The sequence below is a fragment of the Calothrix rhizosoleniae SC01 genome (assembly GCF_900185595.1).
In the GTDB taxonomy this organism is placed as follows: Bacteria; Cyanobacteriota; Cyanobacteriia; order Cyanobacteriales; family Nostocaceae; genus Calothrix_A; species Calothrix_A rhizosoleniae.
This window is the reverse complement of record NZ_FYBH01000240.1, coordinates 1-55025: the sequence shown is the minus strand read 5'-3', so window position 1 is coordinate 55025 and position 55025 is coordinate 1. Positions and strand designations below refer to the sequence as shown.

At 41.0% G+C, this 55025-nt stretch carries 32 protein-coding genes; 11 read left to right on the top strand and 21 right to left on the bottom strand.

The annotated features are described in order from the left end of the window. The 4 genes from CALSC_RS14395 to CALSC_RS14380 form a co-directional block, all read right to left on the bottom strand. Positions 1-7071: neuraminidase-like domain-containing protein (locus CALSC_RS14395; RefSeq protein ID WP_200817636.1), on the bottom strand; the 7071-nt coding region annotated here is incomplete at its 3' end. A gap of 170 nt (positions 7072-7241) precedes the next feature. Next, positions 7242-8327: a hypothetical protein gene (locus CALSC_RS14390; RefSeq protein WP_088242014.1), complete on the bottom strand. Its 1086-nt coding sequence runs from the start codon at positions 8325-8327 to the stop codon at positions 7242-7244. Positions 8328-8382: 55 nt separating this feature from the next. Beyond that, positions 8383-8589 carry a hypothetical protein gene (locus CALSC_RS14385; protein WP_088242013.1) on the bottom strand — a complete coding sequence of 69 codons (207 nt, stop codon included), beginning with the start codon at positions 8587-8589 and terminating at the stop codon, positions 8383-8385. Positions 8590-8870: 281 nt separating this feature from the next. Further along, a complete protein-coding gene (locus CALSC_RS14380; RefSeq protein WP_088242015.1) occupies positions 8871-16478 on the bottom strand; it encodes a SpvB/TcaC N-terminal domain-containing protein in 7608 nt (2535 codons plus the stop codon). 300 nt (positions 16479-16778) lie between these two features. Here CALSC_RS14380 and gatB point away from each other — a divergent pair, with 300 nt between their 5' ends. The 4 genes from gatB to CALSC_RS26505 all read left to right on the top strand — a co-directional run bounded on the left by gatB (position 16779) and on the right by CALSC_RS26505 (position 21913). Then, positions 16779-18254, top strand: coding sequence for an Asp-tRNA(Asn)/Glu-tRNA(Gln) amidotransferase subunit GatB (gene gatB, locus CALSC_RS14375; RefSeq protein ID WP_088242012.1), 1476 nt, complete (start codon positions 16779-16781; stop codon positions 18252-18254). A gap of 367 nt (positions 18255-18621) precedes the next feature. Next, entirely contained in the window at positions 18622-20844 is a 2223-nt protein-coding gene (locus tag CALSC_RS14370; RefSeq protein ID WP_088242011.1) for a serine/threonine-protein kinase, read from the top strand. A gap of 326 nt (positions 20845-21170) precedes the next feature. Next, complete coding sequence (speD, locus tag CALSC_RS14365; protein ID WP_407641941.1) at positions 21171-21602, top strand: adenosylmethionine decarboxylase; 432 nt, start codon at positions 21171-21173, stop codon at positions 21600-21602. A gap of 149 nt (positions 21603-21751) precedes the next feature. Beyond that, positions 21752-21913, top strand: a complete 162-nt coding sequence (locus tag CALSC_RS26505) for a hypothetical protein (protein WP_159460624.1) — start codon at positions 21752-21754, stop codon at positions 21911-21913. 372 nt (positions 21914-22285) lie between these two features. Here CALSC_RS26505 and CALSC_RS14360 read toward each other — a convergent pair whose 3' ends face one another. The 5 genes from CALSC_RS14360 to CALSC_RS14335 all read right to left on the bottom strand — a co-directional run bounded on the left by CALSC_RS14360 (position 22286) and on the right by CALSC_RS14335 (position 29596). Next, complete coding sequence (locus CALSC_RS14360; RefSeq protein ID WP_088242009.1) at positions 22286-22837, bottom strand: peroxiredoxin; 552 nt, start codon at positions 22835-22837, stop codon at positions 22286-22288. 262 nt (positions 22838-23099) lie between these two features. Next, positions 23100-24068: a glycosyltransferase gene (locus tag CALSC_RS14350; protein WP_088242007.1), complete on the bottom strand. Its 969-nt coding sequence runs from the start codon at positions 24066-24068 to the stop codon at positions 23100-23102. 265 nt (positions 24069-24333) lie between these two features. After that, positions 24334-25674, bottom strand: a complete 1341-nt coding sequence (ctpB, locus tag CALSC_RS14345; protein WP_088242006.1) for a carboxyl-terminal processing protease CtpB — start codon at positions 25672-25674, stop codon at positions 24334-24336. Positions 25675-26393: 719 nt separating this feature from the next. Beyond that, the gene (gene recJ, locus CALSC_RS14340; protein WP_088242005.1) at positions 26394-28727 is read right to left on the bottom strand and encodes a single-stranded-DNA-specific exonuclease RecJ; all 2334 of its coding nucleotides are present in this window, start codon (positions 28725-28727) and stop codon (positions 26394-26396) included. 17 nt (positions 28728-28744) lie between these two features. Then, a complete protein-coding gene (locus tag CALSC_RS14335; protein ID WP_088242004.1) occupies positions 28745-29596 on the bottom strand; it encodes a PD-(D/E)XK nuclease family protein in 852 nt (283 codons plus the stop codon). 350 nt (positions 29597-29946) lie between these two features. On the opposite strand from CALSC_RS14335, the gene CALSC_RS14330 reads away from it, so the two are divergent. Further along, a complete protein-coding gene (locus CALSC_RS14330; protein WP_088242003.1) occupies positions 29947-30615 on the top strand; it encodes a class I SAM-dependent methyltransferase in 669 nt (222 codons plus the stop codon). Between the two features lie 103 nt (positions 30616-30718). Here CALSC_RS14330 and CALSC_RS14325 read toward each other — a convergent pair whose 3' ends face one another. The 3 genes from CALSC_RS14325 to rpsU all read right to left on the bottom strand — a co-directional run bounded on the left by CALSC_RS14325 (position 30719) and on the right by rpsU (position 33281). Next, positions 30719-31438: a hypothetical protein gene (locus CALSC_RS14325; RefSeq protein WP_088242002.1), complete on the bottom strand. Its 720-nt coding sequence runs from the start codon at positions 31436-31438 to the stop codon at positions 30719-30721. 116 nt (positions 31439-31554) lie between these two features. Then, positions 31555-32634 (bottom strand): magnesium-protoporphyrin IX monomethyl ester (oxidative) cyclase, encoded by a 1080-nt coding sequence (gene acsF / locus CALSC_RS14320; protein WP_088242001.1) that lies wholly within the window; start codon positions 32632-32634, stop codon positions 31555-31557. Between the two features lie 458 nt (positions 32635-33092). Then, a complete protein-coding gene (rpsU, locus tag CALSC_RS14315; RefSeq protein WP_088242000.1) occupies positions 33093-33281 on the bottom strand; it encodes a 30S ribosomal protein S21 in 189 nt (62 codons plus the stop codon). 319 nt (positions 33282-33600) lie between these two features. On the opposite strand from rpsU, the gene CALSC_RS14310 reads away from it, so the two are divergent. From CALSC_RS14310 to CALSC_RS14300, 3 genes are all read left to right on the top strand, one after another. Continuing rightward, the gene (locus tag CALSC_RS14310) at positions 33601-35694 is read left to right on the top strand and encodes a M3 family metallopeptidase (protein WP_088241999.1); all 2094 of its coding nucleotides are present in this window, start codon (positions 33601-33603) and stop codon (positions 35692-35694) included. 106 nt (positions 35695-35800) lie between these two features. Then, entirely contained in the window at positions 35801-36697 is an 897-nt protein-coding gene (locus CALSC_RS14305; RefSeq protein ID WP_088241998.1) for a DUF928 domain-containing protein, read from the top strand. A gap of 566 nt (positions 36698-37263) precedes the next feature. Continuing rightward, a complete protein-coding gene (locus CALSC_RS14300) occupies positions 37264-38115 on the top strand; it encodes a universal stress protein (RefSeq protein ID WP_088241997.1) in 852 nt (283 codons plus the stop codon). 103 nt (positions 38116-38218) lie between these two features. Here the strand turns inward: CALSC_RS14300 and psbM are convergent, their stop codons facing one another. The 5 genes from psbM to CALSC_RS14275 form a co-directional block, all read right to left on the bottom strand. Further along, on the bottom strand, positions 38219-38332 hold the full coding sequence (psbM, locus tag CALSC_RS14295; RefSeq protein WP_088241996.1) for a photosystem II reaction center protein PsbM: 114 nt from the start codon (positions 38330-38332) through the stop codon (positions 38219-38221). A gap of 116 nt (positions 38333-38448) precedes the next feature. After that, positions 38449-38745 carry a 2Fe-2S iron-sulfur cluster-binding protein gene (locus CALSC_RS14290; protein WP_088241995.1) on the bottom strand — a complete coding sequence of 99 codons (297 nt, stop codon included), beginning with the start codon at positions 38743-38745 and terminating at the stop codon, positions 38449-38451. A 337-nt stretch (positions 38746-39082) separates the two neighbouring features. Then, positions 39083-39220, bottom strand: coding sequence for a photosystem II reaction center protein K (locus CALSC_RS14285; RefSeq protein WP_037221968.1), 138 nt, complete (start codon positions 39218-39220; stop codon positions 39083-39085). 80 nt (positions 39221-39300) lie between these two features. Then, the gene (gene tgt, locus CALSC_RS14280; RefSeq protein WP_088241994.1) at positions 39301-40404 is read right to left on the bottom strand and encodes a tRNA guanosine(34) transglycosylase Tgt; all 1104 of its coding nucleotides are present in this window, start codon (positions 40402-40404) and stop codon (positions 39301-39303) included. A gap of 146 nt (positions 40405-40550) precedes the next feature. Continuing rightward, on the bottom strand, positions 40551-40901 hold the full coding sequence (locus tag CALSC_RS14275) for an SH3 domain-containing protein (protein ID WP_088241993.1): 351 nt from the start codon (positions 40899-40901) through the stop codon (positions 40551-40553). 410 nt (positions 40902-41311) lie between these two features. Here CALSC_RS14275 and CALSC_RS14270 point away from each other — a divergent pair, with 410 nt between their 5' ends. Further along, the gene (locus tag CALSC_RS14270; protein WP_143288263.1) at positions 41312-41995 is read left to right on the top strand and encodes a L,D-transpeptidase; all 684 of its coding nucleotides are present in this window, start codon (positions 41312-41314) and stop codon (positions 41993-41995) included. A 135-nt stretch (positions 41996-42130) separates the two neighbouring features. Here the strand turns inward: CALSC_RS14270 and CALSC_RS14265 are convergent, their stop codons facing one another. The 4 genes from CALSC_RS14265 to CALSC_RS14250 all read right to left on the bottom strand — a co-directional run bounded on the left by CALSC_RS14265 (position 42131) and on the right by CALSC_RS14250 (position 52612). Next, positions 42131-42334, bottom strand: a complete 204-nt coding sequence (locus tag CALSC_RS14265; RefSeq protein WP_088241991.1) for a hypothetical protein — start codon at positions 42332-42334, stop codon at positions 42131-42133. Between the two features lie 218 nt (positions 42335-42552). Beyond that, positions 42553-43935 (bottom strand): condensation domain-containing protein, encoded by a 1383-nt coding sequence (locus CALSC_RS14260; RefSeq protein ID WP_088241990.1) that lies wholly within the window; start codon positions 43933-43935, stop codon positions 42553-42555. An 11-nt stretch (positions 43936-43946) separates the two neighbouring features. Continuing rightward, positions 43947-52046: a hybrid non-ribosomal peptide synthetase/type I polyketide synthase gene (locus CALSC_RS14255; protein ID WP_088241989.1), complete on the bottom strand. Its 8100-nt coding sequence runs from the start codon at positions 52044-52046 to the stop codon at positions 43947-43949. A 164-nt stretch (positions 52047-52210) separates the two neighbouring features. Next, complete coding sequence (locus CALSC_RS14250; protein WP_088241988.1) at positions 52211-52612, bottom strand: ectoine synthase; 402 nt, start codon at positions 52610-52612, stop codon at positions 52211-52213. A gap of 632 nt (positions 52613-53244) precedes the next feature. Here CALSC_RS14250 and CALSC_RS14245 point away from each other — a divergent pair. Both CALSC_RS14245 and CALSC_RS14240 read left to right on the top strand, forming a co-directional pair. Next, a complete protein-coding gene (locus CALSC_RS14245; protein WP_088241987.1) occupies positions 53245-54549 on the top strand; it encodes an alkaline phosphatase family protein in 1305 nt (434 codons plus the stop codon). Beyond that, positions 54539-55025 (top strand): pyridoxal-phosphate dependent enzyme (locus CALSC_RS14240; RefSeq protein ID WP_159460622.1); only part of this gene is annotated, 487 nt, incomplete at its 3' end. The genes CALSC_RS14245 and CALSC_RS14240, both read left to right, overlap by 11 nt.

The following is a 55025-nucleotide window of genomic DNA, read 5'->3' as shown; positions in this document are numbered from 1 at the left end:
ACCCTCTATAAATCTAATTGATAAATCATCTCCAGGGTCATTATCTGAATGAATTGCTTGTATTGGAAAAAACAAAGACTCTGTTCCGCCACCCGATAGATCCCAGCGATGGAAACCCAATAACCTTGGACTAGTCCACAATGAAGGCATTACGCTGGAAATACTTTCATCTTTTAGGGCTATTTGATTGCCATCAAAACTAAATGATTGAGGAAGTATGTTCTGTACTGGATTAAGATCTATTTCTCTAGTGAATGAAGTATATTGATTAACTAGCTCTTCACATACTTGAGAAACTTGACCTAAATAATAGAGTTGAATAAAGATCGCATTGCTTTTGATGAATGGAGCAAAAATAAATTTTTCCCTTTCTTTTAAAAGATCAAACTCATACCTCTTGACTCTAGGAGGAATGACCGGATTACCCGGATCAATAGTAGGTCTAAAATTGATCAGAGTATAAATAGCTCGATTTGATACTTGTTTTGGAGTCCATTTCCCTTCCTTATACTCACTCCATCCTAGTTTGATTTCCCAGAAAGATAAACTTTGACTTTGTTCAATCGTATTTTCGGCATTATTGCTTAGCTGAACTTTTTGTTGCAAAGGACTATCCCAATTTTTTCGCATGAATTGAGGAAAGAAAATAAATAACCTATTATTCCATATAACTGGTGTAATAAAGACTCCATTTTCTATAAGCCTTCCTTGTCTGTCTTCAATATCAATGCTAGGAATATCAACTTCAATTTTTTCCCAAGGATACCAATACTCATTATCAAATTCATAATAGCGGTAATAAAAGAAGTAAGGGGCATTACGTGTTCTACCTATAACATGGAGTTTTTGTGCATTACCTTTGCCTTCTATGAATTGCCCTACTACTTGAAGGTCTGCAACTTCATCAACTTGAACGATATATTTAGTCAAAGCACTTTTGACGGTATCCTGACTCACATCATTTTGGAGTAATTCAGATTCTAGTTCCTCAAAAAATGGACTTTTAACATCCCTTAGTTCTGGTCGTATCCAGTTTTCGGGATAAAGAAATACCTTGCGGTTGGCTTCCCAAACGCGATAACGGGACATCCATTCCCAACGCTGACGATCAAGAATTTCTGAACCAACCCCATGTTTTGCTTCTAATCCCAAGAAGCATCGCTGTACATAAAGCTGTACCGATGAGATCGCCTGTTTTATTCGTGAGGTTTCCATACAGGCATCCATTTGGACATCAATCAAAAAGAATTCAAATAAACTGTCTGCATCCCTTACACCCCAATCCAAAAGCACTGGCTGGGCTAATAGGTAGGCGATAAGAGCTTGTTTTTGATTTTCGCGCAATTGATCGTGTATGGGCTTAATGACTTCTTCATATTCTGTTTGGGTGCATCGTGCGCGAGTCGCTTCTCGAATGCTGCCTGCAATTTTACGGTTTGAGCCAAATTTAGAAGTAGGTTTACCCCATTGAAATAAAAGATCGAGATCGACACCAATCTTATGATAAATTTCTAAAGTAGCTTGCAGTTTTAGTAGATTTGTCTCGTCTCGAAAATGCTGAGGATGGCACAAGTTGAAATGCTTAGGTTTAATTAACTTTTCTACATGGCTGAATTCCCAGCCTGTTAAAGTACTGATTTGGACAGCTATTGATGCTTCTGTAACTGAATCCTCTTTTTGATGTGTCCAGCGAATAAATTCGAGCAAACTTAATTCTTTTGTGTTTAAGCTTTTGTGCAGCCGATAAAAAGCTTCTAGTCGCAACCACTGCGGGAAGCTTAATGTATTAAAATCTAATCCTGCAAAATTGTTACTAAATTCCAGCAAAAATTCTAGTTCTTCCAAAGTCATGTCAAAACCGCTTAAGAGCATGGCTGCTTTGTGCAGTTTTATATATGCTTTGTTGAAGGCTTCTGTTCTTAATGCTGGAAAAAGAACCTTATCTGAGATGTTGGTCTGTGGTTGGTCATTGAATTTCATCAATAAACCAATAATCTTTTCGGTTTCATCTTCGTCATAGCCTTGCAAAACAAAAGGATAGGCAATACCTGCTTTGAGAAATATTTCTCGGCTGCGGTAATAATTTATTTGTTCGTCATCAGTTCGTTCAGGTTCAGACCAAAGGGGTTGATTTCTGAAGGTTAGTGTTGCTTGTCCTTCTGCTTCTAATAAAAACCTATATTTTCCTTCTTTTTCTGGGACAAAATATCCTTGCCAAACTAATGTTTCTTCTTCTTCTAAAGAATCCTTTTGCTCTTTGAGACGAATGATTTCTTGGTATAAGACCTCATCATTTTCCGTTTTGATGACTTTCATCACCAACTTTTCTGTTAAGTCTTGATCTAGCCCTAAAGCGGAAGTCAATATTTGAGTTACCTGACGCTGGCGCAGTTGTTCTCTTAAATAAGGTAAGAAAGCACGCATCAGAAAAGCACGCTTTTCTATTGAGCTATCTTCTTGATTTTCGCTAGCAATAGTATCTTCTGCTAACAGAACTGCTTGGGCATTTTCTGCATCTTCAAGAAAAATAGATGAAAAAGTATCTTCAAAAAAGAGTATTGGCTGTGCCAGAATTTTATTTATTACGATGAGGAATTTTTCTCGGTCATCATCGTTTTCAATATTATCTGCTAAGGAAATAAGTCGTTCGCGATCACTTTCACTGAGGATTCCCGTAACTTGCAGTCCTTTAGTATCCCTAAATTGTACCCTTGCTAAAAAGGTTTGGAATTCTCCACCGGGTTCTTCTTCTTCTTTTTTCCTTTCTGCTTGTAAAAAAGCAATAATGTTATCGCCATCGCTGGCATTTAGCTTGGTACTATATTTCCTGCGGGTATTGTCTTCATATACAGTTGTTCCTTGAAGAAGACCAATAATTCGCTCTACAACACTTCCTTCATCAAAGAGCAAACTCAACTTGTTTCTTAACAATTCTTCAGTTACTTCCTCATCATCATTAATATCGGGATGATCTATTTCAATTTGCAAGAGCGTATGACGCAAATTTATTGCCAATTGGAATAGCTCACCAATGTCAGGACGAAGGGGTCTATTTAAATCGTCTTCATTTCTAATAATGTAATTTAGTTCCCTAACATCAAAACCAGAATTTTCTATACGGAAAAATAACTGGTAAAAATTAAGGGTTTTAGCTGGTTGACTAAAGGGATGAGCCTGATTCTTAATTAGCTCTAATAATGATGGTAATTGCTCTACTCGTATACCTAATGATTTGGCAAGCAGTATATGCCTATACAGGTGAGAAACATTTTCTAGAGTCAATTCATCTGCGATTCCAGCATAAGCCATGATTTTTTCTAGCATGGCACTACTTGCTTTCAATGCTGACATCAGTATAGGTAGATGATTGCTGAAAGTTTCTTCTTGAGTTAGATAAGTACCGAATTTTTCTTCCTGAAAGACCGGATCTACTGCTATTAAGTTGTATTTGAGGAATAATTGTTCGTAAAGAGAATTTTCTCCTTCTGTTCCAATAGATATCCAATAGGTCAGGAGTTTAGCAAGTTCGATCCCTGTGATTTCTTGTAATTTTTTGACTGCAACTAATTGCTCAATCAAATAAGGTGTGATGTCTTGTAATACTTTAGAAATAGGTTCTGGTTTGCAATTAACGTCTGGTATCTTAGCTGTAAAGTCATCTGCAATAGTACCAGGGAATAAGCCATTATCATCATCGATTCCTGGGGGATTAGGTGGGAAATCCTTTATAAGAGTATTTTGGGAACGAGTAATATCTTCATCAATTCTGAGGGGATTTAATTTTAATTGTTTTTTATTAGATGTAATAAATTTTAGGTTTTCTTCTCCTTCATCTTCTTCATCTTCTGGAAGCAATTTCGGAGAGAAACTAACAAAATCATCACTAGCTGTAAAATTAGATATTCCTTTAGGTGGATTCTTAACTGTTTCACCAACCCCAGTTATAGCTTGATCTACTTCTGCTATTGTCCAATCTAGTTTGCACCATAGCCGAATAAAACGGTGCATTCTATCGTATTCAGATGTTACTAAATCTGTCCCATCTAGATGCTTTAGTTGAGTTTTTGAAATATCACAATTTTCTTGATCACCCGTACAGACAATAAGTGGTTCATCAATAAGTATCAAGAAATTTCGTACTTTCCCTTTTTCCCCATTTTCTCCCTCGAAAGTACCTTGTACAGTTACTGTTTCCCAATCTGTACCGACAAAATCTCCTGATAAAATTCTTCCTAAAAGCTCCTCACCAAATTTTGAAAAATCTGGATCGGCTTCAATTAATTTTAATGCATCTAATATTATTTTACCTGAACTGGTTTCTAAGTATCCAACCCATACTTCTGGATAAATATTATATATTTGACAATCAGACTTGATAATTAGTACTATAGACTCTTCTATATGTAGATTTGACAATTGATTTGGATTGGAATTGTGATAGCGTATTGTTAGATTAATTTTCCCTTCAATACACTGACAAGAGACATCACTACTATTTTCTTCTAGGACAATCAGCTTCCCAATTTTGGCAAAGTATTTATAAACCCAACATTCTACATAAGCTTTATCAAATCGATTAGTGGAATCAGATACTAAATCTGCTTGCAAAAGTTTAACTAATTGTTGGTATTTTGCCTTTAAATCAGTTTGTTCGTTGTCAACCAAAGTTTGCAGATAACGATAGCTATATCTAATGCTATTCATATATGCCAGTGCTTTACCTGACAAATAATTAAGATTAATGTAACGGGTTTTTAATAGTTCAATCAGATCAATATACCGCATATTAACCCGACGCAGAAAACCAAGAATACCGGTATCTTGAGCAGGCTTAACCCACTTTAGTTCTTCTAGCATCTGATTCTCACTATTGATGCCATAGTAGTCCCAGGTGTCTTTTAAGCCAATTTTTTGCTCGTATTGCGATCGCGTTAAACTTGTTTCTTCCTTAAGTTCATACCATTCCTTGGTGTGAAAACCTTCTTTGGTAAGGATGACATATTCTTCCTCTACAAGATGGAGAAATTCGGCGGCGATCGCTCGATCTACGGACTGAATTTTTAACTCTTTCATCCGAGTTAAACGTTCGATTTCCGTATCACTGGCATTTTCTTCTGGCTTGTAATCAATATCCGCTCTAAATGTTTCAAAAAGCTCAACACGGCTTGTTCCCAAGAAGTTTAGGTATTGGCGGGTAGCGTCAATGGGTTGATGATAGGGAAGTTTACAAACTGGATAAACAGTATTCTTGAGAATTTTATACGCTTTATAATTCGTGTGTTGGGGTTCGGCTAATAACTCCCCACTGCTTTCATCAACAACATTATGAACTGCAATTTTTGCTTGTTTGGGTTTGTGGTTATCATCTTCATAATCTTCTAAGTTCACCACAAAACTTTCCATGACTTCATTCACTAAATCAATATAGGGAATGAGTGTATTAGTATTCTCACAAGTAAGTTGTAGTTTGCATAAATCGGGACGACGGCGGAAGAATTTTTGTAGTGGCGTTTTCTTAATTCCTTCTTCTCCAGCTTTATTATTTTCAGAATCTAGGTTATTGTTGCGTAGATATTGAAACAATTCAACTAAATAAGCGGCTGGACTATAAACTGAATTACAATGTTTACATTCGCATAAATCAACGCTACCAAAAAGTGTTTCAAAATTGATGGGAATATTTTTCTCACCAGCTATTTGATCGATAAGAGATTGACGGAAATTTACAGATTGTCCCCCATCTATCATATTGACTGATACACCTGTCACTGCTTGACGCAAAGCAACATAAGCATGTTCGTTTCTTACTGATATATCTTGAGCTTTGGCGTGAATGCTTTTGGCGACATCTACTCCACCTAAGCGATCGCTATATAAAGCTACAAAACGTTCTAAGGGAACTTCGTTAATCGCATAAGCTGAATCTAAGCCCACTTTCATTAATTTGGGTAAAGCTTCAGCTTTAGGACTTATGGCTGAAAGTCGCTGCATACTTTTGAGGCGATTAACGACTTTTACCCTATCTTCTGGTGCTATTTCGTTGAGTACTTCTGGTTGTTTGAGGACATTCAATACAGAGGTCTTTTGGAAATCCAGATCGGGGTTGGCTTCAAAGAATTTCAATAAGCCTTGACAAACATTTTCTTCTTCTTCCAATTCGCGATCGCGAACCATGCGGTGAATAACCGCAGTTGGTGCTTTGCGGAACAACCTATCCTGTAACCTGGTTGCGATTGTTTCCTTTTCCTCCTCGTTGCTGGTACTTTTGATTAATTCTTTGAGGTCTTCTTTTTTAGTATTCAGAGCAATTTCACGCAAGCTATGAGTGCGATTATTATCAACGAATGCTGTGACTAAATCTTCTCGATCTTCCATGACTTCGGCTAAGTCATCATTAAATGTCAGCCGTTGGATGCTTTCCTGGTCGAATTCTTCACTTTCTTCCAGACGAGCTTTAAGTTGCTTAAATTCTCCTTCCGTCTCGGTGAACATTTGTTCTATTTTTGCCTTGTGCTTTCCCTCAGCCATGCCTAAAGTCAAGTTTTTGAGGCGCATTTTCTTGCGAGATGAAAGCCGAGAGGGACTGCTTTGTTTGGGGGAAACAGTTTCTTGGAGGTCTTTGTTCTGAGGATTGGTAGGGCTATCAGTAGTTTGGTCTTGGGATTGTGTAGTTTTATTCTGATTTAATTTGAGTTCATCCCTTTCTCTTTCAATTCCCACTTCCATAACAAATGAAGAGGTAAAACCCTCAAGTCCATCTTCAGGAGGAACCTGCCGACCAGCACAGCGACAAACTGGTGTATACTCCACTACATCACCAGGATTGAAAGCAGGAAGAGAAGCTCGAAAGTATTGAACCCGGCGATCGCCTTTGTTGGGGACATATCGAGCCGTAATAACCTGAGTTTCGCCTTGATTGACTCGGTAACGAATTTCTATCCTGTTACTGGCATCTGCGGGGGAAACACCCACAGTCACAGAAATTTGCTTACCTGCTGAAACATTCTCCTGGGGTGCAGGGGCATCAGGAGTTCCGTACCACAAGGAAATGCCTTCATGCTCGCTCCGCATAGTTTGTCTGCTCCATAAAAATTACTCACAGTGCCCTAATATCAGGATCAATCTTTGTCCTTGGTTCTATTTAGCTACGAAGAGTAACACTGGATATTAACCCAATTGAATAGCCACAACCAAAGTCGAGATAGATCCATTTGATGTTCTTGGTTATCTTTTTTGTTTAGTTAGCCGGGAGACGGAGTTGAAGGAGTGCATTGTTCAGATTCTGTGAGAAATTCTAAACGGATCACTGAGGTTACATCATTGAGCAGCAAGCAAAAGCGTTTACAAAGACGGAAGCAATAATTTCCATCTTTGTCCTGATGGGTACATTCGGTAAATGTATCTTTGCTAACAACAAGATGCATTGTGTTGCCACCCCAAGATGCAAAAATGCCTGTTAACGGAGTCACCGTTCCAGTCCCAAAGTAAAGTGGATGTTTATCATAAGAGTACATTTCGTGCATATCAGGCATTTTGTCTGAAGAAGATTGGCTTGAACTATGCCCGTAAGGCATTTCTGTCAGTAAGTTGACAAAAGTGTCATAAGGACGAATCAGTGTATTGGCTAGAGGGCGAAAAAAATTAGTAAAGGGTACATAATGTAGGATTAGAAAAAAAGGCCCATAATGAGAGTGATCGAGTCCTTCACCACTCTGTAGTGCGCCATAGGCCTCGTGAATTTTAGCAGTGCCATTTTCTGCCCAATTTGGTTGATTTGGGTTAGAGTTAACACTGGGCACTTGAATAATTTGAATGTCAGGATTGGCACCTTCAGCTTCAGGAGCTTGTAATAGTCCTAAGCGAGCGCGTTGATTGTTTTTGCTATAAGATTTGGCAACAACTTTCCTATCCCGGAATAAGGGATCTTGCTCTCCACCTACTCCGTCAATTGCTGATTGCCCTTTAAAAATTACAGCATCACATCCACGCTCAAGAAGGTTAGCTGCACGGACTGCTAATGCTCTACCTTTACCAATTTTTCCTTCCAATGAAACCTGCTGAGGAGTTAAGGTAAATGAAACACATAGCTCAACCAAAGGGGTAGTTTCAAATTCTTCAATTGCTAACAATCGTTCTCGATCGACGGTTTTAACAAATATATTTTCGGAAGGTACGGTTAATGCATCTTCAGAATCTGGCATCATCAGGGGAAGAATTTTTGTGGCAATGCTAATACGTTTACATTCTTCATGAACTGAGTGATCTATGTCATCCCAAATTGTCTTATCCCAAGGAAGTTGATTACAGTTTCTTTGGTTAATATCCATTTATAATTCTCCTTTTTTTAGTTTTTTAGTTTTGAGGATGTTGGGTTTCGTTGCCTTAACCCAACCTACAAGATCGAGCGAGCGCACTGCCCAAGAGTACGGTATCAGAAGGAACAGTCTTCGCTCCAGGGGCAGGGTAAAGGGGTAAGTATTTGGCTGCGACTTTTGTGCGCTTACATTCATCGTGAACAGCCATATCGATTTGTTTCCAATGTTCTTCAGTCCAAGGGAGTTGGTTTTTGTTTCTAGTTTCCATATCCATTGTTGGTTGAGTCTCCTTTTTGAGTGGGTTTTATGTTAAGAAAAATTTGGTTTATTCGACTTCATTTTTTGTATCTTGTGCCATATTTGAATCGCGATTATTATAGATAGCTATCCTGATTGATCAGCAATGTTGCTTTTCCAGTGGCGTAGATTTTTGTTTTTAGTTTCTGTATTTATCATTGGGTGAGTTTCCTTTTTTTGAGTTTTTTGAATATAATTTTGAGAAAAGATGTTGGGTTTTGTTGCCTCAACCAAACCAACGAGAGTGGGCGATCACACTCAAACAATAAGCTCATTCCTAACATCGAAATATCCCTTAGGTAAACGAGGACCAGCAAACTCATCAGGAACAAACTCATCAGGCAAAGGTGGTCCGACAAATTCATCTACTGGATTAGTTTCTATTTCTGGTTTAGCTTCAGCTTTCTCTTTTGCTTTCTTGAAAAGATCTGGGTCAAACATTGGTTTTGCCTCAAGTGGCTGTTCTTGATTCTCTTCAACTATTACTTTTCCAACGGAATAACCAATTCCAACGATATCAATTATGCCTCCGATAGGATCGGGAGCAGCACCTCCAATATCTAAAATTCCTTCTATATAGTTACCTTTCTCAAGATTTTCTAAGCCTTGTGCTATTCCAACAGCATTTCCAACGCCTGGAGCCAATTTTGCAACTCCTTTGCCAATAACTTTTCCCAATTTGGAAGCTCCCTCAGCACCAACAGTCAATGCTTTTTTACCGGAATCTGGCTTTGCAGGTACTGTCGCAATCCTCTTAGGCTTACTTTCGTTATCTGCAACTTCAACTAAATGTGTTCCTTGTTTACCTTCCAATTCGCCCTCAAAAATATCAAGAGGTGCTCTAGATTTCCCTTTGTAATCAGTTTGACCTTCAACTTTCCCTCGTACATCAGGATCAGTAGTCAATCCATTTTGTTGAGAAGATGAGGTATTAGGACTTCCTTTTTTTTGAGAAGATGAGGTATTGGGACTTCCTTCTTTCTTTTCCTTTAACTCGGATTGCACTCGTTTGGTATCTTTATCCCCTTCAGGTTCTGTAAAAACATCGTAATATCCATGTTGAGGAGTCTGGGATCCATGTCCTGGGTCGTTATAGTCAATGAGGCTCTCACCTACTTTTTCAACTACTTTCTTTACAATTCGTTTAAATTTTCCATCCCTTTTTGATTCTGGTGCCTTGCCAGACAGATCAACTAAAATCACTGGATTATTTCGCACATATTGATAAAGGTTTTTATCATCATTAATTCCTATTGGATCCGTTGCTGTCCATCTCCCTAACCACGGCGCATAATACCTCGCCCCGTGATACGCCAATCCCGTTTCCTCATCCCGCTCTTTCCCCGTATAGCGATATTGCCTCAAATTCACCTCAGCCAAACTGCGCCCTGCCTGATAAGCCGTTGTGCCATAAGGATGATATTCTTCATAGGAAATTACCCCACCACCGCTATCCAGTTCCACACTAGCTGATCCCAAATGATTACTAAGTTGATAGCGAATTATAGGCACGTCTAAATTAGTCGGAGATGCAACCCCATTGCTCACCTCAGCCGTTTTCGTTTCCACCAAGGCAATGCGTTGCTGGTCATCCATAATATGTAGAGTTCCCCTCTCCAGCGTTACCGTTTCCCCATCACCGCCATACTCCCGATAAATCTCAAACCCACCCAGATAAATTCGCTCATTCTTCCGAGTAGAAGTTCCTCCAGTTGCTTGCCGTTCCGTTACCTTCCGCACCCGTTGACCACTGCCGTCATAAACGTAATAGGTAGTTTCCGGTGTTCCATTGTTAACCACTTGGCGACTGGTTGCTTTTAACCTATCTTGATAATCCCACTGCATCAACGGCAAATGGGGCATTGTTGTCATATTGCCGTGAGTATCGTAGGTATAGTTTGCAAACTGGTCGCCATCATCCGGTCTGCTAGTCGCCAACAAGCGATTACTGTCTTCAGCATATTGGTAGCGACGATTCCAACGTTCAAAAGCTCCACCCGTATGTCTCATGGACAAGATATTACCTACACTATCGTAGGTATATTCCTCTACATATTGCTGTAGAGCCTCCGGACTATTGGGAAAGGGAATACTGAGAATGGGGTTAAACTCCCTTGCATCTCGCTGCAAGTTATTTTGAACGGCGTGTTCCCGTCCTTGCGCCCGAATTAGGCGATAGAGTGCATCATAGGTGTAGTTGTTGTGAGGCAATATCTGAGTATTATCAAAGTAAACTTCCTGTTGAGCATTATCCCGAATCTCGGTAATGTTTCCCACTGGATCGTATGTGTACTGCAAATCTTGTAAACGAGCGTTATCTGAGGTACGAGTCGTCAGCATCCGCACCAGTCGAAAAGTTTCTGGGTCATAGGTATAAGCTGTCTGTACCCCGTTACCGTATTCAATTAACGTTCGCTGACCCTTTGCGTCATAGCCGATATTCTGCACGAAGACTGTTTCTGTGGCTGTTCTCCGTAATACCACATACATTTGCTCCAGTAGATTGGCTTCATTGTATACTGGACGAGTTACACTCTGGTCTGGGCTGATTAACAAAGTTGGACGGTTCAGGGCATCGTATTCGGTAAAAACAGTAAACTCCTGAGATTGCAGATTATTCGTCGGGGAGTTCCCTGACCAATCGATCGCCTGTGCTTTGTAGTCACTGACCAGTTGGCGGGTAACTTCCAGCAAATTACCTTTAAAGTCGAATCGCTGATTTGTCACCAACCCACCAGAATCGTAGTGCTGATAAACCTGTCCCCGCAAGTTACGATTGAGATCCTCCGGTTGTCCTTCCCCATAAATCAACCGTTCAATTACTAAGAGAGAACCTTCATCAATTTGTAACTGTTGTTCTAGGGGACGACGCAAGGCATCATAAATTGTATGAAAACGGCGACTTTCCAGCACCGAAGAATCTGTTTCTGTTACCCGTTCGTTCTCATCCCAGGCATAAAATGGTTGTCCCGTTGCATCCATCAGCATCCAGCGATCGCCCCCATCCATGCTGTGCTCAAAGAGTAGATTCCCGGCAATGTCATAACAGGTTACAAAACCCGTTTCTGCCCCCGGAGAATTAATATACTCCATCACTCGATTTCCCCGCGCATCTCTTATCCACAGGGGCTTTCCTTCAATATCCAGCTTGGTAAAGGTGACATATTTTTCCTCAAAATCAACATCTTCGCGCCGCCATTTGTTGTGAGCGATCGCCACCACTTCCCGCCCCAAACTGTCCAAATGCGTCACTGCTGGAGTATTGGCATGAACTTCAGCCAGACGAGCTGCCCTTCGTTGTTCTGGCTCACCACTGATATAGCGTTCGTACCAGGCATTGTTTGGTTCTAGTGCAGTATCATTTCCATCGTAGGCTGCCATAAACCAAGGAGAAAACTCAACCCGACTGTAAGTTCCATTCGGCATTTCTGTTCGTATCTGCCGCCCCACCGCATCGTAATAAAGGATCGGGGTAACTCCGACTTCCTGGGGTTCTTCAAATCGATGATCCGGTTCTCCCAATTCGTTTTGGCTAAAGTAGGGTTCGTACTGTTTGACGAGGTTGCCCTTGTTGTTAAGAATGGTTTTTCCCGTCGCTATCCAGCGTAAGGAACCATCGGGTGTTTCGGGTTCGGCTTGAACTTTTTTGACCAATACAGTCCCCATCCCGTCTGAATATTCAAACGCCACCTGAAGCGGACTGTCCTCGTCTCCATGTCGTTCGCGCAGGATACTACAGGCACAAGCGGGATATTCACCCCAGGTTGTTGTGCCATCATCATTTTGTTGTTCGCCAAAGTAATAAACATATCGAGCCGTGGCATTTTCCAACCAAATCCGGGCTTGGTTTTCGTCGTAAGCATTCTCCACAAAAAAGGCATTGAGTTGTGCCGAGGTAGGATTAGCCAGTTCATCATCAAAGGAATTTAGACTGTCCCCTTGATTTCCCTTACCCATGACTGCCATTGCCGTTGGCAAACCGAGAACATCAAAGTAAACCCGTGAAAAATTCCCATTAATATCCCGCATTTCAGATGGGGTCAGCACTCGAAAGTCAAACTGAGTCACCTGGGTAGTATTGCCAATGGGGTCAGTGCTGGATTCGATGTAGAGATCCCGTGAGTCGTAGACCAATGTTGTCGTTTGCCCAAAAGGATTGGTGTAGCGTTCCGGCAAGTAGAAATGTTCTGCTGCATCAGGTGCGAAACCAGCAATACCAGAACGAATCCAATACTGACCAGTAGTATCCATATCTGCAAAGCGTTCTGCTAGGGTAATACCACTGAGATAGCCACTTAAGTCAGGGTTATCCAAATTACCACGTACCTCTGCTGTCAGGTGTTCTGACTTAAAAACTGCATTGAGTAAATCATTGGTAAGTGCCAGCTTGTAAGTTTCGTAGGGTAAACCTAGATAGTTCAGTTCTCCCCAAGGCAGGGGTGTTTCTAGATCCTCACTAAAGTATAATATTCGCACCCACTCTACTCGTCGTTTCTGACAAATCATGCGATCGGGAAATTCATGATAAGCAATTTCTTCAACAATGTCATCGTTCGCTATGTCAGCTTGTTGAAGTTCTGACAAAGTATAGTAAAAGCCTTCTTCGGGAAAAATTCCGGTAAGTTCGTAGGTTTTAACCTCACAAGGCAAAGGCAAACGGTACTGGTCATCGGCGATTATCGCATCTTCGGTAAAGCGATTTTCGGTGTAGACTAAATGGCGTTCTTGCTGTACCTGATTAATGAGTGCTTCTGCTGACTCTAGAAGCATTTCGCCCTCCTGCTGTCCGATGCGAGGATAGGTGATTGCGACCGATTCCAGCACATTACCGTATTCATCGATTTGTAAGTTCAGGGTGTGAGAAATGCGGGGGTCGGGTTCGAGTATATCTGTTGTCAAATCCAGTTCATAGTGATAGGTAATCGCCTCACTTTCAGTTACTAGAAAAACGGGATGACGATTCTCCCCATGAGCTTGAAGTCGCTGAATATGACAGTTATGAAATGCCGTTGAAAATAGCTTTACTTTTCGTTCTTCACCTTGTTCGATAGCATCCACATCTAATTCATACACTTCCTGACGCAACATCATTCCCTTGCAAGCTCTTAATGCTTCTCGCCATTCTTCGGCACTGAGGTTTTCGCCAATTAGATCGGGCTCAGGCAGAATATTCTCTTGAAAATCTCCCAAGATATTCGTTTCATTGGGATTGAGTTCCTCAAACCAGTGGGGGAAATATTCATCAGCAAACTGGGAAAGGATATGCTCCCGATCTAAAAATGCTCCTGTATGAAACCAGGTAATTGTTTGAACTGGAGGTTGGTAAAGTGTCTGGTTATCGCTGATATAGGGACTGGTAATATTTCCGGCTGTAAATGTTCCAAAATCTTCTACATCGATTTGTTCGACTCGTCCAAATCCTCGGAATTCTCGTTCTATGCCGTCAAAGTAGCCGTGATGATAGCTATAGGTAGACATAAAACGAGTCTGTCGCCACTTATCAAAAACAGTGACTTTTTCTACGACATGAACAGGAAACGGTAACTTGGTAATCCAGGGCTTTCCGGCTAATCTGTCTTGCAAATAAAACTTTGTAGAAGGCGCATAATGAACAATAGTCTCTGCACCTAGATTGTTTACTGTTTTGGTTAATAAATGAGGCTTTTGCCCACCCATCAAATCGATATATCGTATTGTCTGGGAAGTATTACCTGGTAAAGGTGAAGACCATAACAAACAAGCAGTCCCATTACCCAACAAATCAACGGCAGTTACCGATGCCACACTATCGATCGCCGGAAAATTCCGCAATACCTGCTTTGCTGACCAACTGTTCCCCGACTGATTGAAGTAAACCTGAACTCCTTCACTACTTAAGTAGAGAATGTCCGTAGTACCAGAACCATCAATATCTGCCAAAACAATCCGGCGTTGATTAAAGATATCCGGCGCATCAAACAAGGGTGAATTATCCATCGTTACCTTCGCCCCAAATCTTCCATAACCAAGGTTAGACCAGTAACAAACCTCACCATTGCGAATTCTGACTATATCTGTCAATCCATCCCCGGATATATCTGCTAAATAAATTGACTGGGTACTGTCAGCAAATACAATACGCGGTCCCTTTTCCTCATCCCATGGTTGATGTATACGTTGTGCTGCCCCAAACCCATCTTCTGCTAGAGACGGATGCCAAACAAAGCAATCATCTTCCGTAATCAAAATATCGTTGTGTCCATCCCCATCTAAGTCAATAAACTTCAAATTTGGGTTATCCCAATCCAGTTTGGGCAAAGACTTAAAGGGAACAAATGATTCCCAACCTTGATTGTGATTACGTTCATAGAAACCAGGAGATGGGCTGCGTAAACTGACTAAATCAATTTGACCATCCCCTGCAAGGTCGAGAAACTGTGTGCCATTAGAAAGATTACTTGCAGGTTTACTACCTACTAACTCAACTGGTGCAAAACATGCCTCAATATGCTCTGAATCATCAATTTGAGTTATGTTAACCGGGCTGAGATTGCGTTTGTAAAACCACCCATTACCTTGCTCACTCAAAATTCCTGACAATCCTTCCCCATCCAAATCAACCCACTGATATTGTGTACCATCCATCCCTTGGGGCAAATTTTCCAAACTCCTGGGGTCAACTTCACGAACCATCTCATCAATCTGGGGTTCACTGTAAATAAATTCCAATGGTGGTAGAGATTTTTGGATGTATCCCTCCTGGGAATTCCGTTTATAACCCGTCTGAGTGACTGAAATTAGTTTGGAATAAATTGGATTTCGCGCATCTGTGGGATTTTCTTCATAGGAGTAGTGAAAATCCGTTGAACGTACCAAACAATTTTGCTCAATTTCTGCTTCATCCGGAAAGTGGTGAAACATCAACACCCTCTGACACAGTCGATAGGTGCGGACTTCAAAACCTGCTCTGTAAGAAGAAAATGGGTCATTGCGAACCGACCACTCCCCCGAATCATCTGGTTTGGGGTTAGTTAAATCATGTTCCCCGTAGTCAAATACCACTTCAAACATCCAATCTGCTGCCGTGAGGTCAGGCTGTACCAACCGAGAAACCCGATTTCCGTATTTGATTCGTTTTAAATAACGATTACTAGAACGAATTTCTGGGGTACGATTACGCTCATGTATCTGCGTTGTATCAACACCTTGCGAATTTTCTGCTTTATACTCATAGAGGATAGCATTACCTTTATCATCGTAGCTTTCACAAATCAACCAGCTAAAAATATGTGTTGGTTCATTAGGTTCGGTAATGCGGCTTTCGGCAGTTTTACCATATAGCGTCGTAATATTGTCCTTAGAAATAGAACGCCAGTGTGTTTCCCCCGAATTCAAATTTGTCCAACATTCAATCCGAGCAAATAATCCCTCAATTCTGGGACGATACTTGCGAATCCGATAACCATCCGGCAGGGTTTCATCCACAGTCCCATCAGTTTTCAGTACAGGCACCAAATCTTCTGCACCAGAAAGAATAAAGATATCCGATTCTTCTGAATCCCAGTAGCGAGGTAAACCTTTATCCGTCTTGCGCGTAATAGAAGGGAATGACAAGTTCCAACCCAAACCAAATATGCCATTTCCAGCACCCGAGTCATAGGCAACGGAAAGCTGTGGAGCAAATCCAGAACGACCAGGAGTTACAGCAATTGGTACTGACATCGAACCAGTTCCCGTCACAGGATTGGCAGTAAATTTCTCGCCCATGCCTTTAATAGCCCCACCTCCTTTGGGAAGCGATACGGTTGGAGGTGGAGAAGTATAGCCTTTATCGGCGGCGGAGCCGTCTTGGCTGTCAACCTGGTTATTTGGAGGATTGAATATCATACCCATTCTCTTCAGGTTCAGAGTGGACGTTCACTTCAGCTATGCGATGTGACTTTGTGAACATTGATATTTGACAAGCACTTTCTCATGCTATAAGTGCAAGGATTGCACGTTCACTAAATGTGTAGCCGATGTTACAAATATTTGGTTTTCTTAAAATTAGTGAAAGCAAGAAGTAAACACCGAAATGACATATGTCTATATTTGTCTAGTTATAGGTATTTTTGGGTAAGTTTTATGTAACGGGATATAAGCCAGCTACAATAGTACTTTGAAGACAGTATTTCCATTTTTGATTTTATGACTTCTGCTGCTCCAGTGAAAACAGAGTATGAAGCTATTATTGGCTTAGAAACCCATTGTCAGCTCAGTACTAATACAAAAATATTCTCCGATAGTTCTACCGCCTTTGGTTCTGCACCCAATACTAATATTGATCCGGTGTGTATGGGTTTACCTGGAGTCTTACCCGTACTGAATGAAAAAGTCCTCGAATATGCAGTTAAAGCAGGTTTAGCCCTCAATTGTCAAATTGCTAGCTATAGCAAATTTGACCGCAAACAATATTTTTATCCAGACTTACCCAAAAATTATCAAATCTCTCAATACGATTTACCCATTGCTCAACATGGCTGGTTGGAAATCGAATTAGTAGATAAAGCCGGTAATCCGACTCGCAAAAAGATAGGCATTACCCGCTTACATATGGAAGAAGATGCCGGTAAATTAGTTCATGCTGGTAGTGAGCGCCTTTCTGGTTCAGCTTACTCCTTAGTTGATTATAATCGTGCGGGTGTACCTTTAGTCGAAATTGTCTCTGAACCTGATTTACGCTCTGGACAGGAAGCTGCTGAATATGCCCAAGAATTACGTCGCATTGTTCGTTACCTTGGTGTCAGTGATGGCAATATGCAAGAAGGTTCCCTACGTTGTGATGTAAATATTTCTGTGCGTCCTGTGGGACAAAAGAAATTTGGTGTCAAGGTAGAAATCAAAAACATGAACTCCTTTAGCGCCATCCAAAAAGCGATTGATTATGAAATTGAACGCCAAATTGCAGCCATAGAAGCTGGTGAAAAGATTTTCCAAGAAACTCGTTTATGGGAAGAAGGTTCCCAACGCACAATTAGTATGCGTAGTAAGGAAGGTTCTAGCGATTATCGCTACTTCCCAGAACCTGATTTAGCACCCATTGAAGTGTCTTCACAACAGCTAAATACATGGGGTGAACAATTACCAGAATTACCAGCACAGAAACGTCATCGTTATGAAAGTGAGTTGGGACTTTCTGCATATGATACTCGGGTGTTAACAGAAGATATTCCCACTGCTGAATACTTTGAAGCTACCATTGCAGCTGGTGCTAATGCCAAACAAGCCGCTAATTGGATTACCCAAGATATCGCTGCATACTTGAATAAACAAAAGCTGACTATTGCTGAATTGGCTTTGACACCAAAAAATCTCGCTAAAACTATCTCTTTGATTGAAAAGGGAACCATTAGTAATAAAAAAGCTAAAGATAAACTCCCAGAACTATTTGCTGGTAAATCTGCAGAAGAGGCTTTTAAAGGTGCAGAGCAAATTTCTGATCCTAGTGTCCTAGAGCCAATTATCGAAAAGGTAATTGCAGAAAATCCTCAAGAATTAGAAAAATATCGTGCAGGAAAAACTAAACTTCTGGGATTCTTTGTTGGTAAGGTACTGAAGGAAACTGGTGGACGTGCCGATCCTAAGCTAACTAACCAATTAGTAACCCAAAAGTTGAATGGCTAATCATACATCAGGAATGGGAATAAAATAAAGTACAAATCTGATTTTAGGTTAATAAATCCAAGTTCCTGACTATTAGCTATATTGGCATTGCTGAATCAAGATATGAATTTGTCTCACTTCGAGGCGCACAGAAGAATTTAAGATACCTGATTTTTCGAGTTCATATTTCCAATTCAGCAATACCGCCATATCCATGTATAGCATTAATCAATTCTGCGGGTTGAAGTTAGGTGGTTTTAAAAGTGGCAATTTCTGTGTTGGGTTATCCCGTACCCGTGATCAAACTTAATTTCGTATTATTTTAATAATATATAAGACTTTTTTAACAAGCCTTAAATAATTAAATAAATACATAATAAAATAAATTATGAATCCTGTATATTGTTCTAAGGGACACGAAAATCCTCAAGGTAGCCGCTTTTGCCTACACTGTGGAGAAAATTTAGATGTAGAAAATAATCCCCATATATCTATGGTTAAGGGCATCCAACCAGGACAAATATTAAGTAATCGTTATGCAATTGTACGTCAACTCGGTCAAGGAGGGTTTGGACGGACTTATTTAGCTGAAGATATCAATCGTTTCCGGGAACTTTGTGTTTTAAAAGAGTTTTCTCCCCAGGTACAAACCCCCTATGTATTACAAAAAGCAGAGGAATTGTTTCAACGGGAAGCTACGGTTCTTTACAAATTGCAACATCCACAAATTCCCCGCTTCCGAGAACTATTTCGTACGAATTTGGCGGGTAAGGAATATTTATTTCTCGTCCAAGACTATGTCGAAGGAAAAAACTATAGCACTTTGCTAGATAACCGCCTAGCACAAGGATTAAAATTTACCGAATCAGAAGTGCGGCAGCTATTACAACAAATTCTCCCAGTGTTAGAATATATCCATTCTTTGGGAGTAATTCATCGGGATATTTCCCCAGATAACTTAATTCTTCGCCACATCGACCAACTACCAATTTTGATTGACTTTGGTGGTGTAAAACAAGTAGCAGCAGCTGTTGCTTCTCAATATTACCAACCAGAGGCTGCTTTCCCTACCCCACAAGCAACTTTGTTAGGAAAAATTGGATATGCTCCCCCCGAACAAATGCAGACTGGTTTGGTTGAGCCTTACAGTGATTTATATTCCCTAGCAGCTACTGTGTTGGTGTTACTTACCGGGAAACAGCCGTCAGAACTAATTGATAAACACACTCTGACTTGGAAATGGCGGGAAGAAGTTAGTTTGAGTAACAATTTGAGCATTATCTTAGATAAAATGCTTTCCCCCACTCCCAACATTCGCTATCATTCCGCCAGGGAAATTTTAAATGCACTTGCTCCTGTAACAGTCAACAATCCGCCTCAATCTCAACCTATACCCCCAGAAAAGCCAAAAACCGAGGCTACTTTTGCAATTTCTCCTGATTCTGCCAATCCTGCTGCTCCCTTTGCCAATTCCCATCAAAATTGGTGGACACCAGGAAAAATTGCCTTGTTAGCGTTTTCCGTAGTTAGTGCTTCAGGTATTGGGGTGTGGGGTGTAAATAATTTAATTAATCCTTCTACACCTGATCCTACACCAACGCTTACATCTAGTCCTGAAAATAATCAACCTAACGATCCTCTGGCAAAATATTCACCAGAGGAACGAGCACGGAAACAGAAATTACGCGATCGCCAACAACAATTAGGTATTAATAATAACTTCTACATTAACTTAGTTAATCAAAGATTTTGGGACAAAAATCCTAGCTTACGGGGAAAAACTCTCAGTGATGAACCCGACGATAAGTCCTTAAGAACACAATGGGATGCAACGGCCGCAGAATTACTAGATAAAATGGCTAGACTCAGTTCTGATGCCAGAAGACGACTGGGAACCTATAGTAAATCAGACCGCGATCGCTGGAAGGTAAGGGTCAATAATCTCAATGTATCTAGCCGTGCTTTGTATGACTTGGGAGATGCCCCATTCTTTCAGCAATTTCCGCAACAAAGAGGTAAAAATTTTACGAATGAGCCCATTGGACAAATATGGCATGGTTTTGTTGCAGATAAACTGAATGCGATCATTGCCAGAACAGCCTTAAAAAAAATAGTTTTTGCTCCCGGTGCTACAGGAAAAAAAATTAGCGGTTCCCTCAAACCTGCTGAAGGGAAAGTTTTCATTGCCGAACTGGCTCGGAATCAATTAATGGAAGTAAATCTGGATGCCAATCCCAATATTTTATTATCCATATATTCACCTACCGGTAAATTCACATTTTTAACAGATTCTAAAAAGCGTTCTTGGTCAGGGAAATTACCAGAAAGTGGATATTATGAATTTGCGATCGTCTCTAGAGATTCTAGATCCCGCTCCTATGAATTTACTCTCCAAGCAGAAAGTCTTACCCCAAAAGTAACACCAACCCCTACTCCTACAGATACTGTTTCCCCTACCCCTACTCCTACATCTACTTCTACTCCTACATCTACCAGCAGTCCCACGCCAAGTGTGACAAAAACTGCAATACCAACCTCAACCCCTAATTCTGATTCTACCCCCATACCTACTAACACTCCTAAGGATATAGGAAATTCTGGTAGTGAATAGTTGTTAGTAAAAATACATAAAATAGATTAACAATAAGTACAATAAACTATTAAGTATTTTTACGGTTAGCAACTAATGCTATTCAAAACTACGATTAAAATTTCCCAAGCAAAACCCATTTGCTAGTAGACAGAAAATAGCCCTAGGGGATTTTAGATTTTGGATTGTAAAAGAATTACTACATAAGCTTTTCTTTCTTTCCATCTGTCACAGTTATTTTTCAAATTGGTATTATTACTTACTACTTATTACTTATTACTTATTACTTATTACTTATTACTTATTACTTATTACTTGCGCGTATGTTTTGTAAGGGTGAACAAGAATTGGAAAATCAATCTTACCCAGTAGGTGAAACTTGTTTGGTTCCGGTCGGCAGCCACTGTATTCTCGAATTATACAACTGCCCAACTGATTTACTCAACAATCTGGTGTTTATTAGACATTCCTTACAGGAGGCGGCTAAGAGAGCAAAGTCTACCCTGTTAAAGGAAATAACCCACCAGTTTCATCCCTATGGAGTCACGGCTCTAGCACTGTTAGCAGAGTCTCATATTTCGATCCATACATGGCCCGAAACGGGGTACGTCGCAGTGGATATTTTTACCTGTGGTCAACATACAGAACCAGAGGCGGCTTGTAAGTTTCTTTTACAAGTTTTTCAGGCTGGTGATCATGTACTTTTGCATTTTCCTAGAGGTAGACTGACACCGCAACTCCAAGAATTAGGAAACAGTTTGCTGTTACAACCATCCTGACTTTTCATGGGAAGTCCTAAAACACCTGTCAAGGTTGGGGTAAGGGATCCCCTAGTTATCAACCAGAACCCTTAAAATATGGCCCAACAACATGGCTTTCGCCAGAAGCAAAGGGTGAAACACCTGCTTTTCCATTACTTGCCATCCTTATGGATGGTTCATCAATACTCGATACTTTCCAGGCACAGATGTTCTTGGGAGATAAACAATATCAACGCATCAATGTCAGTATTCCACAAGGTACAAATATACCTCTTGATGATTGTTCTCAAATTCAGACTATGGAAAACCTAAGTAAGTCGGCACAATAAAACCAAACTATGTGAAGAATAGTAAATAAGCCTAAAACCCTTGTTCCCCCTGCTCCCTGCTCCCTGCCCCCTGCCTTATCCAAACGATAATTTTTTACGCCAACCTACTTAGTAAATCAATACACTCAATAACCAGAATGGAATAAGCAAATCACTTGGATTCAAAACAATTTCTTATAAAGTAAACCTCTATATGTAGACAAAATAGGTACATTTGTCAATTTATGTATGGGTAGAAATGAGATAACAGTTACTAGCCCTTCGACATAGCTCAGGGCTTGCGTTCCTGTGTGCCCCACGGTACGGAGTCTAATCTCAAGTATGTTTCGAGCACTCCGCATATTTGGGGCTTACTGAAAAAACGAGAAAAAATTAGGCTGCTTGCAATTTTTCCAGTCGTGCTAACACGTCTTGACTATGAATGGATGGATTGACTTTGACAAAAGTCTCCCGTAACACTCCCTGGGGATCAATAATAAATGAGTGACGTACGGAAATAAAACTCATCCAAGAACCATAAGTTTTACTAACTTCACCCTTGGTATCAGCTAAAAGTGGAAATTTTAAACCTTCTGAATCACAAAATTCGGCGTGGGAATCAACATCGTCAGCACTCACGCCAATTATCTGAGTATTTTTCTCTATATATTTGGGCAAGTCTTGCTGGAAACGACGGGCTTCGATGGTACAACCAGATGTAAAGTCTTTAGGATAAAAGTACAGAACTACCCATTTACCACGAAAATCTGTAAGGGAGATACTACCATCACCGGTGTTGGTTGGCAATGTAAACTCAGGAGCTAATTGATTGACTGTAGGCAGTTTACCACCCATAGCATTAGCAGTAGGGACAAAGTTCAACCAACTAATAATGGTAAAACAACTAGCACATAAGACACTAATAAAATGGCGACGGGAAATCATCTTCGGAAACCAAAATTGTTACTTAACATAAGTTTACAATTATTGGTCACAAAGAGGCAGGGGAGTAGGGAGTAGGGAGTAGGGAGTAGGGAGCAGGGAGCAGGGAGTAGGGAGTAGGGAGTAGGGAGTAGGGAGTAGGGAGCAGGGAGCAGGGAGCAGGGAGCAGGGAGCAGGGAGTAGGGAGCAGGGAGCAGGGAGCAGGGAGTAGGGAGCAGGGGAAAAATGGCATTTCCCCTGGCTCTTCTGGTTAAGTTTATGGATATCAGAGCCACTCAATCATCTTAGCTTTCTCTGACAATTGAGCCTGTTTTTGTCCCCTATTACGTGCTCTACCAGTAAATAAGCCAATGGGAGTATTTAGTAAGCTTACCCAGGAAGCTTTTCTCTGAGTCAACTTCAAAGCTTCTTTAGGAACCTCTTTTAATAACCACCGTCCCAACCTATACCCATATTCTTTAAGTGTAATATCCCGCATCAAATCTACACCATACAATTGGTGAAGATACTTATTTGAACGTCCATAACGTTGCCATTGGCTGTTCAATTCTGGAAATTTAGTGCGATGGCGGTGTTGGACTATGGCTTCTGGGACAAATTCCAACCTACCCATATTTTGCTGAAGAATTCGCCAACAAATATCTGCATCGCCGCCAGTATCTAAATAGGGGCGAAATAAGCCCACTTTTGCTAATATTTGTCGTCTAATAGCTAAATTAGCTGTTTGCCCATAGGGATAAAATTTATGGGCAAGGGTATGTTTTTGAGATAGGGTATGCTGAAGTTCGGCGTATTTTTCTAGTATGGTATTTCCAGGTAAAGCGGTAATTTCTCCTGCCACAATTGCGATATCAGGATAAGTAAAAGGTACTATTAGAGAACTTAACCACTGGGGTTGGGGACGACAGTCAGCGTCCGTAAAAGCAACAATTTCCCCTATAGCAGAGCGAATACCCTTATTCCTGGCAGCATAGGAACTTTGAATTGTATTTTCCTTAATGGGACGAATGTTAATCTGGCTATGTTCAGCTGTTGTTTGTAAAATAGCAAAGGTGCGATCGCTGCTATTATTATCTACTAGTAAATACTCTACCTGATGCTTAGGATAAGTCTGTGCCAGCAAACAATTAATTAAATCAGGTAAATCAGTCTCACCATTATAAATAGGTATAATTACTGATACTTTTGGGGCAAAAGTATCATGATTGCTTGTATGGGGAATCACAGATTTCATGTATTCTGGATGGGAAATCAGAAAAATTATGACAGAATCAAGCTGCAAATTTTTTCCAGATGATAATTAAATCAGCCAGGAATTTAGATGCATAACCACAGGTTAAAGTTAACTGTCTTGAAGGTGTATGGAAGCGGAGTTATAGCCCTCACAAACACCTTCCAGCATTCATTCCGATTGACTGAAAAAAGTATAGGGTAAACATGATATTTCACAACTGATAAGTGTTAGCTGTTAATATTGTTCCCAATCCAGAATCATTAATCTAAAATCGTTTGATTTGTGTTTGAGGAAATACGGCTGAATTTGAGGGTAGATTTTGTAAGGGTTTGGCTAAATAATTATTTGAAAGTACTGACAAAGCCCTAGCATATTGAGGGTCGTTTTGAGTACCTATTAATTTGGGATTAGCTGCCAATCTACGTTCTTGTGCCTCTGTCAAATCAATTTTGATATCAGGTGTAATACCCTTGTGATTGATATCTGTACCTTTAGGTGTATAGTAATGGGCAATTGTAATTGCTAAACCAGATCCGTCTACCAATTCATGTACCGACTGTACTAAAGCTTTGCCAAATGTTTGACTACCAACAACTACAGCCCGCTTATTATCTTTAAGGGCACCAGTCAGAATTTCACTAGCACTAGCTGAGTTATTATCGACTAACACTACCAATGGGCGTTTAGTCAGAGCAGTATTCTTCGCTTTAGTGATCTCACTACTTCCCTTACGATCCACCGTACGAACAATTGCTCCCTCGTCTAACCACATCCGGGAAATTTCAATACTGGCTTGTAATAAACCACCGGGATTTCCCCGCAAGTCTAAGACAAAGCCATCTACTTGCTGATTATTCAACCTGCGAATGGCTCTTGCCATTTGTTCTGATGCATGAGCACTAAACTCTCGCAAGCGAATATAGCCAATGCGGCGATTCCCTTCTCTTCTAAGAGCAGAGCGGACTGTGGGAACTTCAATCCTTGCCCTTGTCAGCTTGAGGTTGAAAGCTCTGTTACCATTTCTGCCCATACGTAGGGTAATTACCGAGCCTACTTTACCACGAATGAGTTTAGAGGCATCTTGAATTCTCATGCCGTAAGTAAGTTTGCCATCAATTGCCAATATTTGATCCCCAGATTTAATCCCAGCTTTAAATGCGGGTGAATTTTCTAAGGATTCGACGACTGTCAAAATCTGGGTTTTCTCATTCATTTCCATGCGAATACCAATCCCAGAAACTTCCCCGGAAGTCTGTCTGGTAAGAGCTTGGTATTGCCTAGGCTCCATAAAACGGGTGTAGGGATCTTCTAGTTGCTCTAGGGCTTTGCGGATAGCAGCATAGGCTTCTTGGCGAGATGTGTAGTTTTTGCTTAACAAGCTTTGCCTAACTGCTTGCCAATCTTTGCGATTAAAAGTGCCATCTACATACTCACGATTCACCAATTGCCAGACTTGGTCTACAATTGCTTTTGGACTATCTTGTAAAGCAGCACGGACGGAGCGACACCAAGCTGGGCCAAACATAGTGAATATGGCGGTGGTGGCTATAGCTCCACCAATCATGGCTACTTGGCGAGGGGAGTAACTTTTCTCAGATTGGTTCATGTATATGAGCTTAAATAAATTGTATTGTTGATAGTCTAGCAATCAAACTTTAGGTATTTTTATAAGTTTTTCTATTGCCTTCTCATTTTTTGATAAATTTTTGGTAAATATCTAGGTAGAATATTTATTGATAACATTTTTTTTACCAAGAATAATTGTTTTGGGTAATTAATAAACAGCTTTTCGTGGAATCGCTGTTAGTTTCCGGAAATTTACAGATTTTCAATTCAAAAATCTTTATAGATGTTTAGGGTGTGATACTTACAATTATTACTGACTGCAGAATCATTTTATACATTAAATTAAAGTTTCAGGTAAAAGTTGCTCATATTTAATTTTTTGGTATTGACTAATTATCCCCAATTATAATAATTTTGGCAATTCGATTTATTTTTATGCATTTTATATTCTTCTGGTTATTATAACTACATTTTTGTCTTTAATTACAAGTATTTTTACTAGTAATTAATTGTGATTGAAAAAAATTATAGCCCAAGCAATTATAAATTTGTCCTCGACTTCTAAATTTTTGACCGAAAAAGAAAAGGATACAAGCCCCCAAATTTATTTGTGGAAGCTCCCCCTAATAGCTTGAGAATGGGGAGTGAAAGAGTGAAAGAGTAAAGGAGTGAAGGAAGTATTTTCATGGTTGGTTGTGGGGTTTTTTCGTGGGGGACTGACTGCACTCTAAACCCCATACCCTACAATCTGTTTCAAGATTACAGGTGATTTGCCATTGTTTGAATGGTTGACAAGGGTACTTGTGCAAAATATTGTCGTTGAAATTGTTCTTCGCGGATAGCTGCTAGAAATTTACCGATCGCCACCTCTGAATTATCGGATACAGTATTGCTATGTTGCATAATCTGTAAATCACTGTCTTTCCTCTGAACTGTGAAACCACAAGAATATAATGCTTGTATCCCAAAAAATAAACAGCGATCGCCTATTTGTAATTTATCTAAAAGTTGCACCCTAGTTGCTAATTGCTGGGTACGACTGAAATATTTAGCGATTCCTACCAGAGTTAGCCAAATTTCCTCTGGTGTTTGATAATTTGGCTGACACCAAGCAATGGCTAATGACTGCTGATTGTACAAACATCGCCTAACCCAAACTCGTAAATCACCCCAACTGGAGGGACAGTTTTTCAGCAACATAGGAGTGGAGCCAGAATCTTGACGGTTTTCCTGGGTTGGAATAGAAAGATTGCGCCAATCTACTATTTCTACTAGTTGTTGAGTTAAGGAAGATTGTTCCTGAGGACGAACAGCAATAATACGGATCTCATAACGTTTCTTATGGGTGTTATAGTCCAACTCCACAATGCAGTCACACCTACCTGGAGGTAGTTCATCTTTATAATGTCCCCACCAGACTCCAGAAAATTTAGTCTTACTGGAGTCATCTCGAATATCAAATTCTGTTTTGATGTACTGTACCTTCTTACCCCGTCTATCTTTTTGATTGTGATGCCAACTATTCTCAAACCAGCAGTTCTCAATCAGTAATTTAGGTACGGGATTACCCATACCACAAGGTTCTAGTAATTTCAATTCTGCAAATAATTCTTTACCCAAATCGGCTACTGTCACAGTTAAGTCTGCTGTCACTGTTGCGCTTAAGGTTGCACCTGCTAAATTTTGTCGTAATTGCTGATTAATCGCCTGGGTAAATAAAGGAATATTCTCCACTGCTAAGCTTAACCCAGCGGCAAAGGGATGTCCGCCAAACCGATGTAATAAATGAGCTTGGTCTTTCACTAATTGGTATAAGTCTACTGAATTTATAGAACGGGCTGAGCCCCTAGCAATGTGAGGATTAGGGGTCAAATCTCCACTACTATCCACCCCTTCCGTACTTAATAAAATTGTGGGACGACCTGTTTCTTGTGCAACTTGCCCTGCAACTAATCCCAACACTCCCGGTGCCCATTGGGGATCGGTCAATACAATCACACTGGTGGTCGAAAGATCCATTTGACTGAGTTTGCCCTGTACCTGCTTTGCCACATCCTTTTGCAAAGACTTACGGCGAGTATTTGCCAGCTCTGTGACTTCTGCTAATTTTTGAACGCATTCATGGTTGCGACTAGTTAGTAATTCCACGCAAAATCCAGCGTCGCCTTGAATACGACTAACAGCATTAATCCGGGGACCAATACCAAAGGATATATCTGTGGGGCGATCGCCATTTCTCTGGCATAATTCTAATAATCTTCCTACACCTGGTCGTCGTCTTGCTGCTGATGTCTGCTTAAAATCTGCTTGCAATTTCTGGATTCCCATCTGTGCTAAATAACGGCAGTCTCCACTCAATTGCACTAAGTCAGCTATCAATCCCACAGCAACTAAATCTAATAAATCCTCTAAGGGCTGTTGGGGTATGTCGGGCAATTTTTCATACATAGCCTCCACCAATTTATAGGCTACCGCTACCCCAGACAGATGAAATAGTGGATGCTCTTGAGGTAAATACCGAGGGTTAATAATAGCTATTACTGGTGGTCTTGATGATGGTAAGGTGTGATGGTCAGTAATAATTACATCTATCTCTAGGGACTTTGCATAAGTAATTTCACTAATATTAGTGCTGCCCGTGTCGCAGGTAACAATTAATTTATAGTTTTGTTGAGCTAATCGCTCAATACCAGAATAGTTGAGTCCGTGGGATTCCGTTAAGCGATTGGGAATATAGTAGGTTAGATTCTGGTTAGGGGTAAAAAATTGTCCTAAACCATCCCAAAGTACTGCTGTGGAAGTAATCCCATCTGCATCAAAATCTCCCCAAATAGCAACCTTTTCACCACTCTCCCGTGCTTGTTGTAACCTTTCCACCGCAAATTGCATTTCTTGCCCAAATTCAAAGGGAGTAGCAGGTTGGTAACTACGGAAATTCACAAAAGCACCTAATTGAGAATTTTCTCTAATTCCCCTTTGCCATAATAACTGTGCTGCATAATATCCACTGGAAGCAGGGGTGTAAGGTTTTACTGCTGCTACAAACCAGTCTGGTGGTTGTTCGGTTGGGGTAATAATCCACTGCTGTTGCATTTGGAGTTAGGAGTATATCAAAGAGCAACTTCTTCAATATTAATGATATTTAGTAAATTTGTATTATCTTTTTCAGAAGTCATAGATTCAGTGGCAGGATTATTATCTGAAACTGGACGATGTTCCTTCAAAACTACTACGCGATCGCACCTTGTGGCATACTGGCAATAATTGCAAACTTTTCTACCCTCTGGAACCTGTGGTAAAGGTTTCCCTTGAGAATAATCTGCTAACCATTTATTTAACTTATTTAATAATTGTTGTAGTTTTTTTGCCGTTTTCTCATGTTGGGTAGAATTGTAATTAAACTGAATAGATTGTGGCTTGCCTTGGGACTGGACAAACCAGTAAGTCATAGAAATATTCTCTGGTGCATAGTCACTAGTTTCTGCTAACACATACATATATAGACGTGTTTGCCAATTTTGTTCTAGCTGACGCTTATTTGATGGTTGGGGATAGGTTTTCCAATCGAAAATTTGTGCTTGTGTTGTGTCTGCGATTAACAAATCATAGATGACAGTGAGTAAATAGTCATTAACTTGGAGAGTGCGATAATGTTCACTATCGCGGAAAGCTTGACTATTAATAATAGGGTTAGTAATTTCTGGTGCAGCTTCAGCAAAACCAGCCATCAAACTTTGCAATTGGGTATCAGTTTGGAGAAAAACATCAATCGGTAAACCCATTTCTCGCTGTTGCATCAACAGGTGAAAGCGACTACCTAAATTCTGTAACTCTTCATGTTCTGGATTGGTAGGTGAATGCAGTTTTTCTAGGTAGGTATGTTGAAATTGACGGGGACATCGTTCTAGCAAGTTAAGTTGTCCTTGAGATAGTCGTAATAATTGTGTTGGAGTGAATAGCATTTTTATTTATAGTGCTACGTGCAAGTAATTAAGTTTACTGTTCATAGGTTTGAGCCTGCAACAATGTTTTAATGTATATACGTAGTGCTATAGTTACAAACAAACGGAGAACAAAAAAATATTTGATACTAATTGCCTCCGTGTTTTTTGGGTCTTATTTTTAAAGGTAAATCTCGATATTTGATCAGAATTTCACTATAACAGCTACGGAATAACCTGTTCCCATTGGATTTACTCTATGCAAAAAAGCTGCAAAGATAATACAATCTTCAACCAGGTAAACTACCACTTTTGTAGAGAATAATATTATGAATGAATACACGGGGATTGCAGATTACTAAGATTTGTTGATGGCTAGTGGTTACTATAAATACGACAAAATTGCTCAAGTAATCGCCGCTCTCGTACCTACGAATCAAAAAATCATTGAAATTGGGGTGGGAACGGGTTTAGTTTTGGAAAAACTATTAGAGATCAATCCTCAGTATGATTTAACGGGTATGGATCACACTAAAGCAATGTTAGATATTGCCGAAAAGCGGTTGGGTGATCGCGTTAAACTGTTTGAAGCTGATATTATTTCTATGTCGATTCCTGAGCGGTTTGATGTTGCCATTTCTAATGGTGGACTGTGTGCTTTTGTGGATGTAGGCGGCGAATACGACTTTTATACCCACTTGATTGACTATGAGAGCAACCTGCAAGCACTTAAAAATATCGCTAATTGTCTCAATCAGGGCGGCTTGTTTCTGATTAACATTCAAAGCGTACACAACAATTATGAAACATCTTTACCGGGAGAAATTGTTTACTCACAAGAAATTTTTGAATCCACAAAGAACCAAGATTGTATTGAGAAAGCTTTTTACTTTAAAAAAGACGAACGCATCTATGCTCAACAACGCCTTACCTATAGAATTGTCAGGCAGGAAGCAATTGATGAGCTTTTCAAGCTAGCAGGTTTTAAATTGCAAGGAAAAGATGAAACCAAGCAGTTTTTCATCTACTCCAAAAAGTAAACAATTAGCAATATCTCTTAGGGGATAGCTGCACTAACGGAGGAGCTGGTTTTATCTATAAACCTTTCCTCTTTCCTCCTTCATATTTCTTTGTCCCATTTTTTCACAGCATCCACTCTAAAATTACACCCACACTACTATCCTTGTTTTGGCGAGAATTTTGTTGCTGTATATCTGTAGATAAGCGTAGGTATTGAGAAACTGCATAGCCAAAAGATAGTTTAGTTAAACCCACTTCATTCTCACTACCAGGAGATATCCAGCTTTGGGTAATGGAAATATCGGCTGCGCCACCCCGCGATAAAACCAATATGAGCTTGGCTCCCAAATTGACTCCATTTGTAGAGTAGTTACCTGTTTGAAGATACCGATATCCCACTAACGGTGCTAAATTAACATACTTACCCAAGGGACGTAGGTAATAATTAATATCTGCTCCTACAGTTTCTCGCTTGCCATTAAAAGCCACCTGATAATTACCACTGACAGTAAAACCACTGCGACTAATAAATATATCTTCTACCCCTAAATGTAACCCAGAGGCGCTATCTGTAGAAGGGAACAGGTAATAGCCCAATCTGAGGCGAGTGATAAAACTAGGATCTTTTTGAATATCTTCCAAAACATTGGGGACTTTACGCCGCCATCGTTGTAAAACAGGACTATTTTCGATAATTTCTGGATTAATATCCAATTCCTGAACTTGCCTATCAGACATAGGTTGAGATGTCCCACGAATAGGTGTTTGACTGCAAGCAGGATTAGTTGTGCATAGAAAATAAACACTCAATCCCCACACCAAAGCCGATATCTCTTTTCTCATCCCACCCTATCCTACTGTGAAGCCTATATTTAACTAAAAAAATAAGTAAAAAAAAATGGTTCTATCATCGCAGAACCACTTAACTTATTTAATTACTTAATCTTGTCTCTTATAACTTAGCGCACAGTACCTTCGGCGACAGTAGCATCAATGGGTTTCATGAGATAAAGCTTCAAGAATTGCCAACCAGTAGCCACATAAAGGGGTAATTTCTGGAATAATTGCAGGAATTTGGGAGTATTTGAATTTGCGATCGCAGTTAATTTTTCGTTATTTTTGATACAAACTTCTAAGCGATCGTAAAATTGAGGAGATTCCACATCCAGCATTACAGGAAATACCCGTCCTGCGGTTTCATTTGTTTTCTTAATCACATGCTTATCATAATCCCGCGCATTCAATCCAATTGATGCATAGAAATCTTGGCGCTGGATATCATTCAGGTACATGGTGGCGAAAACCGACAAGAGGAAGAAGCGACACCATAACCGCGCCTTCCAATCATTCAACATTTGTGGCTGCGCTCTCATGATGGCATCAAAGAAATCACCATGACGGTTCTCATCCTGACACCAGTTTTCAAACCAACGGAAAATGGGATAAATTCTATCTTCTGGATGCTGTTCTAAGTGTCGATAAATAGTGATATAACGCCAATAACCAATTTTTTCAGAAAGATAGGTGGCGTAAAAAATAAATTTGGGCTTAAAGAAAGTATAGTTGCGGCTCTTGGTTAAAAACCCTAAATCCAGAGACAGATTAAAGTCAGACATCGCTTTGTTGAGGAAGCCAGCATGACGCGCCTCATCCCGTGACATCAGGTTAAAACACTCTGCAAGCACAGGACTTTTATGCTTCAAGCGACGGCCTAATTCTTTATACAGCAAAAAGCCGGAAAATTCAGCTGTACAAGAGCGCTCTAAAAATTCAATAAACAACTGACGAGTTTCCCCGTCAATATGCTCCCAGGATTGTTCAAATTCCTCATTACGGACGAAATGATGGCGGTTATAGTCAACGCGAAATTCTTCGAGAATGGCTTGCAACTCTTCCTCATTGACGGAGATATCCATCCGCGCCATTTCATCAAAATCGGTGGTATAAAACCGGGGTGTTAACAGGGTTTCTCTTGCAGGTACTTTAACTCCTGGACGTAATTCTTCGTCAGAGCCTGGTTTTTTGAGGGATTCTACCATATCTTGATTGCCATGAGTGTCTTGTTATAGTTTGCCTTGTGAAAGCCAACAGCTGTGCTCTCATTCGGCGCGAAGGAACGTCTGTAGTAGCTACAAGACGAGAAATATAGAATTGTATAAAATTCACTCTAATACATTTTGCTGCCTGGAGGGGACAAGCTTAATAAATAGCAATTTAATTGTTTTGCTCGTAGCTCTATTTCAGTTTAGAGAATAAACGTCACAACTGCGGAATATCCGTAACAGTCTTAAACGAAGGAAGTAGGAGGAAGAAAGAAGGAAGAAAGAAGGAAGAAGGATAATTGGTGGCGAATTTAAACCCCCACCAATTGCAGACCACCAAATTAACAATTTTGGTGGGGGACTTCAACCCAGAAACTCGAAGTTCAGGAAGGGGGAACCATTAGTGTTTTAGGATTTACAAGTTACCTCTTCCTTCTTCCTTCTCGCGTAGCGAGTTAATTGCGAAAACGTCTTTTACTTTGCCTATGCTTGGCAATCTCTTTACGCTTGCGTTTTTCTATGGGTGTTTCAAAGTGACGATGCTTCCTCATATCTTGAAAAATGCCCGCCTTGGATACTTCTCGCTTAAATCGACGTAAGGCTGAATCAATGTATTCATTTTCGCCTACTACTATTTGGGTCATTATTTTTCCTGCTAAACAATACCTGTGCCAAAATAAGAGCCTACAATAACCTGGGCAAAAATCGCAAAATAACCTACACAAAAGCATTGAGCTTACAAGGTAGTTTTAGTTTTGGCTCTCAAAACCTCTATAATTGCGGTCAATAAGGTTCAAAAATACCTTGTGTGACACCTGACTGCTTCCGAGATACTGATGGAACGTAAATTTTAGCAGTACGGTTATTTTCACCTGTTTGCCAGAGAATGAGTCGCTAAGGGAACGCTACAGTAGAAGATATAGAAATAAAAATCCTCCCTTTATTCTCGACTCACAGTAAACTATGAGTGCAAACGTCGTAATTTCAAATAATCCTTTACTCCAAGGTTCTGGTTTACCCCCTTTTAATGACATTAAACCAGAACATGTTGTTCCTGCAATGAGTAAGCTATTAGGGGAACTAGACAAAGAACTAACTAATTTAGAAGCTAATGTAGAACCTACTTGGAATGGCTTAGTCGCACCTTTAGAAGATATTACCGAACACCTTTATTGGAGTTGGGGAATTGTTAACCATTTGATGGGTGTCAAAAATAGCTCAGAACTACGGTCAGCTCATCAAACCGTACAACCCCAAGTGGTACAGTTTGTGAATAAACTTAGTCAAAGTCAACCCATATATAATGCCTTTAAGGTACTCCGTGGTAGTGATGAGTGGAATACTTTAGAATCAGCACAACAGCGAATTATAGAAGCTGCGATTCGGGATGCGGAACTGGCTGGTGTGGGTTTACAAGGTGAAGCCAAGGAAGATTTTAATGCTATGCAAATGGAGCTGGCGGAACTTTCTACTAAGTTCTCTAACCATGTACTAGATGCAACCAAGGCTTTTAGCATTACTTTGACAAAGCCAGAAGAGGTAGAGGGATTACCACTCAGTTTACTCAGTTTAACTGCCCAAGCAGCAAGAGAAAATGGTGCAGAAAACGCTACGCCAGAAAATGGTCCTTGGCGAATCACTTTAGATTATCCCAGTTATGTTCCTTTTATGCAGCATAGCAGCCGTCGGGATTTGCGAGAAAAACTCTATAAAGCCTTTATCAGCCGTGCTGCTGCTGGAGAATTGGACAATAGCCCATTAATTGAGCGCATTTTGTCACTGCGACAAGAAATGGCAGGTTTACTTGGTTATCAAACCTATGCAGAAATTAGCCTTGCCAGTAAAATGGCTCCCAATGTGGCAGCAGTGGAGAAACTATTGGAGGAGTTGCGGGGAGCGAGCTATGATGCTGCTGTCCAAGAATTAGCAGAACTCAAAGCTTTTGCCGCTTCCAAGGGTGCAGCAGAAGCTCAGGAGCTGAGACACTGGGATATCAGCTTTTGGGCAGAACGTCAACGGGAAGAAAAGTTTGCTTTTACTCAAGAAGAATTACGTCCCTATTTCCCCCTTCCCCAAGTTCTGGATGGCTTATTTGGATTAGTCAACCGCGTATTTGGTGTTAATGTTACCCCGGCAGATGGGCAAGCACCAGTGTGGCAGGAAGATGTACGTTATTTCCAAATTACAGACGAAACGGGAAATGCCTTAGCTTACTTTTACCTTGATTCCTATAGTCGTCCTGCAGAAAAACGAGGTGGTGCATGGATGGATACCTGTATCAACCGTCGCCAACTAGAAGCAGCTACTCAATTACCCGTAGCTTATTTGACTTGTAACCAAACTCCCCCAGTGGATGGGAAACCAAGTTTAATGACTTTCTCGGAGGTGGAAACCCTGTTCCATGAATTTGGACATGGTTTACAGCATATGCTGACTCAGGTTAAGTATGTGGGGGCATCAGGTATAAATAATGTAGAATGGGATGCAGTAGAACTACCTAGCCAATTTATGGAAAATTGGTGTTATGACCGACCTACTTTAATGGGAATGGCGAAACATTATCAAACAGGGGAAACCTTACCCGAACATTATTACCAAAAGCTGTTAGCCGCGAAGAATTATATGAGTGGTAGCGCCATGCTACGCCAGTTACATTTTAGTTTTGTGGATATAGAGCTACATCACCGCTACCGTCCCGGTGGTGCAGAAACTCCCAAGGATGTGCGCGATCGCATTGCTAAGACCACAACTGTTTTACCACCATTACCAGAAGACTCTTTCTTGTGTGCGTTTGGACACATATTTGCCGGTGGATATGCGGCTGGTTACTATAGTTATAAATGGGCTGAAGTGCTTAGTGCTGATGCTTTTGCTGCTTTTGAAGAAGCTGGATTAGAAAATGAACAGGCAATTCAAGCTACTGGTAAGCGTTACCGAGATACCATCTTAGCCCTCGGTGGTAGCCAGCATCCTATGGAAGTATTCCAATCTTTCCGAGGACGAGAACCTATAACCAAGCCTCTGCTGAAGCACAATGGTTTAGTTGCAACTGCTTAATAAGAAATATCCTTCAACGAGAGAGGTCAAAAGTTTGAAAACGCAAGTTAAAAATGTAACATATTTGTGTTGGCACTTTTGGCTTCTCTTGCTGGATTGAATATTTATGCAAATTAGATTACCAACTAAATATATATGGGGTAAGCTAGGGAAATTAATCGCATTTAGTCTGGTATTATCTAGCTTTCCCTTAGCTGTTGATGCTCAAACATTAACCCAAGCATCACTAAAATCATCAAAAAAGGTAAAAATTCCCAAACTAGATCGACCTGGGAGAAGAGAAAGTGGAGGAACTAGAAGACCAGGAGAGATTTGTATTTCAGGGAAAGTACCAATATTAGCCTTGCTATTACCAAAAACTAACTTGGGTTTAACCACTGCTGCTTATCCTCGTTTTTTTTGGTACGCACCCAATAATACAGCCCAACAAGTACGCTTTTCCCTCTACAAGGTAGATTGGCAACTCCGCCAGCGTACACTAATATATGAAAAAAGTTTTAAACCGATTCAACAAGCTGGTATCAGTAGTTTTAGCTTACCCAAAGATAGCAAAATAGGCCCTTTGGCAATCAAGGAAGATTATCTGTGGTCTGTATCCATTATTTGTAATCTTCGAGATACCTCGCCTAACTCTATAATTACTAGTTATGGCTGGGTGCAAAGAGTGCGGCTAGAGCGAAAACTAGCTAATAAATTGCCAAAATTAAGTCAGAGCGATCGCCTTTCTATCTATTCCCAACAAGGACTGTGGTTCGATTTTCTATCAACCTTAGCCGATTTACGCACTTGTAGTGTACGCAACCAGAAGCTATCAACTCAATGGCAACAAACCCTAACACAAGTAGGCTTAAAGCTGATCTCCCAAGCAAAATTATTAGCTGTACATGGTCATTCACCAAATTGTCCCCCAAAGAAAAGCCATTCTAGTGGTTTGCAAACAGAGCCTACAAAAAATTTAATTGATCAATTACGATCTTTGCGGAACATGCGAAATCAAAATTAATATTTTCGTGCATTAATATATATTTTCAAGATATATGCTGAGCGATCGCCCCTAAATTTTGTTAACTATAGCAATGGACATATTGGTTAAGACAATATTGTTCGACTCAAAAACTGTCAACCACCAACCGCCAACCACCAACTATAGCGCTACGCGCAAGTAATAAGTAATAAGTAATAAGTAATAAGTTTACTGCTCATAGGTTTCAGCCTTCAGCAATGTCCTAACGTAATTGCGTAGTGCTATAACAACTAACAACTAACAACTATCAACTGAAAAACGTCCTAACTTGGCTGGCTATAGCTATAATACCAATTCAAATAATGTTTGCGACACATACATTTTTCGTAAGGGCACGGCACCAGTAAGATACTTTTATATACCAAAAGATTCTGGATGTTCCCTACCCATCTATCGTATTCTTTTTTCAAAATGGTGTAATTCAAAATTTAGCCTCATCTATAAGAAATGTTATCTAGTTGTGAAATTCTTGTATTTGATACCATTAAAAACCGCTAAACTATAACAGGCAATAACTATACCAATTAACAAAATCAAAGGTTCAGATGATAAACAAAATTTTATTAGCAGTTTCTGGGCTGGGTCATGCCGAAGAGATGATGAAAATGCTGGCAGATGTGCCATCCCTCAAAGAAGCCAAGGTAAGTGTTTTACATGTAGTTCCCAAACAGAACTCCTCTGACTTAATGACACAAAAATGGGAAGAAGGAGGAAAAATCCTAGCTAATGCTATTCAGTATTTAAAATTAGATCCCACCAATGTTTCTTCAATTTTGCGCGAAGGAGATCCAAAATTAATCGTTTCTCAGGTCGCTGATGAAATAGATGCAAACTTAATTATTATGGGTTCTCGTGGTCTGAAGCGACTACAATCTATTTTAAAGAATTCAGTTAGCCAGTATGTTTTTCAATTATCTTCTCGCCCTATGTTACTGGTGAAAGATGACATTTATGTCAAGAGAATTAACCGGGTGATGGTAGCAATAGACAAATCTGATGCAGCAGAAAATTGTTTAGATATGGCTTTGTTCTTGCTGCGAGATATTAAGGGTAGTGAACTTGTTTTAACCAATGTAGCCAAAAATGCAACTGGTAAAATATCGGAAACTTCTGGTACTAGTGCAGAAGATAATCCCATTTTTGCTAATGCTATTACTAAAACTAAAACGCAAGGAATTCAATATCGTTGCATTACTAGTAGCGGTAAACCAGGGGAAGAGATATGTCGTTTAGCGGATAGTAATAACGTCGATTTGTTACTGTTAGGATCTCCTGATCGCCGTCCTTCAATTGCCAAGAATTTAGTTGATATAGACAGACTTATAGGCGCTTCTTTATCTGATTATGTGCGTGTGAATGCAACCTGTCCCGTAATGCTAGTAAGAACATTAGCATAGCTTATATCGCTATACGCAAGTAATAAGTAACAAATAATAAGTTAATAAATAAAAACCCCCACACCTTTAGTGCTGGGGTTTTTACTTTATATACAAATCATTATTAATCTTGATTTCCTTCGCGGCTTGCAGTCACAGTGTAAAGAAGTATTAAAAAAACAGCCGGGACGAGTACAAATAGCAGACTCGCTACAAACCCTAAATCATTAACTTGCATGCCAAGAACGCCTCTCTTAATTTCTTCTCAACAATTTTAGAATACCATTAACCACGCCAGTGTCATGGCAAATTTTTCCGGCTCATAAGTACTAATACAATCGAGGTAAAATCCCTTTAAGGCTTAACTACAACACTGACAGGACCATTGACCAATGTTTGGCAAGCAAGACGGAAATTAGCTGGTTTTTTCTTTAATAAACTGTTTTCTGCTTTTGTAGGTGGAGAGAGATTTTCCATTCCTTCAACAATCTCTACGGCGCAGGTTCCACATTGTCCGCAACCGCCACAGTTCATCATTTTACCCCACATTTTATAAATATCAATGCCATTTTCCATCGCTTTTTGTCGCAAGTTGGCACCAGTAGCGGCTACTACCTCTTTATTTTCGTTGATGAATTTGATATTACTCATAGTTAATCCCTCATTTATTTGTTAAGCGAGTTTCTAGCCTAGATAGTGACATTACAACCATTGACAACCATATGTAAGGAGAAAAATCGCAAAACCCTTAACATAACTCCCAGGAATTGCCTAGTGATTGCTAGCCACAAACATGGCAAATGAATCCAAAAACTGATTCAATTATAGTTATTTTTACGAAATATTAAAAAATATTACTTTCCATGTAGACATGTTTTCCATAAAATAAGACAGGCTAAATGCCTGCCATATAGAAATTAAACAAGTTGTCAGGTGCAAACTTGCTTTATTTTCGTTGAAAGTGAACGATAATAAAGGTTGACTATTTTTACCTAAAACCCACTGCTGCTTGCCAAACAAAAGCCAACAACAAGAAAAATAAAGGGATAATTGGCAGAACATCTACCAAAGGATCGAAGATTTGGTAAGCTTCCGGCAACTTTGCTAACAACAGTGCTGCTTCCATATTCGTTTAAATTTACCTATTCAACACAGCTTTCATTATTGAGAGATATCTTAACATGGTTCGGTTAGTTCTTAATCTTCTCAATGCAACCAGTGGGCAAATTCCGTGGTAAAGCGATCGCTCAAAATTGCCTTTCTGATTTTTTGGGTAAAGTGAATTAGTTCGGTAATGTTGTGGATACTTAATAAGGTATAGGCTAAAATTTCTTGGGAACGGACTAGGTGAGAAATATAAGCACGGGTGAAATTTTGGCAAGTATAGCAAGGACAATCTTCATCTAGAGGGGTGAAGTCTTGGCGGAATTGAGCATTTTTTAAGTTCCACCGTTCTCCTTTTACCATTGCTGTACCATGTCTTGCCCAACGGGTGGGAATCACACAGTCAAATATATCCACACCAGAGGCGATCGCCATTACCATCTCTTTGTAAGTTCCTACTCCCATCAAATAACGAGGTTTGTCTGGTGGTAATAGGGGAGCGGTATTTTGGACAATCTTATGAATTAGTTCCGGCTCTTCCCCCACACTTACTCCCCCAATGGCATATCCAGGTAAATCCAATTTCCTCAAATCAGCTGCTGCCTGGGAGCGTAAATCGAGATGCATACCCCCCTGGACAATCCCAAACAAAGCTTGATCATCTCGTTGATGGGCTGTAATGCAACGTTCTAGCCAACGATAGGTACGGTTTGTTGCTGCTTCTATCTCTTGACGACTAGCAGTGTGGGGTGGACACTCGTCAAATGCCATAATCACATCCGCTCCCAGAATATTCTGGATTTCAATGGAACGTTCTGGTGTTAACTTGATCATTTGACCATCATGGGGTGAGCGAAAAGTTACTCCCTCTTCTGTAATTTTTCGCATCTCACTTAAACTAAAAACCTGAAATCCACCAGAATCAGTGAGCATGGGTTCATTCCAACCCATAAACTTATGTAAACCCCCACCTCCAGCTACAATTTCTTCCCCTGGCTGGAGGTGGAGATGATAAGTATTAGCAAGTACCATTTGTGCCCCAGTATCTTTTAACTGGGCTGGGGTGAGGGTTTTGACATTTGCCAAGGTTCCCACTGGCATAAACCGGGGAGTTTCCACTACACCGTGGGGTGTAAAAAACACACCTGCTCTTGCATGTGTATGGCTACAGTTAGCTGAGCTCTGAAAGGAAAATTTTGCAGTCAAGACAGAAGATTAAGATGTTTGGTTTGGTATCCATAAATTATGCCATCATATCCTACTGTCTTGCAGCAATTGCTAGAATATATAGCGCTAGGCGCAAGTAATAAGTAGCCCCTTCAAGTTGAATATGCTACTGCTTTAGTGGCATATCAATACCCATAACAAATATATCGCTCACTGACCCAGCCAAATCTTCTTCCATATCGGATTTGATACGCTCCACGATAATAGGCAACGACTTTGACCGACTGTCCTTTATAAAGTCTTCCAATTCTTCTACCTGAGTTGCTTCTTACATTTAAATATCCACTGTTAATGCAAACATATGGTGTTTTACGAGTTGCTCCTGTGGCAATTAGTTCACCTTCACTTAATTGTGAAACTCCATAATTGCCAGAGTTTACAGGATTCAAGTTCTTAGTACTTGCAGCACTAGCTGGTAAGACAGCAGATGAAAAAATAACTGCACTAGCTAATAAAACTTTTGCAACTTTATACATGGTTATATTCCTCGTTTTGTATTAAAAAATAATTAAAAAATGCGAGTTTTATCTCTTCGCCATGAGCCTAATATATTTATTTTCTAGAACTATATACACCAGTATTTATGCGGAATTTTATTTGTTGAAATAATATTATGTGACTCCAATTATGAAGTATGTATTTTGAGAAGTTGTTATAAGTGAAATATTGGCTATCAATTTGTTGTGGCGTTTTAGGGTGTCCTAGCTGTTTTGTCCACCGCTATATAATTTTATGACAAAACAAAAAATAAGGGAAATTGCTCAGGCTTATGGTAAAAAAAGCAATTAAATTGAAGAGATATTAGAAGCAAGTAATTTAAATGCTCCGACTTACTTTGATGTTTCTAAGTTGCTTAACATTCATTCTATGTATAGCAAATGTAGAAATGTTATCATCACCATCAATGACTTATATGAAATCAAATATAGATAAAAAGCAAATCAAAAAAATATTAATAAATACAGGGGATCAAGAAAAACTGAATACCTTAGGAATTGATAAAGGAGGTATTAGTAAAAACCAGAATTGGTCTGTAGAGTCAAAATTTCACCTACTCAAATCAGGCGGTAAACAGGAAAATAAAAAAAATTATATCGCTCAAAAAATTTCAACGGGAAGAATCAATCCTGGTGAATTAAGCAGTTATATAACTCTAAGACCAACAGGACAAACAAATGCTTTGAATAACCCACTTTATGAATTGCGTCTGTATGCAAATGGGCAATTAATTAACAGGTTTCTTACCGTAACCGGACGCAGGCATACTCAGAACAGAAATCGTCATCAAAGTGGAACAGAAGCTCCATTACCTGATGGAAAATATACAGTTAGTATATCTACTATTCGTGGTAGTATTGCTGAAGCAGGTGATCAATTTTTACCTATATGGCCTTTATTTAAGACTGGTCGTACAGACTTAGGATTCCACGTAGACCCATCATTTGAAAAAAATAATGGCGAAGATGGGACATCAGGTTGTATTGGGTTAATCAGCAAACAGCATTTAAGTCAAGTAGTAACATTTGTTCGTACTTATCGACCGAAATTTATCGATGTCAGAATTCAATAATTTAATTCTTTACCAAAAACGAAAAGGATACAAGCCCCCAAATTTATTTGTGGAAACTTCCCTGCTCCCTGCTCCCTTCTCCCTGCTCCCTGCTCCCTGCTCCCCTGCCTGACAGTTTCCATCCTTCAAATTCAACTAAAGATGGATTAACGCCAGTGAATAAGCTGGTAAGAAAAAAGGTGGTTTCAATAATGAACCTGAAGTAATAGTGCTTTCTTTGATACCATTTTCATCTAAGTAAAATATTGGTAGAGTTTGAGTATTATCAATACCATTCAAACCATCAATAGTTAGATTGGCAGATTTGTCAGATTTATTAATTAGCAATAGCGATCGCATTTGGCGAATGTGTATTTGATAATCACCATTTTGAATTATTATACCGGAGAATGTAAAGATACCAAATGGGTTCTATAGGAAGGATTAAACAGCCAAAAGATGCAAAATCTGGGAACTTAACAGAGAACAGTAATTGTGGTAGTCGTTCTATTTTGAAGAAGTTTAAGTCGTTTTAAGTTTAAGTCGGTATTAATTAGTAATCTCAACTTCTGCTAATTTCATACAAGTCTCCATCTTCGTTTTGGGTTATTTGCTAGATCAGCTAACAATACCTCAAATTCTTCCAAGCGACCTTGAATAGTTTGAGCATCAAACAAGTCTGTGTCATAATAGCACTTCAATTGGAATCTTTTCTCTGTTTCTAGGGCATCAATGAAAAGTTCAAAGTTATCAAAGGCTCTGGGGTTCGAGAATACTTCAATTTCTAGTCCTTCCAACCGAGGTAATTGATTTTCCAAAATCCTGTCGATATTAAACCTTACCGACACAAAAGGAAACTGATTTCTGTCTCTTGATGCTATTAATTTTTTCAGCAGACTGTCGCATGTCACCTGTTGATGCTCGTAGTCATCTAGTAAAGTCGCACGACGCGATCGCAGATACTCACTAAAACTTGCCCTCCCATCCACGTAAGTCCGCGACGGCAAAATATTTAGACAATATCCAATCAGATTAGATTTTCCCTTAACTGACTGCCCCGCTGCTGCAATCCCCACGACTAAATCTTCCTGTCCCGTAATACGAGAAAGAAAGACTTCAAATGCCGCTGTCATTGTGGTGACAAAAGTGCAGCCATACTTTGCACCTATTTTTTTCAGTGTCTTTACCGTAGCTGTATTAATCTCCCTATCCTCCCGTGCAGCTTTGAAGCTTCTCCGAGATGGTCGAGGGCGATCAGTCGGTAACTTCAGCACTGGGATTTTATCAGAGAATTTCTTTAACCAGTATTGCTCAGCCGCTAAGTATTCTGGCTCAGTTGCTTGTTGTTGTTCTAACAATGCATATTCACTAAACCGATCTGGTTCTGGTAGCTGAGGAACAAGACCTCGCCGAAACGCAGAGTATATTATTCCTAACTCAGAAAACAGAACTCCCCAGGACCAGCCATCGAAAATAATGTGGTGTGCTGTAAAAATGACCCAGTGTTCTTCCCCTTGCATCCGAACAATTTGCACCCGCAGCAAAGGACCATACACTAAGTCAAAAGGCTGCTCAACTGCTTGTTGTCGAATCAAATCCCACTGTCTTTCTCTTTCCTGACTCCCTAAACCTGATAGATCGATGAGAGGAATCTCAATTGTTAGCGATGCAGTAACGCAAAGAGTTGCTCCATCTGGGCTAAATGTAGTTCGCAGTGCTTCATGTCGTGTAATTAATTCCCCGAAAGCAGAACGCAGTGCTGCAACATTAAAGGAACCACGCAACTTTAACACTGTTGACAAATTAAATGCACAATTTGCTTCTTTCCCCATTTCCACAAAACCCCAGATTTCTTTCTGGGAATCGGTTGTGGAAGACGTTAAGAGCAACTCCCCTTCAGCAAAGGGATCGAAATCTACAGGAACTAAGATAAATTTTGATTGGGTGAACGTATTTGCCATACATTGTCTGCTTATTTGACCTGTAAATATTTTCCTGCTCGATCTGGATCTGGAAGGTACCAAGCGGGATTTCCTTGCGGATCTCGTCCCAATTTAGCTCCTGGAACTGGAGGGTTGTTAGAGGTAACAGACTGCGAACTTGCAGAGATATCTACCGTAGGGGTGCGCCAGTTGAAAAGTCCTATCTGTTCCATTTCACACACACTTTTCTTAAAAGCTTTAATCACATGCTCAATATCAGCGTCGGAGTGGGCCAGAGTGAGGAAACAGGGACGATTTTCGAGAACATGTACTCCCTTCTCTCGTAATAGATAGAAAAGAAGTTCTTTTAATGGCACATCTTCTGTAAACTTGGGCATCATTAATGAGCCAAAATTAAGCAGTTTCAAAGGAGCTTTTATTTCTTCAAAGTAACTATTGAGTTCTGCAACCAAGCGATCGCCTTTTTCATTGAGCTGTCTCTGTAATTGTGGACCACTCTGTTTTAAATGCTCTAAGGTAGCTTTGGCTGTAGCCATTGCTAAGGGATGGCGAACAAAAGTGCCAGCAAAGAAAGTAACTCCAACTTCGGGAACAGAGCGATCGCCATATTGCCAGAAACCGCCGTCGAGGGCATCCATAAACTTGGATTTGCCTGCAATTACCCCAATCGGCATGCCACCCCCGGCAATTTTACCGTAGGTTCCTATATCGGCCTGCACGTCAAAGTATGCTTGCGCCCCTCCGGGATGAATTCTCAATCCCGTAATCACTTCATCAAAAATAAGCACAGTGCCAGATTTTTCGGTAATGCGCCGCAGTTGGTGAAGAAACTCTCGCGGCTGTACATCAGGACGGCGACTTTGTACAGGTTCAATCAGAATTGCTGCGAGTTCTCCTGCTTGAGCCTCCAAGATTTCCAGGGATTCGGCAGAGTTATAATCAAGCACCAACATATTCCCAAGTGCCTCTGGCATAATACCCGGAGCAGCTGGAAGTGCCTGTAAGTTTTTAGTACCACGAACAATCACTTCATCAAAAATTCCGTGATAAGCTCCAGAAAAGATGGCAATTTTACTGCGATTGGTCACGGTGCGAGCGATTCGCATTGCCCCTAAGACTGCTTCTGAACCCGAATTGCAAAATGTGGCGCGCTCAAAATTGGTTAACTCGCAAAACAGTTTAGCAGCTTCGGCCGCCAGAGGAGTCATGGCACCAATTTCCATACCCCTTTCCAGTTGTGCTGTGATCGCCTCTTTAATAAAAGTCGGTAAGTAACCAAAAAGGCTTGAGCCAAAACCATTAATTAAATCTATATATTCATTACCATCTACATCCCATAGCTTGCAGCCAGCCGAACGCTCTACCACAATGGGATAGACCATTTCTTTCAAAGTTGGGCTAAAACCAGAAACCGTGCGCGGATCGGCAAAATGAGCGCGATTAGACTGAGCGTATTCTTTTGATTTTGCTGTTCGTGTCGTGTACCGTGCAATCAAATCATCTAGAAAAACTTGTTGGGTAGGAGTTAATGCCTTACTTTTACTCCTTTGAATGCGAGCTGCTGCACCAAATGGTTTACTGGTTTCCTCCGATGAGGCTCTCTTATTTATCTCAACTGGCTTGTTGTTAGGCTGGGAATTGAGGCACCCTGATGGTATTGTCCCAGCTTCAGGGTATGTAGTAACAGAAGTATTGCCCCCATTACCAAGCAAATCTAGCTGCCGAGAGATAATTTGCAGTTGTTGGGCAAAGATAGATTCTAAGTTGCTAGCTGGGTTAGGTAGATTAGGCGGTGTTGCCATCTTGGCAGTAGCACCATTGGATGGGAGAGTAGATGGCAATTTTGTCGGTAGAGTATCAACAGGTAGCTTAGAAGCCAAATGCTCGGACAAAGTTTTGAGATTGGGAAATTCTTCTAAGAGTTGGCGGAAGGTAATCTTAACGGGGAATTTTTTCTCTAAGGCGAGGGCGACTTGGGTTAAGGTAAGGGAGTCAAATCCCATTTCTACAAAGGTTATTTCCTCATTAAAGCCTTTCATCTCTAGCCCAGAGGTGTCTTCTATTACTTCTTGTAATTGGCTATTTATCGGCGATTGAGACATGAGCTGTACTTCGGGTTGAGATGGAGCTAAATCTTCTGAAAACTGGGGCTCTGTCTGAACATTAGTGATAGGTTCAATCCAAAACCGTTTGCCTTCAAAGGGATAAGTAGGTAGTGCAACTCGACGGCGATTTTCCCCTTGGTAAAAACGATGCCAATCAATGGATACTCCTGTCAGCCACAGTTGCCCAACTGCACTTAATAAAGCTGTCCATTCTGCTTCGTTTTCTGCTGTTTTACCTAAAGAAGAAATGGCAATCTGTCGTTGGAAATCTTTTACCTGTTGACGGGCCAAGGTAGCTGCTGTGGTGCGAGGCCCCACTTCTAAGAGGACGCGCTCGCAATCTTGCCAAAGGGTTTTAATACCTTCGGCAAAGCGGACAGTTGCCCTCATGTGTTGTGCCCAATACTGAGGGTCAGTTGCTTGTTCTGGAGTAATCCAGGTGGCCGTTACCGTAGAAACAAAAGGTATCTGAGGTGGTGAAAGCTGAATCTGCTGACAGCATTGAGCAAATGGCTCAATAATTGGCTCTACCATGGGCGAATGAAAGCCATGGGAAGTATGCAACTGTTTGCAAACCACTCCTTCTCTCTCTAGTTCCTCTTGCAGTTGGGCCACTGCTTCTGTGGCACCAGATACCACACACAGGGAAGGGCCGTTAATGGCAGCAATGGAAAGTTCTTGGCTCAATCTCGGTTCCACTGCTATTGCACTTAAGCGTACAGAGAGCATAGAACCACCCGGTAATTCTTGCATTAATCGCCCACGGGTGGCAACCAGCATCAGGGCATCTTCCAGGGAAAATACCCCAGCAAGGGTGGCGGCTACAAATTCCCCAATGCTGTGACCGATAGCAGCTTGAGGTTGTATACCCCAGCTTTGCCAGAATTTGGCTAGGGCATATTCAATAGTGAAGATTGCTGGTTGGGTAAAGAAGGTTTGGCGCAAGGATGCGGCCTTGGTTTCTGAGTCTCCTGCTTCTGGGTAGAGAATTTCCCGTAAATCTCGCTCTAGGTAGGGCTTCAATATTTGGGCACATCTATCTACCGTTTCCTGAAAGACTGGCTCACTTTTGTAAAGATTCAAGCCCATGTTCACGTACTGAGAGCCTTGTCCTGGGAACATGAAGGCAATTTCTGAAGTTCTGGGATTAATTTGACGGGTTGCAGTCTGTTGAAGAGGCAGGTCTTCTAAGGCTTGAATTGCCGACTCTGAATCCTCACAGACTATGAAGCGGCGATGAGGGAAACCTTGGCGACCAACTTGCAAGGTATAGGCGATATCAGCAAGGTTGCTTTCTGGGTGGGTTTGCAGGTAATTGCCTAAGTTAGCGGTGGCTACATCCAGGGCTGAGGTTGTTTTTGCTGAGAGTAGGAGCAACTGTTGGGGGCGGGAGAAACCTTCAGATTCAACCTTTGGAGCCTCTTCTAGTACCACATGGGCATTTGTCCCACCAATACCGAAGGAGCTAACCCCAGCGCGGCGAGGTTCTGCACCTGCTGCCCATTCGGTAAGTTCGCCTGCTACATAAAAAGGGCTATCTGTCAAAATAAGCTTGGGATTAGGTTTTTGAAAATGCAGAGTGGGAGGAAGCTGTTTATGTTTGAGGGCCAGAACAGTTTTAATTAGTCCTGTCACACCAGCAGCAGCATCAAGGTGTCCTAAATTGCTTTTGACAGCACCCAGGGCACAGAAGCCTGTGGCTGTAGTTTGGCTACGGAAAGCTTGAGTGAGGGCAGCAAATTCAATGGGGTCCCCTAGGGGAGTTGCTGTACCGTGGGTTTCAATGTAGGAAATGGTTTCTGGATTGAGGTTAGCACTGGTGTGAGCCATCATCACCGCTTTTGCTTGCCCCTCCACACTGGGAGCACCAAAACTGACTTTGTCTGAGCCATCGTTATTCATACCCACGCCACGAATCACCGCTTCAATGCGATCGCCATCTTTAAGGGCATCTTCGAGGCGCTTGAGTACCACAATACCAGCTCCATTGCCCAATAACGTACCTTGAGCTTTGGCATCGAAGGGGCGACAACATCCATCTGGTGAGAACCTTTCTCCTTCTTGATACCAATAACCGCTTTTGAGGGGAGTGGTAATACATACACCACCGGCCAAGGCTAAATCACACTGATGGCTGAGCAAACTGTTAAAAGCGTTAATGACTGCGACTAGGGAGGTCGAACAGGCGGTGTTAATGTTAACACTCGGTCCAGTTAGGTTCAGTTTGTAGGAAACGCGAGTGGTTAAATATTCCCTACCGTTGGCGAGTCGGATGGCAGACTCGCCCACTCTGTTGATAATTTCTTGATTTCCGAGAATGTTGGAAGTTAAATAAGTGTTGAAAGAAGAACCAGCATACAGACCAATGGAACCGTCAAAGGTTTCTGGATTACACCCGGCATTTTCTAAAGCTTCCTGGGCTACTTCCAAGAAAATGCGATGCTGCGGGTCCATAATTTCCGCTTCTCTGGGATTGATGCCAAAGAAGGCTGCATCAAAGCGATCTGCATCTTCCAGGATTCCTTTCGCTTTGACGTAATTGGGATTATTTTTTAAATCTTGCGGGATACTTGGGTCTAGTTCTTCGTCTCTCAAGAAGGTAATTGATGCTACCCCCTCGCGTAAATTCTGCCATAATTCATCAATGTTGGCAGCACCAGGAAAACGCCCTGCCATGCCGATGATAGCAACCTCACCTGAAGTTGGCTGGGCTGGTTGCACCTGTTGGTCTGAATCCAAGCTCCTTGCAAACCTTCTGCCTTCTGCCTTATTTTGACTGAGATAATTGGCTAATTTAGCCAGGGTTGGATACTGAAACAGCTTAACTACAGGCAGTTTAACCTTAAGTTCCTGTTCTACTCGTGCAGCAGCTCGAACGATTAGTAGGGAATTGCCCCCAAGCTCGAAGAAATTGTCGTGAATACCTACTTTATCTATCTTGAGCAGTTCAGACCAGATTTTCGACAGAACATCTTCCAACTCACTTTGTGGTGCGACATAGGTTTGCTCTAACTCAGGTCGCTGTTCCTCTGGGGCTGGAAGGGCACGGCGGTTGACCTTGCCATTGGTTGTTAAAGGTAAGGCTTCTAATGAGACGAATGCCGAAGGCACCATGTAGTCGGGCAACTTCTGACTTAAGTAGTCCCTTAGTTGACTAGTATTAAATGCTGAATTCTCAGCTGGGACAAGGTAAGCAACTAAGCGTCGATCGCCAAGAGCATATTCTCGAACAACGACCGCAGCCTGGAGTACATTCGGATCTGCCTTGAGAACTGCTTCAATCTCTCCTGGTTCGACGCGAAAGGAGCGAATCTTCACTTGATGATCGATGCGTCCCCGGAACTCAATGTTGCCATCTCTTAGATAGCGAGCTAAATCACCAGTTCGATATAATCGCGCCTCTGGATCGTCAGTAAAATGGTTTTGTATAAACTTCTGTGCCGTTAATTCCGGCTGGTTGAGGTAGCTTGAGGTCAGAGCATCCCCACCAATGAAGAGTTCCCCTGTAACTCCGATGGGTACTGGTTGGAGATGAGGGTCGAGGATGTAAATTTGTGTATTTGCGATCGCGCGACCGATGGGTACTACACCATCTAAGTGAGTTTGCTCATTTACTTCATAGAAGCAGCATGAGGCAATGGTTTCGGTCGGGCCGTATTGGTTAATAATCTTGCTAGTCTTTAAGCCGCGATCGCGCCATAAGGCAATACTCGCCCCTGGTAAAGCATCACCACCAATAACTAATGTGCCAATTTGACCTTTAATCTTCTGGTTAGGTAACAACTGATCAAGCAATTCCAGATGAGCTGGGGTAACTTTGACCAGGCTAAAATTTTCTTGAGAACACAAGCAAGTGCTGAGGGCTTCAATTTCTTTTTCTTCAGGTAATAAGAATATCTTCCCTCCCACCAACAAAGGAGAAAATAAGAGAATATTCCCTTCCAAACTGAGGGAGGCGTGGACAGGAGCACCGCTACCTTCTGCAACCCGATAAGCTTTAATCGCCCAGGTCAGAAAATTCACCACCCGGCGGTGATGAATGACGATTCCTTTCGGTTTGCCAGTTGAGCCAGATGTGTAAGCTACATAGATAAGGTTCTCCGCCGACACCTCACTGAGGGGATTTTCTGCATTCTCGTCAGCAACAACTTGCCAGTCACGATCTAAGCAAAGTACTTGCCCCTGATGGTCAGGCAGTTTCGAGATTAACTTTTCTTGGGTTAAGATTATTCCTACCTGGGCATTTGAGAGCATGTACGATAGGCGTTCTCCAGGAAAAGTAATATCTAAAGGTACATAGGCTCCCCCTGCCTTGAGTACCCCAAATAGCCCCACAACCATTTCCAAGGAACGTTCTAGGAATATACCCACCCGCACTTCTGGTTCTACTCCCAATCTTTGCAGGTGATGTGCGAGTTGGTTGGCACCAGCGTTCAGTTCTCGGTAAGTGAGTTGCTGATTACCAAAGACAACCGCAACAGCATCAGGGGTGCGTTCCACCTGTTCTTCAAACAACTCATGGAGACACTTATGGCGGGGATATGCTGCTGTGGTGTTATTCCACTCCACTAGCAGTTGATGGCGTTCTTCTTCAGTTAACAAAGGCAATTGGGCAATTGGGCAATCTGGATTAGCGACAATACCTTCGAGCAAAACTTGGAAATGCCCTGCCATGCGCTCAATAGTAGCTTTGTCAAACAAGTCGGTATTGTATCGCCAGCAAACCTTGAATTGGGAACCTGCTTCTAGAACCATCACGCTGATGTCAAAGGAGGCCCCTCGTTGATGACCAAGCAGGTATGGTTCCATTACTAGTCTTAAATGTGGCTCGTCCTGGAGCAAGACTTGTCCCTGTTTCAGATAAGGCTTGGGACTTTGCTGACACCAGCGCTGCTTATCCCAGGAAAAAGAAACCTGATAGAGGGGAGAACGGCTTAACTCTCGCGATCGCACTAGCTGTTCCACTAGCAAGGGGAAGGGATAATCCTGGTGTTCTTGAGCTTGGGAAACAGTGAGGCGAACTTGGCTAAGGAATTGTTTGAAAGTCTGGTTCCCCTTAAGATTGGCTCGCAAGACAATAGGATTAACGAAGTAGCCAACAATCTCCTTAAACTCCTCCCGACCCCATCTACCTGCCATGGGAGTGCCAACTAGAATATCTTCTTGGCCGGTGTAGCGATGTAGCAGAACCTGGAATGCTGCCAGCATGGTTCTGTAGAGACTGGCTTTTTCTGCTTTTGCTAAGTTCCTCAGCTTTTGGAGCAGTTCTGCATCTACCTCGACGATCTGGGAATCACCACCATAGTTCTGCACGGCCGGATGGGGTCTATCCGTGGGCAAATTTAAAATTGATAGTTCTCCCCTTAGTTGTTTTTTCCAGTACTCCCAATCTTGCTTTCCTTTTGAGTCTGTTAATATTTCCGATTGCCAATGTACATAGTCTGTATATTGCCGACTAGGAAGCGATATGCTGTTGTAAGTTTCAGAAGTAGTTGGAGAAGATTGTTCCAACTCAAGAGAGTAAAGAGACCTTAGTTCATCAAGCAGGATGTCAAAAGACCACATATCTCCAGCAATGTGGTGCATCACTATCAGTTGAACATGTTCCTGCTCTGACTGACTAAACAACCGCACCCGCAGCATGGGGCCTTCTTCTAGGTTAAAGGGACGGTCAGTTTCTGCGAAGATCGACTCCTGCAAGTCTTGCTCATTCCAACTAGATGCATCCGTTACCTTAATATCTAGTTGTTGATGAGGGTGAACCACTTGCACAGGTTGACCATCCTGGAGGGTATATGTGGTTCGCAGAATCGGATGGCGTGACCCTAACTTCTGCCATACTCGTTGCCAAGCTTTTACATCCAAATCTGAGCAGAGACGAACCGTAGAAAAGATGTTGTAAGCAACGCTTCCCGGTGCCATCTTGTGGAGAAACCACATGGCTTGCTGACCAAGGGAAAGGGGATAAAACTCTCTTGTATCTTTATCCAAATTAGACTGATTTTCTAAATAATTACCCTGCATTGTCACTTAACCTAAGCTTTTAAAAAGTGTGAAATATAAATCAATTAGATTCAGACTAAAAGCTTCTTGCCGGAACAGCTAAAACTACAAGCAGGCAAGCTGCCTGCACTACAAATTCACCAAAATGGGATGCTCTCAATTGAATAGCCAAATTTACTGCAATTTCAGACACTAATCTCCTCCGCTTCAGCGGGATAAGAGCCTTCCTCATCATGAATTTCTTTGCCAGATAATGGAGGATTAAAGACACAAATAGCCTGCATCTTAGTTTTAGCTAGAAGAATGTAGTGATCGTGTTTATCTAAGGCATAAAAAGTTCCAGGACTTAGGGGGTAAATTTTGTTTTCATCCAGCAATTCTATTTCTCCTTCACCTTCGATTACCAATACAGCTTCAAGATGATGCTGATAACATCTCGGTGGAGATTCCCTACCTGCGTTTATGGTTGTAACACTGAAAGAGAAGCCCATACCATCTCCTTTCAACAAAAGTCTGATAGTTTCCCAATCTTCTGCGATAATGTGACGTTCTGTTTTTTTTGCTTCTTGTATTGTTCTGATAATCATAATGAGATTCTCATTAAAAAACAGTAGTTATATCTTTTAGGCTTTTAAGATTATCTATTATCATTATCATTTTTATTTATCATTTTTATTTTAGTTAGTAAGTATTTGTTTAAGCTTTAGATGCTATTTATAAAGTAAACCTTAAGGTCTGAAAAACCTAGTTTCTGTCGATTGACGCTAAATCCTAGCGTATTTAATCACTCACAAAGCTAGTTACAGACTAAAGTACAGATTTAATATTTACTTTATAAACGGTTTATTAGAGTTCTATTAAGCATATACTCAATTGATTTTTAGCATACAGCGCACTAGTTTTTTGTGAATTTTTATAAATTTTCGTGCTTGGACAAAAAACCATGAATCGTTAGTACATACTTATGCTAATATTCCCCTCTACCTAAAACCCATAAATTTTAAGTAAACTTATCGAATTATTACTTAAAAGCTGAAGATTATTGACAAGTAAGGAGAATTTATAATTAGATTTAAGTAAATCTAGAAAGTGTTGGGGTGTGTTGACAGTGACAGTCATGATTAAGAAAAAGGGTTTGTCTAGAGCTTTCCCAATACGGTTCGTTTAAGCTTGACAAGCACGTAAACTGGGTATTGTCATCAGGGTGTGAACAGCAAAAATGCCAAAGTTAAACAAAAAGAAATATGTGCTGATAATTCCCGATGGTGCTGGGGATTTGTACCGCGATCGCGAGGGGAAATCGCCTTTGGCCTTAGCTCAGATTCCCCATATTGACCAAATTGCTAGATTCGGTATCTGTGGTCGTATGCAGACCCTTTTCCCTTCTCTACCGCGAGGTAGTTTAGTCGCACAGTTAGGAATGTTCGGTTGGAATCCTTACCAATACTACCCTCAAGGTAGGGCATCAGCAGAAATACTGGCCACCCACGGGATTGACCTTGACGAGAAAGATATCGCTTTCAGAGCTAATTTCGTGCGGATGGATGGTTCATTACTGACGAGCTACAACGCCAATTATATTAAGAGCGATCGCGCAGCACCTTTGGTTGAAAAAATTAATGTAGACCTCAAGGCTCAATTCCCTGAATTTGAGCTTTACCATAACAGCGACTTTCGCAATACCCTAATTGTTCGCGGTGCAAATGTCAGCGCCAAGCAGTTAATCTGCCTTGAACCCCATGAAAATATTGGTTGTCAGTTCGATATGGCCAAGCTAATTGGGGGCAAAGATTCTCAGGGTAAGCTGTTTGCAGAGCGTATCAACAAATATCTGCTTCAAGTTACCAACCTTCTGCGCTTTGAAGCCGCTAACGCCATCTTTCCCTGGAGTGCTTCAGAAGCCTTTCAATTACCTTCTTTCTCCGAAAACACCGGTTTTTCTAACAAGGTTGGTATAATCGGGGCGATGGACTTCTTACGTGGGATGGCGATCGCTGGCTCAATGGATTTCTTCCCCGTCGGTTCAGGCTGTCCTAACACTGACTTCCAAGCTAAAGCCAACCAAGTTATTGAGCTTATCAGGAACGATTACGGGCTGATTATCTGCCACATTAACGCCACTGATGAAGCTTCTCATATGGGAAGCCTTGACCTCAAAATCAGCAGCTTGGAGGCAATCGATCAATTCATCGTCCAACCAATCATCAGATACTTCCACGAACACCTGCACGAACTTGGTGGAGTAATGGTTGTTCCGGATCATTATACCAATGTTCTTCCTCATCAAAACGGAGAGAAGCGTGTTAATGCCCACTCCCTCGATCCAGTACCCTTTGCCATTTGGAACGGTATAAACAATGACTCCGTTGAGGAGTTTACTGAAGAGAGCATGTGTCAAGGCAGGTATGGAAAAGAACCAATCTCTTCCCTTTCCCTGATTGAGCTTTTGACAGGTAAGAGTAACGGAAATATCCCTAATATCATCAATCCAGTTCACAATGAGGAAATTGAGTATGCGATTTGATGAAATTACTCACATGGTTGGCAACACGCCCTGTGTCAGATTTGTTTCTCAAGAAACCGGCAAAGCCAACCTGTTTATCAAGCTCGAAGGCTACAATCCTACGGGAGCAGTTAAGGATCGTGCATGCCTCTCAATTATCAAAACCATGTTGGAGCAAGGTAAGCTACAGCCAGGGATGACACTCTTGGATGCCTCAAGTGGCAACTTTGCTACTTCTGTCGCTTACTTGGGAAAAATCTTGGGCTATCCCACTGAAGTTGTCGTCAGCTCGAAGTTAACACAAGACAAACGTAATTTTATCGAGTATTTTGGTGGCAAGATCCGGCAAATGGGTAACTTTACCATTGAAGGGAACAAATATTGTCACCAGCTAGTTGAGCAAGATAGCTCCAATCATTATTGTTTTCTGGATCAGCTTCATAATTGGGCAAATCCACAAGCCCATTACGAGACTACTGGTGCAGAAATTATCCCTC

Excerpts from the sequence above, each read along its gene's own strand:
- CALSC_RS14270 (WP_143288263.1), top strand. The coding sequence starts at position 41,312 with ATGTTATCATCACCATCAATGACTTATATGAAATCAAATATAGATAAA.
- CALSC_RS14380 (WP_088242015.1), bottom strand. The coding sequence starts at position 16,478 with ATGATATTCAATCCTCCAAATAACCAGGTTGACAGCCAAGACGGCTCC.
- CALSC_RS14390 (WP_088242014.1), bottom strand. The coding sequence starts at position 8,327 with ATGGATATTAACCAAAGAAACTGTAATCAACTTCCTTGGGATAAGACA.
- psbM (WP_088241996.1), bottom strand. The coding sequence starts at position 38,332 with ATGCAAGTTAATGATTTAGGGTTTGTAGCGAGTCTGCTATTTGTACTC.
- CALSC_RS26505 (WP_159460624.1), top strand. The coding sequence starts at position 21,752 with ATGGATGGTTCATCAATACTCGATACTTTCCAGGCACAGATGTTCTTG.
- ctpB (WP_088242006.1), bottom strand. The coding sequence starts at position 25,674 with ATGAACCAATCTGAGAAAAGTTACTCCCCTCGCCAAGTAGCCATGATT.
- CALSC_RS14350 (WP_088242007.1), bottom strand. The coding sequence starts at position 24,068 with ATGAAATCTGTGATTCCCCATACAAGCAATCATGATACTTTTGCCCCA.
- CALSC_RS14325 (WP_088242002.1), bottom strand. The coding sequence starts at position 31,438 with ATGAGAAAAGAGATATCGGCTTTGGTGTGGGGATTGAGTGTTTATTTT.
- recJ (WP_088242005.1), bottom strand. The coding sequence starts at position 28,727 with ATGCAACAGCAGTGGATTATTACCCCAACCGAACAACCACCAGACTGG.
- CALSC_RS14310 (WP_088241999.1), top strand. The coding sequence starts at position 33,601 with ATGAGTGCAAACGTCGTAATTTCAAATAATCCTTTACTCCAAGGTTCT.
- CALSC_RS14275 (WP_088241993.1), bottom strand. The coding sequence starts at position 40,901 with ATGTATAAAGTTGCAAAAGTTTTATTAGCTAGTGCAGTTATTTTTTCA.
- CALSC_RS14265 (WP_088241991.1), bottom strand. The coding sequence starts at position 42,334 with ATGCGATCGCTATTGCTAATTAATAAATCTGACAAATCTGCCAATCTA.
- CALSC_RS14285 (WP_037221968.1), bottom strand. The coding sequence starts at position 39,220 with ATGGAAGCAGCACTGTTGTTAGCAAAGTTGCCGGAAGCTTACCAAATC.
- CALSC_RS14300 (WP_088241997.1), top strand. The coding sequence starts at position 37,264 with ATGATAAACAAAATTTTATTAGCAGTTTCTGGGCTGGGTCATGCCGAA.
- CALSC_RS14335 (WP_088242004.1), bottom strand. The coding sequence starts at position 29,596 with ATGCTATTCACTCCAACACAATTATTACGACTATCTCAAGGACAACTT.
- CALSC_RS14370 (WP_088242011.1), top strand. The coding sequence starts at position 18,622 with ATGAATCCTGTATATTGTTCTAAGGGACACGAAAATCCTCAAGGTAGC.
- CALSC_RS14260 (WP_088241990.1), bottom strand. The coding sequence starts at position 43,935 with ATGGCAAATACGTTCACCCAATCAAAATTTATCTTAGTTCCTGTAGAT.
- CALSC_RS14245 (WP_088241987.1), top strand. The coding sequence starts at position 53,245 with ATGCCAAAGTTAAACAAAAAGAAATATGTGCTGATAATTCCCGATGGT.
- CALSC_RS14305 (WP_088241998.1), top strand. The coding sequence starts at position 35,801 with ATGCAAATTAGATTACCAACTAAATATATATGGGGTAAGCTAGGGAAA.
- CALSC_RS14255 (WP_088241989.1), bottom strand. The coding sequence starts at position 52,046 with ATGCAGGGTAATTATTTAGAAAATCAGTCTAATTTGGATAAAGATACA.
- CALSC_RS14385 (WP_088242013.1), bottom strand. The coding sequence starts at position 8,589 with ATGGATATGGAAACTAGAAACAAAAACCAACTCCCTTGGACTGAAGAA.
- acsF (WP_088242001.1), bottom strand. The coding sequence starts at position 32,634 with ATGGTAGAATCCCTCAAAAAACCAGGCTCTGACGAAGAATTACGTCCA.
- rpsU (WP_088242000.1), bottom strand. The coding sequence starts at position 33,281 with ATGACCCAAATAGTAGTAGGCGAAAATGAATACATTGATTCAGCCTTA.
- CALSC_RS14330 (WP_088242003.1), top strand. The coding sequence starts at position 29,947 with ATGGCTAGTGGTTACTATAAATACGACAAAATTGCTCAAGTAATCGCC.
- CALSC_RS14290 (WP_088241995.1), bottom strand. The coding sequence starts at position 38,745 with ATGAGTAATATCAAATTCATCAACGAAAATAAAGAGGTAGTAGCCGCT.
- CALSC_RS14250 (WP_088241988.1), bottom strand. The coding sequence starts at position 52,612 with ATGATTATCAGAACAATACAAGAAGCAAAAAAAACAGAACGTCACATT.
- CALSC_RS14360 (WP_088242009.1), bottom strand. The coding sequence starts at position 22,837 with ATGATTTCCCGTCGCCATTTTATTAGTGTCTTATGTGCTAGTTGTTTT.
- gatB (WP_088242012.1), top strand. The coding sequence starts at position 16,779 with ATGACTTCTGCTGCTCCAGTGAAAACAGAGTATGAAGCTATTATTGGC.